Source organism: Photorhabdus luminescens subsp. luminescens (assembly GCF_001083805.1).
Classification (GTDB): Bacteria; Pseudomonadota; Gammaproteobacteria; order Enterobacterales; family Enterobacteriaceae; genus Photorhabdus; species Photorhabdus luminescens.
Genome location: NZ_JXSK01000005.1, coordinates 230,687 through 288,357 on the forward strand (window position 1 = coordinate 230,687; position 57,671 = coordinate 288,357).

The following is a 57,671-nucleotide window of genomic DNA, read 5'->3' on the forward strand; positions in this document are numbered from 1 at the left end:
CATCTCCCCAAGCGACCACGCTACGGTCTGCCCGCAGGGCTGCGAATGCATAACCTGTTGAACTCAGGCTGACGATATCCTGTAATTTGGCAATTTCTGGCGGTATAGAGCCGCCGCCGCCCTCATCTCCCCAGGCGACTATTCTGCCATTTGTTAATAACATGGCGGTTGCGGTGTAAGTAGAGGTGATGGAGGCCTTGTTGTCTTTCCCATTGATGATTGGCTGCCCGAGAGATTTGAATATGTATTCTGCGTCCCAGGGAGGAGTCGCGGGGTACCCTAGGTCTGGTGTTGGTTTACTGGGGTATTCAGTAGCAGCCAATACCGAGGTGAAAAAAAGCGCCCCGATAGATACGCACATCACCCATGCCGACCGCCGGCGATAGCGAACCGCTATTCGGCCAACACCCTGCTTTACTCTATTGATGAACGTTTTTTCAGTATTCATCGGATATTCTGACGGGGATTGCTCCCCGGTTGGCATATTAAAAATTTTCATTCTTTGTGATAACCCTATTCCGGCCAGATTGCCTTGGCCTTTTAAGGGCGCTCCTTAATTTAGATGATTATTTTCTGCATCGGGTTATCCGTGCAGGCCATCATTACAGATTGCATTTATATAAGAGTATTGCTGGCACTTATGTTTGAGGAGAAATCGTCTTGATTCATATTACCCTCCTAAATTTAAGGTGGTATTGGATTGACCTTACCCACAGGCAGTCTGTACCGTAAAACCTCTGCTCAATGGATTAACTAGTAGTCGTATTCATAATGTAATTTATTATCATCAGTCGAACCCCAGCCAACTTTCTGACCATCGTTACCTTCGTTGTTGTTTCCCCAGGCGATTACTCTGCCATTTGGTAATAACATGGCGGTTGCCCCTCTGGTAGAGGCGATAGGCGTATTATTATCAGCGTGACTACTCCTGTTTGGTTGCCAATATTGTTTTATCGGATTACCGCCAGTATCTATGTTTAGTGAGGGATCGTTATTTTGATTCATATTGTTCTCCTAATGATGGTGATATCGGATTGACCTTTTTACCCACAGGGGAATTTATGCCATAAAACCTATCCTTTGCGGGTTAAGCTGATTTTATATTGCAACTTAGAGAGAGGTTATCGGCTAATAACTTTAGGTTAATACTAAATTGATTTTTTGGTAGTTGGTTTTAGATTATTTTTTATCGATAAGTGATGAAGGTTAAAATTATGAGGCTTGAACGACGGAATTTAGAGGAAATGTACATCTTTATGGCTACTAATTAATACGTGAATATGTAACTTAATTTACTAAGTATTAATTGTAAAGCAAAGAGTAAAAATCACCAGGGTGATGGTTGTAATATTTTATTCTAAATTGTTTGGTGGAGTTATTTCATTTTGATATTTATTTAAAGGTTTATTTTGTTAATGACAGAGGGAGATGAAATTAAAAATTAATATGTGATAGGCTGAGTCCTTATATTTGGTTAAGTCATTGATTAATAGTTCGTAATAACAAAATATTACTTAGTAAATTAACTAATCGTATCGTTATGTGCTTTGGTATCGAGGCTTTTCCTGCTAACTCTCCGTTGTTCACCCGCAAGGCTGCTACAAAAGAAAACAAATATGAAAAACCCCCGAAAGATGTTTTTCATATCGTTTGGATTAAGTTGTTTTGAAGCCAAAATGCAGTTCACAATTGCAAGCTTTGGCGTAGTTCAATAGTGTCTTAAGTGTTGGGTTTCCATTTCCTTTTTCAAGCCTGGAAATATTCGCTTCTTTTGTTCCCATACGCTGTGCAACTTGATTTTGAGTTAAACCAGCAGCATGCCGCATGCGTAATAGAGTATTAATTAGTTCGAATTCTGGTTCTAGCGCATCATACTCAGCTTTTACATCTGGGTTAGCTAATGCTTTGGATTTTAGAGACTTTAAGCTACTCATTTTGTAACCTCTTTCATTCGTTCATAAGCGAGATCAAGATCCTTTTTAGATATCTTCTGGTTTTTCTTAATAAACGCATGAAGGACAATGATATTTGGACCTTGTAGGTAGCAAAACAATCCGCGTCCAATACCTTCTTGCGCTTTGGCTCGAATCTCGAATAGGCCTTTTCCCATTGGCTTAGTGTGTGGCTCTCCAAGATTAGCGCCATATTCTTCAATAAGCTCAAGCAGTTTTAGCATACGTGCCTGAATTCCGGGTGGCATATCTAGGATCACACCCTCGACACCATCATAGAACTCAATGTTCCAGTTCATATTCAATATTGCCATTAAACTTATCTTATATGATAAGTTTGTAAGTTGTCAAACCTCTGTTTTCGATGAAAACCCAAGTGGCGGAGATTGTTGATAGCAGCTCTGAACCAAATATTAAATACATCAGGTTTTCACCATGATATCTACTCTATGCAGTATATAAAAAAGTCCATTACCTTGGGATTTCAGTTAGTTATTCTTCGAACCGCTTCGCAAAGTTATTATCTCTGCCTTGGATAGCATCTTTTTATCCTCTATTTTGCCGTTATACATGGATAGCCCAAGGAGCAACGGATGCTTAATTTATTGATATTGATTCTGTTTATTGTTTTCAGTATACCGGTAGTTGCGGCTGAAACATTGAATACAGAGAAAAATTGCCCGGATTGAGCGGGTATTTTTTACATGCTCCGCACGAAGGGGTCTGACGGTTCTAGTTATCTTCCTTCTCTTTGCGGGTTCAGGTGTTCGTTATGATGGCATCGAGGGCTGAGATAATTTCATTTCTGGATGAGGCTACGTTGCATACAAAATCTGATTTGTTGATTTTTTTTGCATCCAGAAACGTTATTGCCGGTGTAAATATATAATAACTATTATTATTAATGACCACCTGAGGGGTGATTCTTTTCTGGTTGAGGCTAATGTCATTTTTAGATACCAGAGGAACAATAATCCTTGTTGTTAAATCATCAAAATAATCATTCTGGATAATAAGGTAAAACGGCCAAAGCCTGTTTGTTTTGGCCGATGGATTACGATACACATCAAATTGCTGTGGCATTACAGGCTCCCGAAAAATTCATCGTCTGTGAGCATTCCAGCTTTCGCCATGAATATGTTCATAGCCTGCATATCTTCTTTCTCTTTCTCTCTCTCATCCTGTTTAGCTTTTATAGCCTGCGCCAGAAGAATATCTAGTGTTGCTGAGAGATTCATGTCCATACTATGGGCTTTATCGACCAGTGAAGCCGTCAGGTACACGTTGGTGCTTCTTTTGGTGCTGTTACGGGGAGAGGTAACGGTATTCATGGTGTTTACTCCTATGCGCAAAGGTATGCGCATAAGTATGATGGGTAACGGAAAAACAATCAAGTATCCTGCTTCTTGAAAGACTTAGAATTTAATTATTAATTGCAATGCAATAAATAGTTAAATGAGTCAGGTTCTCACCGTAATTATCTGTTTTGTGTAGTATATAAAAAAGTCTGTTGCTTGGGGATTTCAGGTAGTTATTCTTCGAACCGCTTCGCAAAGTTATTATTTCTGCCTTGGACAGCATCTCTTTATCCTCTATTTTGCCGTTATGCATGGATAGCCAAGGAGCAACGGATGCTTAATTTATTGATATTGATTCTGTTTATTGTTTTCAGTACATCGATAGTTGCGGCTGAAACATTGAATACAGAGAAAGATTGTCCGGCATGGCCGCAGGATAAATTGCAACATGAAACAAAAAGCCTGATGCAACAGATGGCTCAATGGGATCAACTTTATCGTCAGAAAGGGAGCAGCGAGGTCGATGATGAAGTTTATGATCAATTAATGGCGGAGTTAATTCATTGGCAACTTTGCCTGAAACAAGCTCCTCATTCAGATTTTCCTGTGGAAGTTTTTCCCGATAATAAGCGGGTTCACCCAGTTGCTCATACCGGATTAAGCAAACTAAAAGACGAACGGGAAATTAACCGATGGCTGCGCGGCAGATTACCAGTCTGGTTACAGCCAAAGATTGATGGCGTGGCGGTAACGCTGGTTTATCAGAATGGGAAGTTAGTGTCATTAATTAGCCGAGGCAATGGTTCCGCAGGAGTAGATTGGACAGAGAAAAGCCGGCATCTGCCCGATATTCCCCAAAATATAGAAAATGCTCCACCTGATCTGGTGTTGCAAGGAGAGCTTTTTCTGCATAAAGAGGGGCATAGACAGCAATTATTCGGCAGTGATGGCGCTCGTAATCGTGTTGCGGGTTTGATGATGCGTAAGGAGCATTCGCCAGAATTAAAGCAAGTCGGTGTGTTTATCTGGAGCTGGCCGGATGGCCCTGTGGATATGGAAAGTAAATTGCAGAAACTGGCGAGTATGGGTTTTCCATTAGCGCTTCGCTACAGCCATAAAATAGAGCAGCCAGAGCAGGTACAGAAATTGCGGATGCATTATTTTGAACAACCTATGCCTTTCGCTACAGACGGTATCGTGCTGAAACAGGAAATTGAACCTAAAGGAAGCCAGTGGCAGCCCGGTTCTAACAGTTGGGCTGTGGCATGGAAACACCCTTTACGCCATCAGGTCACACAAGTCAGAGAAGTGAGCTTTACTATTGGCAGAACGGGCAAAATCTCAGTTGTGCTTGGGCTGGATAAGGTAAAACTGGATGACCGACAAGTCAGCCGAGTTAATATTGGTTCAGTCCGTCGTTGGCAACAGTTGGATGTGTTGCCGGGGGATCGGGTGACTCTTACGCTGGCAGGTCATGGTATCCCGAAATTAGCTCAGGTGGTGTGGCGGATCAAAGAGCGTCAGGATATTCAGCCGCCAGATAAGCAGCGTTATCATGGGTTGAGTTGCCTGACGTTAACGGCAGGTTGCGAACAACAGTTTAATGCCCGGCTAAAATGGCTTGGTGAACATCTGCACATGACAGGTGTCAGTAGCGGTAGTTGGGCAATGCTGACCGAACAGAAGTTAGTTACTGATTTAACCGGTTGGTTAACGCTTTCAGTTCAAGATATTGCCGCTTTACCGGGAATCGGAGATAAACGAGCGCAGGCTATTTATTCACAATTCAGTAAGGCAAAAAATCAACCTTTTTCCTATTGGATGAAAGGCATTGGAGTGCCTTATATGGATAAATTATCCGGTGATGTTGATCACTGGCGGCAATTGGAGCAGAAATTAGCTGGAGCACAGTTAGAACAGCAACTCACTAGCGGGCAATTGAAAAAGTTGTCTGATTTTGTCAATGACACGCAGATTAAAGCAATTGCAGAGAAACTGTCAGTGGCGGGGATCAAGGGATTTGATCGGGAAAACGGGGTTGGGCCGAACCCCGTGGGTATATACCCAATGGATTTCAAGATGCATCGCGACGGCAAGGGAGCGAATCCCCGGGAGCATAGATAACTATGTGACCGGGGTGAGTGAGTGCAGCCAACAAAGAGGCAACTTGAAAGATGACGGGTATAGTTCAGTGATCGGAATGTTCATAATTAAAGACAGGTAATCCAAGACGGTAGCGAATAGCAACCAATCTTGCTGTCAGGCCGACGATCAGGGTAATCAGAACAATGCCATCCAGCGGTAATGGCGTGTGCTGTAAACCAATATATAACCAAGCGGCGGCAAAAGAGACGCCGGCATAAATCTCTTTCTGGAAAACCAATGGAATGGTGTTACACAGCATATCGCGTAACACGCCACCGAAAACACCGGTGATAACCGCAGCAATGGAAGCAATAATGGGGCTATAGTTCATATCCAGCGCAATCTGAGCGCCGATAATGGAGAAGACAATCAGACCAATGGCATCAAGAATCAGAAACAGACGGCGTAAATGCTTCATCATGGGGGCAACCCAAGTGGTGATTACGGCGGCACAGGCAACGGTGACGATATATTCAGGGTGTTCAACCCAACCGAGGGGATAGTGCCCGAGAACAATGTCCCGAACGGAGCCGCCGCCAATCGCCGTTACAGAAGCAATAATAATCACGCCGAACATATCCATTTTACGGCGGCCCGCAGCTAAAGCGCCGGTCATCGCTTCAGCGGTAATCCCAATGATATAAAGAACACTTAGTAACATAGATAATAAAATGTGCGCAGCATAAAAAAGTAAGAGTAATGTCGAAGTGGTAAAGTCTCGACTGAAATTTTTTAGTTCCATCTATTTCGGATTAATATTATTTATCCGAAAAAACCTGATGTAAGGATAATAAAATGGCCTTTCAGGAACGGCAAATCACGTTTGATAATCGTAGCCGCCAGCTTACCAATATTAATGTCTGGACACCAGACAGCCAATGGTTAGCTTATGATGTTCGTCCTCATGGCGCTTCTTTTACCGGTTTAACGATAGAAAAAATTCATGTACACAGCGGCAAAACAGAAATTATCTATCAGGCCAGGGATGAAGCTCATGTTGGCGTGGTGACAGTCAGCCCAACAGAACCTGTCCGGTATGCGTTTATTCATGGACCTGAATTTCCAGATGAGCAATGGCATTATGATTTTCATCACCGGCGAGGGGTGATTGTCAGTGAAGATTTACCGGGAAAAGCGGTCACCTTAGATGCAATGGATATTACTGCTCCTTATACACCGGGAGCGTTGCGAGGAGGCAGTCACGTTCATGTATTCAGCCCGGATGGCAGCCGTTTGAGTTTTACTTATAACGACCATGTTATGCATGAGCTTGATCCAGCGCTGGATTTACGCAACATCGCCGTTGCTGTGCCCCTCAAATCAGTTGAACCGCCTAAACAGCATCCTCGTGAATATGATGGTAACTATTTCTCCGTTGTCGTCAGTAGTACGACGTCTCAGCCGGAGCCGGGTAGTGATGAGATTAACCGTGCCTATGAAGAGTGTTGGGTAGGTCAAGCAGGATATCGTAAAGCGGATGGAAATTGGCAGCGTTGGGCGTTGGCATTTATTGGCGATACCATCTCTGCAACAGGGGAAAAGGTACCGGAAGTCTATATTGTTGATTTACCCGAACAGGATGCTGATTATGCAATAGCAGGGGAAAAACCACTGCAAGGTACGGAAACAACGTTACCCGCGCCTCCAGCTAACATCATGCAGCGTCGTCTGACATTTACCAGCCATAAACGTTGGCCTGGGGTAGTGAATAATCCACGTCACTGGTTGCGGGCTTCACCGGATGGTGAGCAGATTGGTTTTCTGATGAAAGATGACAATGGCGTTGTGCAACTATGGACAATATCGCCAAATGGTGGCGAGCCTCGTCAGATAACGCACAGTCATTGTGGCATTCAATCTGCTTTTAGTTGGGAAAGCGGTGGTCAGTATGTTGCTTTTATTTGTGATAACAGTGTGATGTTGTGTGATGTAAACAATGGTCAGATGCAACGTTTGACGAAGCGTACAGAAAAAGCGCCTGCTGCTGAGGCGGTTGTGATTTCACCGGATAGCCGTTATGTTGCATTTATGCGTGAAGTCGATGGTTATATGCAAATTTTCCTGGTGGAAACCGGATTGAAATAAATATATTTGCCGCCAGTTCATTTTCTGCTGGTGGCAATAAATAAACCGGAACGGATTATCAATTAATTGTTTTTAGTTTGATGTTGTGCTTTTTCTATTTTTTTAATTCGCTCTTTTGGTGAACTTGCTGATTGATCTTCGTCAGATTTTATATAGTCATAAGGTAATAACAGAGTATCTAATAGCGCGGAAAAAGGCAGATCAATCGCGAGTAATGGTTTCATTACCCAACCTGTCTCTTGGTCTTTTAACATTTCAATGTTAGCTTTAGCGCCGGGATAATAACCGCGGCTAGGCCCGGAATGTGTCATGATGCTGGTACACCCGCTGATTAACAGCCATCCTAATATGACGCAAAATAGAATTAGTTTATTACTCTTCATCGGTTCTATCGATCTCGTGTGGCTAATCCGCTGAAATAGTTCGCCCGTTCTTGAGTTTGTTGGGTGATCTTTATTTCCCCAAATTTCTCCAAATCCCTTACCGAAGGTTTTTGACATCAATCACTATAATCACGTTACGCAACGTTGACCATAGCATTGACATCAAAAAGTCGTGAATTTTTTATGTAACAGGATTTTTTTCTGTTTTTTAATTAATAAAAGATAATGTGAGTTATCATAATAATTTGAATAGCCTATAACTTAAGTAATTTTTGAGGCTAAAACAATTTGGCTTTTGTCTGTCAATGATAACGTTTTGAAGAGTGTTATGCTCCTTTGGGGGGTGATAAGTCCCTACGATTTTTGGGATTAACTACATAACGGCTATTTAATATTAAAGGTAACGACTATCGCTTAATTGTTTCCATTTTTTACCCGGTTGGCTGGTTGTATTTGAAATTTGTTGGAACACATCAGCAATATGATGCGATAGATACCAACACAATTGAGTCGGAGTAAGCTATGAATATTAAACCAATCAGAACAGAACAGGATTACAAGGCAGCTTTAAAATCCATTTCACCATCAGTAAACGCACAAAAACCCGCCTATTCAAGGCATTGGATTTAGAAATTTCTGATTGAATAGAGGTTGCTTAAGGAGAGTAGGCAGACAAGGAGTGTTTCTTTCACCCTTCTTATGCACAAAGCATTCTACAAATTCTGAGAATAATTATGTAAAGTCCTCGTTGTCATTTAGCTCCTGCATTTCCGAGCAGGAGCTTTTTTATTATTTATTTTAGTGATTTTAAGCTGCTTGCTGATGCGCTCGCTCAATTTCTTCTGCCAGAATCGCAATCCCTTTGGCAATACTGTCTGGATCAGGAACATAATTCATACGCATGCATTCATGGGTATGCGGCCAGTCTTGTTCCAGCCCGGGGAAGAAATAGTGACCTGGAACCATTAACACGCCACGTTTTTTCAGTCTTTGATAAAGGGTTTCTGTGGTTATCGGCAGGTTTTTGAACCACAGCCACAGAAAAATGGCGCCTTCTGGTTTATGGATAAGGCAAAGTTCTGCTGGCAGATAACGGCGGATAATCTGAATCACGTCTTGAACCCGTTGTTGATAGAACGGGCGGATAATTTCTTGTGACAAACGAAGTAGGTCATTGCGGCGGATCATTTCCAATGCCATTGCGGGGCCTACACCGCCCGGCGCAAGGCTGATGATGCCATTCATATTACTGACGGCATTGATGATTTTATCGTTAGCGATAATGATTCCGCAGCGTGAACCGGGCAGTCCTAATTTGGATAGACTCATGCACAGAATAGTATTCGAATTCCACAATGGTGTAGCGTCGCTGAAAATAATACCTGGGAATGGCACGCCATAAGCATTATCAATGAGCAATGGAATTTGGTGTTGCTGAGCTAAATAATCTAGCCGTTGTAATTCTTCATCAGTGATAACGTTACCCGTTGGGTTGGTTGGGCGAGAAACACAGATCAAGCCAATATCTTCGGTAATATTGAGATGGTCAAAATCAACATGATATTTGAATTGGCCTTCTGGCAATAATTCAATATTGGGTTTATTGGCGACAAATAAGCCTTCATCCAGCCCTGAGTCAGAATAACCAATATATTCCGGCGCTAGCGGAAACAGCACTTTGCGGACAGAGCCATCTTCGCTGCGTCCAGCCAGCAGGTTAAATAGATAGAAGAATGCACTTTGGCTGCCATTAGTCAGGGCAATATTTTGTGTACCAATCTCCCAACCCAATTTTTCGCGCAACATCTCTGCCAATGCTTGAATCAATGTATCCTTTCCTTGGGGTCCATCATAGTTGCATAGCGTGTCAGTGAGTTGGCCGTTGGCGACCATTTCTGTCAGTAGTTGCTGAAAATAGTCATCCATTTCCGGGATATGTGCCGGGTTGCCGCCGCCTAGCATAATTGCGCCAGGGGTCCTCAACCCTTGATTCAGATCATTCATCAGGCGGGTTATGCCTGCATCTTGTGTGAATTTGTTACCAAATTGAGAAAAAATCATAGCCACGTTCGTTGTCGGTGTGTTGTTGGGATTAACAGACATAACACCATACTCCGCGCATTATTGGGGTGCAATCTGGAAAATTATGACTATTGGTTATTTAATATTGCGTTTAATTTAGCATTTAAAACAAAGAACTGAATGTTTGGTTAACATCCAGCTTTATTATGCATATTAATCTTAAGTGCGATAGTAATTCACTGAATTTATTTTCTACATAAACAGTTTATTATATGGTCATTGACCAAACCAGTAGCTTGCATAAATGCATAGCAGGTGGTACTGCCGATGAATTTGAATCCCCTCTTTTTCAACGCTTGCGATAACGCTTCTGAAATCTCTGTTTTTACCGGTACCTCTGTGATCGTTTCCCATTGATTAATAATGGGTTTGTTATCGACGAAGCGCCAGATAAAAGTACTGAATTCTTCTCCTTGTTGCTGCATCTTAAGATAGGCACGCGCATTGTTGATAATAGCGTTAATTTTGGCGCGGTTACGGATAATAGCGGGATCAAGCATTAGTCGTTCTACATCATTTTCATCCATGACGGCAATTTTTGCCGGATCAAATTGATGGAAACATTTACGATAGCCTTCACGTTTTTTCAGAATAGTCAGCCATGATAGTCCAGATTGTTGCCCTTCCAAGCAAATCATTTCAAACAACTTTTGGCTATCTTTTAGCGGCTTTCCCCATTCATTGTCATGATAAGCCAGATATTCCGGGTCAGAAGTAACCCAATGACAGCGTGTTAATTCCATAGTCGTTACTTTCGATATGAGTGGTTAGTTATTGACAGTACCCTAACTGTATAGATATACAAGTAAAATAACCAAATTGAGATTTTTTTATTTCAGGGCGAAATTAAGAGCGAATTCAGTGCTGTATATCTTAAGGTCAAAGGGTATACTGACCCACTTCCTTCAAATTCATATGTATCGCGTGCGGATCCAACATGCAAAAGTTTGATACCAAGACCTTTCAGGGGCTGATCCTGACATTGCAGGATTATTGGGCGCGCCAGGGCTGTACCATTGTCCAACCATTGGACATGGAAGTCGGTGCGGGTACTTCTCATCCAATAACTTGCCTGCGCGCACTTGGCCCGGAGCCAATTGCCGCTGCTTATGTGCAACCTTCCCGCCGTCCGACCGATGGCCGTTATGGTGAAAACCCTAACCGTTTACAACATTACTATCAGTTTCAAGTCATTATTAAACCATCACCAGACAATATTCAGGAGTTATATCTAGGCTCTCTGAAAGAGCTGGGGTTAGACCCAACGGTTCATGATATTCGTTTTGTTGAAGATAACTGGGAAAACCCAACGTTAGGCGCCTGGGGATTGGGTTGGGAAGTGTGGCTTAATGGGATGGAAGTGACTCAGTTTACTTATTTCCAACAAGTAGGCGGCCTTGAGTGTAAACCGGTCACGGGTGAGATCACTTACGGTCTTGAGCGTCTGGCAATGTATATCCAAGGCGTAGACAGTGTTTATGATCTGGTTTGGTGTGATGGCCCGCTAGGTAGAACCACTTATGGCGATATTTATCACCAAAATGAAGTGGAACAATCTACTTATAACTTTGAACACGCGGATGTCGATTTCCTGTTTACCTGTTTCGAACAATATGAAAAAGAGGCTCAGGACCTGCTGGCGTTAGAAACGCCTCTGCCGCTGCCGGCTTATGAACGTATTCTCAAGGCGGGCCATACATTCAATTTGCTGGATGCTCGTAAAGCGATCTCGGTGACTGAACGTCAGCGTTATATCCTGCGTATTCGCACCCTGACCAAAGCGGTTGCAGAAGCTTATTATGCCTCCCGTGAGGCGTTAGGCTTCCCTATGTGTAACAAGAATCAGAACTAAGAGGCTGTCATGACTCAACAGACTTTCCTGGTGGAAATCGGCACCGAAGAGTTGCCGCCGAAGGCTCTTCGTTCATTGGCTGAAGCATTTGCTGCTAATTTTGCGGCGGAGTTGGATAACGCGAACTTAGCGTATGGCGAAGTGAGCTGGTTTGCAACGCCACGCCGTCTGGCATTGAAAGTTGCTAATTTGGATGAGGCGCAAGCTGATCGTGAAGTAGAAAAGCGCGGTCCGGCGATTGCTCAAGCATTTGATGCTGAGGGTAAACCGACAAAAGCGGCTGAAGGTTGGGCTCGCGGTTGTGGTATCACTGCGGCTCAGGCTGAACGTTTAGTGACAGATAAAGGCGAATGGTTATTGTATCGCGCTCTGGTTAAAGGGAGCAGTGTCAAAGAGTTGCTGGCGGCGATGGTTAGCAGTGCGCTAAATAAGTTGCCAATTCCTAAACTGATGCGCTGGAGTGACAAAGAGACTCAGTTTGTTCGCCCAGTTCATACCGTTACCATGTTATTTGGTGATGAACTGATTGAAGGCGAGGTTCTGGGTATTAAATCTGCACGTGTTATTCGTGGTCACCGCTTTATGGGTGAATCTGAGTTTACGATTGATAATGCAGAACAGTATCCAGAGATTTTGCAACAACGCGGTAAAGTGCTTGCAGATTATACAACTCGTAAAGCACTGATTAAGCAGGATGTAGAACAGGCGGCGATTAAGTTAGGCGGTGTTGCTGATATCAGTGACAGCCTGCTGGAAGAAGTGACTTCATTGGTTGAATGGCCGGTTGTGCTGACGGCGAAATTTGAAGAGAAATTCCTTGCAGTGCCGTCAGAAGCGTTGGTTTACACCATGAAAGGCGACCAGAAATACTTTCCGGTTTACGACAATGCTGGCAAGTTAATGGCGAATTTTATTTTTGTCGCCAACATTGACTCTTCTGATCCACAGCAAATCATTACCGGTAATGAAAAGGTAGTCCGTCCACGCTTGGCTGATGCAGAATTTTTCTTTAAGACGGATCGTAAGCAGCGTTTGGAAGATAATCTACCTCGTCTGGAGACGGTTTTGTTCCAGAAACAACTTGGTACTTTGCGTGATAAAACCGATCGTATTCAGGCGTTGGCTGGCTGGATTGCAGAGAAAATCGGCGCTGATGTGAATCATGCTACCCGTGCTGGTTTGTTGTCCAAATGTGACTTGATGACCAACATGGTATTTGAGTTCACCGATACGCAAGGTGTGATGGGAATGCATTACGCCCGTCATGACGGTGAAGCAGAGGATGTTGCTCTGGCATTGAATGAACAGTATCAACCGCGTTTTGCCGGTGATGAGTTGCCGTCTACTGGCGTTTCTTGTGCGTTAGCGATTGCTGACAAAATGGATACTCTGGCGGGTATTTTTGGCATTGGTCAGCATCCGAAAGGCGATAAAGATCCGTTTGCGTTGCGTCGTGCGGCGTTAGGCGCTCTGCGTATTATCGTTGAGAAAAAATTGCCGCTGGATTTGCAAACACTGACAGAAGAAGCGGTTCGTTTGTATGGCGATAAGCTGACAAATGCCAAGGTTACAGATGACGTAGTTGAGTTTATGCTTGGCCGTTTCCGTGCCTGGTATCAGGAGCAAGGCTACAGCATTGATACCATTCAGGCGGTATTGGCGCGTCGTCCAACCCAACCGGCTGATTTTGATGCCCGCGTTAAAGCGGTGACACACTTCCGCACATTGGATGAAGCCGCAGCGTTGGCAGCCGCGAATAAGCGCGTTTCCAACATTTTGGCAAAGTCTGAGGAGACATTGAACGAGAAAGTTAATGCTTCTGTGCTGAAAGCGCCGGAAGAAGTGAAACTGGCAACATATCTGGCGGCTTTACAGGATAAGCTGGCACCTTTATTTGCTGAAGGATGCTATCAGGAAGCGTTGGTTGAGTTGGCATCTTTAAGAGAAATTGTCGATGCTTTCTTTGACAATGTAATGGTAATGGATGAAGACCAACAGGTACGGGTGAATCGCTTAACTCTGTTAAGTGAATTGCGTGCTCTGTTCCTGAGAGTTGCTGATATTTCGTTATTGCAATAGTGATCTGAAATAATCGGTTCCGGCAATTGTGAAATACGATAGCCGGAATTTGATCCTCCTAACCTTGATTTTGTTGCTCATTCGAGCTACGTTTTATTTATAAATTAAAAGGGGGATTTATGGCTGCAAATGCGTTTGTTCGGGCAAGAATCGATGAGACATTAAAAGCAGAAGCTACCGAGGTTTTGGCTGGTATGGGGTTAACCGTATCTGATCTAGTGCGTATCACCTTGACTAAAGTTGCGAAGGAAAAAGCATTACCGTTTGAAATGCGAGTACCTAATAAATTGACTGCCGAAACTTTGTCTAAGAGTGATCGTAATGAAGACATTCATCAGGCAAAGGATGCTAACGATTTATTCGATCAGCTTGGTATCTGATGCGCTAGCCAAGATATTCAAGTCAATTTAAGCGTGATGTGAAATCTGCACAAAAACGTGGCAAAGATATGAACAAACTTAAGGTCCTAATGAGTTTGCTGATTGATAATAGACCATTGCCTGCTAACTATCAGGATCATCCTCTCCGTGGTGAATGGAAGGAGTTTCGTGATGCTCATATTGAGCCTGATTGGTTATTGATTTACAAAGTAGTTGATAATGTTGTTAGGTTTGAACGAACAGGAAGACATTCTGACCTATTTGATGAATAAACCTTTCTAGCGGTACTCGGTAGCAGGTTAAAATAACTTAGTCGCGAAAAAGAAAGTCCAGATTTAGCTACAACATTATTTCTTACCTAATGACGTATTGCTGTGAAATCCGCGAGCAAGTGCGACATAGCTGAGCTTCAGTTGTTTTTATCAGCAACTAACTCATGATTATTAAAAAGGTATTGACGGCCTATAGCGAGCACAGTAAGATTCGCCTCGTTTTCGGCGAGTAGCGCAGCTTGGTAGCGCAACTGGTTTGGGACCAGTGGGTCGGAGGTTCGAATCCTCTCTCGCCGACCAATTTAGAAGTTTGGGGCTGTCAGATAAGCCGCAGACTTAAAGGAAATAGAAAAGCCCTACAGTGATTGCTGTAGGGCTTTTTGTCATTTACGTTTGCTCTAAGAACAGCAACATTTGAGTGCGTAGAATTGCCTAATCTGACAAGCGCTGAAGCTAGAGTGGTTAACCTGCCAGATTAGGTCAGAGCTAATATACTATTCCGTCGTTTCCATAATGACTTTCAGATCAGAGCAACTATTCCCTGAAATAGACGATATTTTTGGATCAAAACTCAAAAGGAGTTTGGAAGGTCCTCGTGTATACACTCCTACTTCTTGATAATTGTAGTTATCAGCAAAACGTAAATTGTGCAGGCGATCCAAAATAATATTGGATGAAACTTCCAATTGGCAGAGTGAAAATGCAGCAGCAGCACAAGCATGTGTACCTGCACCAAAAGCTAAATGTCTTTTTCGATTTGCTTGCTGTTGCGAAGTTGTATTCTTTCTTCGATATAGATCAAATTCATTTGGTTTGTGAAAAACTGATGGATCACGATTAGCTGCGCCAATCATACAAAATACTAAAGCGCCTTTAGGTATATCGATACCAGAAATAGTGACATCTTCACTCGCCTCTCTTGGAACGAGTTGTACGGGTGATGTCAGACGTAAAGTTTCTTCAAATGCATCTCGAACTAGACTACGATCTTTAATCACTGCCTCAAGCATATTCGGATTAGATATTAAGTGATTAAGCATCATTGCTAATATCTTGTCAGCAGGTTCTATCGCCGCTAATAGAATGTTTAAACACAGTGCTGTAATTTGGCTCATGGACATCCCTGCATCTTGACAAAATATAGATATAATATCCCCGCTGGGATTACATCGTCTCTGATCTATTATAGGCTTTAGTAAGCGAATTAATTTCTGACTACATTCAAGACTGTGCATCTTTTCTGATTCTGTTTGGTCAAACTGGGTAATAAAACTGGCGATACCCTTGTGCCATTCAGCTATATTACGATAGTTATCACTTGGTAGTCCGAGAATACCTAATGTTACTAATACGGCATAATCGCGGCCAAAGTCATTAACTATATCTATATTTCCTTTTTCCATATAAGGTTGTAAGAGATCTTCAGTAATCTTTCGAATCATAGGTTCGTAGTAGCGATTAAAATAATCTCTTGAGAGTCCTTGCATTATGAGTTTTCGTTTACACGCATGCTCTTCACCTTCCATTTGAGCAAGAACGCGATCCCCCATAACCGGTTCGGCAAGTGCAGTTAATGGCTTAGTATTGAAAATTGAGGATTTTAAAATAGCGTCAACATCCTCATATTTGCCAATAAAATAGCTGTTTTGGGATTGATCAAAATAGACTAAATCTTGTTTATGCAAGATGTCGTAAAAATCGTAAGGATTTTTTATAAATTTGGGATTGTGAATGTTGAAAGAGCTTAATTTAGCCATTATCTTGCTTCCTTTCTAATGATATTTAGTACTAATAACCTATTAACTTTAAACATAGCTATTATCTCATCAAACTCTGTGTATTTTACAATTGAGTGACGATTCCGTAACTTTGTTTATCTCCTACTTGTATAGGATATCTACAATTAAATAATCCTTTTCCGATTGGCCAAGGACGGTGATAAAGTAACGTAGAATACTTTACCCCAAGTAATCGAGGGGTATCGAGATAAAAGGGAATTTCAGAGAAAATATATGGCAACGCTTTATATACTAATTGTAGGTCAATTGAACCAAAGTATTGCCCGGTACCTTTTAGTCGTCCTTTTATGGCTTGAGAGGACATATCAAGGCAGATTTTTTTAAAAGACTCTGATTCATTGAAAGCGTTTTCAACTTGTGTTTTAAGAGACTGGTAATCATGGTTTAGTGCAAAGTCACTAAATTGAATAACTCTGATTGGCTTACTTTTTAACATTGCTATGGAAATAACATAATCAAGGTGACATAAATGACGTCTAATTTCGCGTTGTGTTTTCTTGATAGCTTTAGCATTCTCAGTTCCACTAGCGACTAAAAGGCGTGAAGCTTCACGTTCACAAGGTAACAATATGTCAACTTGTCGGAAATAATGACTTGACCACTGAATAAGGTCCATTACATAGTCCTTTGAAAAACGCGAATTAAAGGGGCTTATCCCTATTAGCGCGTGATCACCTTTCTGAATAATTTGGTCACAACGAGAGGTTTCACCTTGGACAGTAAATGATGCTGAATTCTCGTATAGCAATGCTGAATGAACTGATAATATTTGATTGTTTGTTTCTTTTAAACATTTTCTTCCAGTAGATAACATTTCCATTGACTTTCCATTTTTCCATGTAATTCTGTATAATCCTGATATAAGTTTTTTAATTTTTATAGAGATTCATTGCATATCCATTAAAATATTTATACATAAATTTGATCTAATTCAATTTCGTAAAAATGTCAAAAACTTTTGGAAATTGGATGTAAAAATATACTGTTCTCCTTGAGAACAGATAGTATTTTCCGATTAAGGGATTGTTCAGATAATAACACCTAGCGTTGTATTTTTAGCCTTACCTCAACATGCTGATTATGCGACGACTTTATTTGAGTACATTGACAGATATTCTGATCACGTTGGTTAGATTAATGGCAAGGGCCTGTAACTATTTTCTGGCCGTAAACTTACCGGCTCTGGTAGATAAATTAGATATTAAAAAAAGTAATTTTAAAAGCCTATATACAAGTTCCACTATTTAACTTGAGATTTGTTTAATCGAGTATATTAGTAATTTCTGTATAGAAGTTACATATATACTAATAATAGAGTAATAGGAAAATAACATTTAATTACTATCAATGGTATTTAATGTTATCCTTATAATATTAATTTTATGATAAATAAGGCTTAATTTGTTTATCTGAGAAATATATCTCATTCATTAAATGACTTGTTTGAAAAAATATAGGAATAGTGTATGAATATTACCTTCTACAAATATCAAATGGAATATGGTTGTGAAATTAAGTGATATAGGTAGTACGATTTTACTCGAAATTGATAAATTTAAAATAAATGATAATCGAGTATTTTCGAAGTGTGAATATCACAATCCTATCGGTAGCAGGAAGGATAGAACATTCTTGCATATAGTTAATATCCTGGATAAAGAAGGTAAGATACGATCAGGCATGACAGATGAGCGTAAAGAGAAAATAAGATCTTCTGTATGAAACACCAAAGGAATTATTTCTGAACGGAGTAGTTTCGGCAGCAAAGAATTATACTAAAAGTGGAGATAATAGTGATTAAAGATTAATTTTCAATAATAAAATTAGTCTAATATCGGAATTTTAATTTTTGGAGAAAGAAAATAATAGGTGATATATGTCTACATATAGTGGCGTAGTATACGGGATTATTTTTTGTCTCATCAGTGCAGCATCTGATGTGTTTGTTGCGTATTTAACGCAATCGATAAATTCAGCTATTGTTATCTTTTATTGTTTTATATCGTCTACTTTATTATTTATGATGATAAGTATTTTCAAAGGAATTGATCAATTAATTATGAAGGTCCGCAAGAACACCTTATTGGTATTAATTGTTAATGTCTCAATTCTATTAAATTGGGGAGGGTTAATCATTTCGTTGCGTTTTCTTGAACCTGCAATAGTAGGTGTGGCTTCAGTGGCTTGTGGCCCTGCGATAACTATCCTCCTCTCATCTTTTATCGATAAAGGTGAGGCAAAAACGGAGAAATTGGAAGTTGTCATATCCTGGTTAGTCCTCATTGGGGTAGGTGTGATGCTGGTAAATGTATTTTTAGGAAATAGTGGATTACCATCATCCTCAATTCAGGATAGGATTATTGGTATTGTTAGTGTGATAATCGGTGCTGTAGGAACGGTATTATACACTATTTTTTCTAAGAAATTATTCAAGGAAAAATGGCAAACATATGAGATATTGTCTGTTAGAAGTATTTTAATGGTAATACTTTCATTTTGTTATGTTTCAATATCCGATGTTTCTCTTAGTTTAGATAGCGAGATGATTTTTCCGATGTCGATTCTTGTTATAATTGGACATTTACTTCCAATCTATCTTGTATTGAAGACAATTAATGCCATCACCCCTCTTCATGTTTCTTTACTATTTCTACTAATACCGGTATTTACCATTCTTTTTCAATATTTTGATTCACGTATAGCTTTTTCTGTTGAAAGTCTTATCGCAGCTTCGGTTATAGTTTCTTTATTAACTATTCTTGGTGTAAGTAAGATAAAAAAAGACAAGAAGGTATAATGAGGTATAAATAGATGGAATATTACGACCGATAATAGCTAAATTAGCAATAGGTTTAGGGAAAATTAGTGCTGCTGTTATGTCTATTATTGAGTCGGGGGGGCACAAGGCTATAAAGAGATAAGTTTATACACTTATTAATCACTCCTATAATGTACGTCTGATTAATCACCGTTTTGGTTTATTTACTGCTAATAATTTCATAGCGTAATTAAAGAAATCCCCCTTTTTCTATGAAGTTGTTTTTTATGTTGATGAAGGTGATGAAATTAAAGTAACTAAAGATGGCTTTAGCCAGCTTGGTATTAATGATGGACTGATAATGGTAACGGTCGCTAATTTATTAGTTAATTATTAATGAAACCAAAAGTGATGAAAAGTAAATAAAACTAGTAACAGGTTTTTGTATTTATTTATATTATTAGTGTTATACTTATTTGATTCACTTTTCAGGTGCCGACTTTATTCGGCACACAGCATTTTATACCAGTTATCATCTTTTCTACCGAAATAATCGTTTACTAATTAATCAAACAACCACAAATTTTGCGCACAAGTTAATGGTGATTAATACTGTCGCTATGTGCTTTTTATGGTCTTTTTGTCTGCAAAATGTGCTCATTGTCATGTTTTTGTGCTAACTATGTTAATTATTAGTTTCCTTTGTGTTCTTCTATTGTTGATGGCATCTGTTGAGATCTTATTGACGCAAGAGACAACAGTTGTTTAATTGATAAGCTGAAAATAATAAACAAAATCTAAACAGCGCAGTTTCTGACAGGAAGTGCAGATTCTGGCTGTACACAACAACACCACAAATGGAGTGCAAGAAAATGACAACTTTCTCTAAAGGGGCGAAGTTATTGAAGCTAGGGGTCAGCTTAGTTGCATTGGCAGTCACCGCCAGCGTTCAGGCAAAAACATTGGTTTACTGTTCCGAAGGCTCACCGGAAGGCTTTAATCCACAACTGTTCACCGCTGGCACAACTTATGATGCCAGCTCCAGACCACTGTATAACCGTTTGGTTGAGTTCAAAACAGGTACAACTGAAATTATCCCGAGCCTGGCTGAAAAATGGGATATTAGCGATGACGGTAAAGTTTACACTTTTCATCTGCGTAAAGGTGTTAAGTGGCACGATAACAAAGACTTCAAACCAAGCCGAGAATTTAATGCTGATGATGTGATCTACACTTTCATGCGGCAAAAAGATACAAACCACCCATACCACAAGGTGTCAGGCGGCAGCTATGAATATTTCATCGGCATGGGTATGAGTGAGATAATCAATAAGGTTGAAAAAGTAGACGATTATACAGTCAGGATTGAACTGAATCGCCCGGAAGCACCATTCCTGGCTGACTTAGGCATGGATTTCGCCTCTATTATGTCAGCAGAATATGCAGATAAGATGATGAAAGCCGGTACGCCGGAGAAAGTCGATCTGAATCCAATTGGTACAGGCCCGTTCCAGTTGGTGCAATATCAGAAAGATTCTCGCATTCTGTATAAAGCCTTCAAAGAATACTGGGGAGATAAAGCCAAAGTTGACCGGTTGGTCTTCTCTATTACCCCTGATGCTTCTGTGCGTTATGCAAAACTACAAAAAAATGAATGCCAGATTATGCCATATCCAAATCCGGCAGATATTGCTCGCATGAAACAGGATAAAGATATTGTTTTGTTGGAGCAGCCTGGTCTGAATGTCGGTTATGTCGCTTTCAACGTCACTAAAAAGCCATTGGATAACGTTAAAGTTCGTCAGGCGTTGACGATGGCAGTCAATAAAGACGCTATCGTTGAAGCGGTTTATCAGGGCGCTGGTCAGAAAGCCAAAAATCTGATCCCACCAACCATGTGGGGTTACGACAATGATCTTAAAGATTATCAGTACGATCCGGAAAAAGCGAAACAGCTTCTAAAAGAAGCAGGGATGGGAAGTGGTTTTACCATTGATCTGTGGGCAATGCCCGTACAGCGTCCATACAACCCGAATGCTCGTCGTATGGCTGAAATGGTCCAGGCTGACTGGGCAAAAATTGGTGTTAAAGCCAAAATTGTTAGCTATGAATGGGGGGAATATTTGAAGCGAGCTAAAGACGGCGAGCACCAAATTGTGATGATGGGCTGGACGGGAGACAATGGTGATCCAGATAACTTCTTCGCAACCCTATTTAGCTGTGCAGCCAAAGATCAAGGTTCTAACTACTCTAAGTGGTGTTACAAACCGTTTGAAGATGCCATTCAGCCAGCACGAATCGTTGCTGATCACGCCAAACGTGTCGAGCTTTACAAACAGGCGCAGGTTGTGATGCACGAACAGGTCCCGGCACTGATTGTAGCTCACTCCACGGTTTATGAACCGATTCGTAAAGAGGTCAAAGGTTACGTCGTTGATCCTCTGGGCAGACATATTTTCAGTAACGTGTCTCTCGAATAATCCTGTTCTTGCTTTGTTGTGATATGCCATCTTCCTGATCTTTAACCGAAGATGGCGGTTTTCTCCAGGCAGTTATAACCGGCGGAAAACTAGCAAGAAAAGTAGAGGCAAGATGTTTATTACATTGTGAGCCAAAGGGGGAAAGTCCTCCCCCTTATCAAGCCAAACGGCCTGAGAGCTGTAACCGGCATTTAAAAAAGAGAGTTTGGGATATGTTGCAGTTCATACTCCGACGTCTGGGGTTGGTAATCCCAACGTTTATTGGCATTACTTTACTGACTTTTGCTTTTGTCCATATGATCCCCGGCGACCCGGTGACCATTATGGCCGGGGAACGTGGAATATCGGCTGAGCGCTATGCTCAGGTAATGGCTGAAATGGGGCTGGATAAGCCACTCTGGCAGCAATATTTTCATTATGTAGGCAATGTGTTACATGGCGATCTTGGTATCTCCATGAAAAGCCGTATCTCTGTGTGGGAAGAGTTTGTTCCCCGTTTCAAGGCAACTCTTGAACTGGGGATGTGCGCCATGCTGTTCGCGATTGCTGTCGGTATTCCCGTTGGCGTCCTCGCGGCGGTAAAACGCGGTTCTGTTTTTGATCATACTGCGATAGGTATTTCCCTAACGGGATACTCCATGCCGATCTTCTGGTGGGGGATCATGTTGATCATGCTGGTTTCTGTCCAGTTGGATCTAACGCCGGTATCCGGGCGAATAAGCGACAGTGTTTTCCTTGACGACAGTTATCCGCTGACGGGCTTTATGCTAATCGACACACTATTCTGGGGTGAAGCCGGTGATTTTAAAGACGCGGTGATGCATATCATTTTGCCTGCCGTTGTCTTGGGGACGATTCCACTGGCGGTGATTGTCCGTATGACCCGCTCTTCTATGCTGGAAGTACTAGGTGAAGATTATATCCGTACTGCACGCGCTAAAGGCTTGAGCCGTATTCGTGTGATTGTGGTCCATGCGCTTCGCAACGCATTGCTGCCGGTTGTAACCGTTATCGGCTTGCAGGTGGGCATGATGCTGGCGGGGGCGATCCTGACTGAAACTATCTTCTCTTGGCCGGGGCTTGGACGCTGGCTGATCGACGCCCTTCAACGCCGGGATTATCCGGTGGTGCAAGGCGGCGTATTACTGGTAGCGATCATGATCATCTTGGTTAACCTGATAGTTGACTTGCTATACGGCATCGTTAACCCGCGTATCCGGCATAAGAAATAGGGAGTGTATTATGTCTCAAGTGACTGAGCTTGCAAGCGGTGTGCCTAAAATTATGACGCCGATGCAGGAGTTTTGGTATTACTTTAAGCGCAATAAAGGGGCTGTTGTTGGTCTGGTTTATATTGTGCTGATGTTATTGGTTGCTCTGTTGGCGGGGGTACTGGCTCCACACAGTGCGGCTGAACAATTCCGCGATTCTTTGCTGATGCCGCCGGTATGGCAGGATGGAGGAAGTTGGCAGTTTATTTTGGGTACTGATGATGTTGGACGTGATTTACTTTCACGTCTGATGTATGGCGCCCGGCTTTCACTACTGGTAGGTTGTCTGGTGGTGGTGCTATCCCTGTTGATGGGGGTTGTTCTGGGTGTGCTGGCGGGTTATTTCGGTGGTGTGGTGGATATCATCATCATGCGTATCGTTGATATTATGCTGGCATTGCCAAGCCTGTTGCTGGCTTTGGTGCTGGTAGCGATCTTTGGGCCATCCATTGTCAATGCTTCACTGGCGTTGACCTTTGTGTCTCTGCCGCATTACATCCGCTTAACTCGTGCTGCGGTATTAGTCGAAGTTAACCGTGATTATGTGACGGCTTCACAAGTGGCGGGGGCGGGTTCCATGCGCCAGATGTTTATCAATATTCTGCCTAACTGTCTGGCGCCGCTGATTGTGCAGGCTTCTCTGGGTTTTTCTAATGCCATTCTTGATATGGCTGCTTTGGGTTTTCTGGGGATGGGGGCGCAGCCGCCCACGCCGGAATGGGGAACAATGCTGTCTGATGTATTGCAGTTTGCGCAAAGCGCCTGGTGGGTGGTGACATTCCCAGGGGTGGCGATTCTGTTGACAGTGTTGGCGTTTAACCTGATGGGTGACGGTTTGCGTGATGCGCTTGATCCTAAACTCAAACAGTAGTGAGGTGGCGAAATGGCACTGTTAAATGTAGAAAAATTATCGGTTCACTTCGGGGACGAAGAGGCGCCGTTCCGCGCCGTTGACCGCATCAGTTACCGGGTTGAGCAAGGGCAGGTTGTTGGGATTGTCGGAGAGTCTGGTTCAGGTAAATCGGTCAGTTCATTGGCTGTAATGGGACTGATTGATTATCCGGGTAGAGTGATGGCTGACAAGTTGGAATTTAACCAGCGTGATCTGACCAAAATTTCCGAACAAGAACGCCGACAATTAGTTGGTGCGGAAGTGGCAATGATCTTCCAAGATCCGATGACCAGCTTGAATCCCTGTTATACCGTTGGGTTTCAGATTATGGAAGCACTAAAAGTGCATCAAGGCGGTAATCGTCGTACTCGCCGCCAGCGAGCGATTGATCTGTTGACCTTGGTGGGTATCCCTGATCCTGCATCACGTCTGGATGTGTATCCGCATCAATTATCAGGTGGTATGAGTCAACGGGTGATGATCGCAATGGCGATTGCCTGTCGGCCCAAGTTATTGATTGCTGATGAACCGACAACGGCTTTGGATGTCACCATTCAGGCGCAGGTTATTGAACTGTTGTTGGAGTTGCAACAACGGGAAAATATGGCGCTGGTATTAATCACCCATGACTTAGCATTAGTGGCAGAAGCTGCTCATCACATTATCGTGATGTATGCCGGGCAGGTAGTGGAATCAGGTAAAGCATTGGAGATCTTCCGTGCGCCACGCCATCCCTATACTCAGGCCCTACTTAGAGCATTACCTGAATTTGCCGCGGATAAATCCCGTCTTGCTTCTTTGCCGGGCGTTGTACCGGGGAAATATGACCGGCCCATTGGTTGCTTGCTGAATCCGCGTTGTCCCTATGCCGAGAAACATTGTCGTCAGAAGGAGCCTGAATTAAGAACGGTGGGGGAACGTCAGGTGAAATGTCATATGCCGTTGGATGATGCAGGGAGACCGACAGTATGAGTGAACCTACTTATCAGGCGCGGGAGACATCAACGGCGCCGTTATTGAAAGCAACAGAGCTGAAAAAATATTACCCAATCAAAGGGGGGCTATTCTCACCCGCGCGTACGGTAAAAGCATTGGATGGCATCTCTTTCGAACTGGAGAGAGGAAAAACGCTGGCAGTTGTGGGTGAATCGGGGTGTGGTAAATCTACCCTGGGACGATTGTTGACGATGATTGAAAAACCAACCGATGGTGAGCTCTATTATCAGGGGCAAGATCTGCTGGTACCCAATAAAGCAGCCGAAAAACTGCGCCGTCAGAAAATCCAGATTGTGTTCCAAAATCCTTATGGTTCACTTAATCCGCGTAAGAAAGTTGGTCAGATCCTGGAAGAACCTCTGCGGATCAATACCAAGTTGAGCGCACAGGAACGTAAAGAGAAAGTGTTGCAGATGATGGAAAAAGTGGGGCTGAAAACTGAACACTACGGCCGTTATCCGCACATGTTCTCTGGTGGTCAACGGCAACGGATTGCGATTGCTCGTGGTTTAATGTTGGACCCGGATGTGGTGATTGCAGACGAACCCGTTTCCGCGTTGGATGTCTCGGTGCGGGCGCAGGTGCTGAACCTGATGATGGATTTGCAGCAAGAGTTGGGGCTTTCTTATGTCTTTATCTCCCATGACTTATCTGTGGTTGAACATATCGCTGATGAAGTGATGGTGATGTACCTTGGTCGTTGTGTGGAAAAAGGCAGTAAGGAGATGATTTTCAGTAACCCTCGTCATCCCTATACACAGGCGTTATTATCAGCAACGCCAAGGCTGAACCCTGAATTACGCCGTGAGCGGATAAAGTTGACCGGCGAATTGCCAAGCCCGATGAATCCACCACCCGGTTGCGCATTTGCAGCGCGTTGCCGTCGGGCGCTTAGCGTTTGTACCCAGCTTCAACCAAAACTGAATCAATATGGTAATCAACTGATTGCTTGTTTTGCGGTTGATCAGGATGAAAATGTTGCGGTGGAATAATTAGTTAAGCTATACCTAATAGATTTCGAGTTGCAGCGCGGCGGCAAGTGAACGAATCCCCAGGAGCATAGATGACTATGTGACTGGGGTGAGTGAAAGCAGCCAACAAAGCAGCAGCTTGAAAGATGAAGGGTATAATAACTTTTAAGGATGGTGGGTAGTTTCACCATCCTTAATTTCCCATAATAGCGTTGGTATAAACGCTATTTTCTGATTTCCCCTTTCAAATGCGAGCTGAGGCAACTCATTCATTACACGTATAAAAATCCTTGATGGGATGAAATATCCATTTTCTGGGACGGAATGCTTACCCTGTAAATATTCTTATGATTTATATTCTAAAGGAGAGAATTCATCATTATTTGACATTGAGTCGTCAGGGAGAGTCATGTATGAAAAGTTTTGAGAAAATACCTCATATTGACCTTGCGCCGATATTTACCCATACAGATACGGGATTATTGTCAGTTGCTGATCAAGTTCGCCAAATATATACAAATGTGGGGTTTGCTTACCTTATTAATCACGGCATATCAGAAGATTTAGTACAAGCCGCTTTTCAGGCAGCAAGAGATTTCCACAATTTACCACTGAATAAAAAATTAAAAATTCGTCAAAATAAGTTCTTTCGGGGTTATATGCCTAGGAAAGCATCTCGATTTGAATTATCTACTTTGGAAAAAGCAAGTAAGCCTAATCAAAGTGAGGCATTTATTATTGCTAATGAAGTATCGGAGGAGAGTGAAGATTTTAAACTAGAACAAAACTTAGCTGGCCCAAATCAATGGCCTGAAGATATGCCGGAGTTTAAGGAGACGATCACTACATACTATAAATCTATGCAGGCTTTGGCGAAACGGATGGTACAAGTTTTTGCAATGGCGTTCGGCCTAAGCCCCGATGCATTAGATAATTATTTCAGGGAACCGACTATCTTCTTGAGGCTTCAATATTACCCGGAACAGCCAGACATCATTCCTGAAGACCAATATGGCATTGCCCCGCATACGGATTATGGATTTTTGACCTTATTAGCACAAGATACGGTTGGGGGACTGCAAGTCAAGAATCAAGAGGGAGCATGGATTGATGTTCCACCTGAACCGGGTTCTTTTATTCTAAATAGTGGAGATATGATCAAGTGGATGACTAATGATAACTTTATTTCTACTCCCCACCGGGTAATAAATCGCTCTGGAAAGAAACGGTATGCTATCCCTTTCTTTTTTGAGCCAAGTATGCATGCTGAAATAGCTCCATTAGATATATTTAAGGATGCTAATAATCCAGCAAAATATCCTCGTATTGAGTATGCAGATCATCTTATGACGAGAATAAAGTCGAATTACAGTATTGGTGCTTAGGAAATAATAAAGCTTCAATTTGGAGGCAAGAATATGGCTAGTTACACCTTCTTTTCAAAAGCTGCATTCAATTTTGATAAAGAAAAAACGGCCTTATCGGGTAGCAAGGTCATCTTGCTTATCAGTGTCGGCCAAAAATATCACGAAGGCGATAAACTCGCAGCAACCATTGATTTGATTAATAAGAGTGGGTTTTATTCATGCACAATCGCGGTAGCTGATACCTTACAGCGGCATAATTATTTCGGAATGAGTTATGAAGCAGCCTATCGTTTTACATATGAATTGGGTACTTCCTGGATCGCTCGAAATTCTGAAGTTCTCGCCGCGCTCTCGATTCCCAATAATATTCTCCGCTGGGATGAAGCCTTAAACGATATATCATATTTGGCATTTCGAGAAGATATAGAAGGATTATATGCCAATGATCCTGCCTATAAAGAGGCAATTAACGAAACCATAGGCATATTTATTGATCGAATGATAAAGCGGAACCCAAGTATTGATACCGCTCAGGCGTTCATACGTTGTTTAAATTATCTTATGGAGGAATGTCCCATAATTATGCCGATTTGGGCAGCTAAAGGTTATGATTTTGTCATCTATCCACAACCAATGACTACGGCTATGAATGCTACACGTGAGCGTTTCGTTATTGAAAAATATCCTGGAAAAGAACGCTGGTTATCTCTACGCTTTAAGAAGCGGTCTATACCAAATTTTCTTAATAATGCATTCCTTCAGGAAGACGCGATTCATTGTATGGTGGAATAAATCAAAAAGACATGAAACATCAGTAACCTGATAGATATGAGATAACTAAGGAAGATAAGGTCATAGTCTGTCGTTCCAGGAAATTCCCGGCACATGCTAAGCCAATATTCGAGCTTGTTTCAATGAGGTTCCGGGAATTTTTTAGATGAGCTACTGAACACAGTGGAGGCTATTTGATGATTTTTTTCTCAGAGAATCACAGAAAGTGGTGGGTTTTGACTGGTGTGAGTATTGCGAGCTTTCTTGGTTGTATTGACTTTACTATCGTCAACACGGCCTTGCCCGCAATAAGAGCGGATCTTCATGCTACAGTGGCTGAACTCCAGTGGATTATCAATATTTTTCTCTTGGCGCTATCGGCTTTCATGGTTGTGATGGGGCGTATGGCCGATATCTATGGTCGTCGACGCATACTCTACCTTGGCGCCATATGCTTCGGACTCGCATCACTCGGTGCTGGACTCGTTACCAATATGAACTGGCTTATCGCTTTTCGATTTGCTCAGGGAGTTTCTTGCGCAGTCTTATACACAGCCTCTGGCGCCATCGTTTCTAATGCTTTCCCTGAGGAGGAGCGTGGAAAAGGTATCGGTTTGCTCTTTGGGGTTAATGGACTTGGACTGGCAATTGGTCCAGTAATAGGAGGAATCATTGTTAGCACTCTGGGTTGGCGTTGGATTTTCCTGATAAACGTGCCATTGATTGTCTTAAGCCTATTAATCTGTACGGCTAGCGTCAAAGAATCCAGAAATAAGGAACAAGGGACCACGTTAGATTGGGGGGGATTGATTTTTTTGATCACAGGTCTGTCGGCCTGTATTGTTGTACTCAGCTTAGGTAGTGAATGGGGCTGGCTGTCATTCTCCACACTAGGTCTTTTAATCGTATCGGTCGTAGCGTTGGTCATATTTTATTATATTGAGCAACGGGTCTCTTCGCCGATCCTTCAACTCCATTTGTTTAAAAACCGGACTTTCATTGGTGCGGCTATAGCCAATGCTGCGCTGGCCTTCTTTTACTGTCTGGCTTTTTTCCTGATGCCTCTGTATTTACATACGATAAAGTCTCTCCAGGGATATCAGATAGGTATGATGTTACTTCCTACTACGGCGATGGTTGCCCTTCTTTCACCGATTGTTGGTCGGCTTACTGACCGAATGGGAGTCAAAATAATACTCGTCAGCGGCTTTTTATTTTTTGCTATTTCAGCATTCCTTCAAACACTCTTTTCCGAATACAGCAGTCTATTCAGTATTGCTATTGCATTTACATTTATGGGTATTGGTTGGGCTTGTGTATTGGGGCCATCCACAGTGGCGGCGCTTTCATCTGTACCAGAACGTATGGGAGCGGTTGCTATGGGGTCGTCGTGGACGGTGCATAATATTGGCGGCGCTGTAGGTCTTGCTTTTGGTCTGCTACTTTATCAGCAAGTTGCCACCAGCAGCTTATTACTTAAATTAGGCGCATTTGGCGTGGTTCCTGGTCAGTGGGTGGAAAAAGTTATCGCTGAACCAGAAGGGGCTGTTTCAGCTTTGCATCAGCATGCTGGTCTTGACCTTGCAGATGCGCTGAATATTGTTCATACGTTCTTTATTGAGGGATACCGTGCGGCAATGGGGTTGTTGTTAGCCATCTCTCTTTCAGTTTTGTGTGTCCTTTGGATGACATTAAAACGGCAACAGCCGAAACAATAGATTTAAAAATCGGTCTAAATTGAAAACAGATGATGAAACAACAGAGAGACAGTGACTATTACCAACTTTGAAAATGAGGAGAGAGCGCCGTGGGGAAAGAATCAAACCATCAGAGTATGACGAATATCTCATCACCTCATCCACGGGCGTTTTCTCCATTAATGTTAGTTGTATTGATTCTGGTCAGTTCTCTCGGATCAATAATTGGTATCCAAACACTTGTCACTCTGGGTGTCACACCAAGCACATCTATAATTGGTGCTTTAGTTGCTATGGCTATTGCACGACTTCCAATCTATCAATTCACGCTTTTCCGTTCTGTTCATGCACAAAATTTGGTGCAAACCAGTATGTCCTCTGCCACTTTTGGCGCAGCTATCAGCCTTCTCGCCCCGCTGGGTATTGCGCACGTCATGGAGATGCCTGAACTCATTATGCCGATACTGGTAGGGGTAAGTTTGGCTATGTTGTGGGATGCTTTCCTGCTATATCGTATGTTTGATTCACCGGTATTTCCGGCATCAGGCGCTTGGCCTCTTGGGATGGCTACCGCTGAAGTGATCAAAGCCACTGATCGAGGTGGTTATCGGACGGTCACATTAATCTGTGGGGTGATAAGTGGGTTTATCGGCAGTTTTTTAGGTTTGCCAATGTCGGCTGCTGGTATTGCTTTTATCGGGGGTTTTGCGGCTATGTTGTCATTCGCGGCTGGACTGCTATTGGCTCCCGGTCTCTATATTGTGTTTGCATTGGATATTAGTACCCTGAAAATGCCGGAAGGGATTTTGGTTGGTGCTGGTATGGTAGCAGCTTTGCAAATTGGCTTTTCCATGTACAAGCGGAAGAAGATACACATCACTACCCCCGCCGGTTGTCATCAACATCAGATTGATCAGCCTGGTACTTCATCTTTTCGGGCTTTACTGGGTATCGGTAGTTTGGGCTATCTGCTTTTGGCTATGATACTTGCTCTAGCGACGGGGCTGTTTGAACAACTTAGCTTACCTATGTTGATTGGATTTGTGGTATTTGGCACGATTTCAGCGCTACTTCACGAGCTCATCGTAGGAATCGCAGCCATGAATACCGGGTGGATGCCTGCGTTTGGTGTCGCACTGCTATCATTGGTAATTGGTATCTGGATCGGCTTTCCAGTCAAGGCCTTGGTTGTATTAACAGCGTTTACATCGGCAACTGGGCCTGCATTTGCTGATATGGGCTACGACCTTAAAGCAGGATACATATTGAGAGGTGATAATCGTGATCCCATATTTGAGCAAAGAGGACGGCGAGAACAAATGATCGCAGGCATGTTAGGTTTTGGCATAGCGATTATAGCTGTTCTATTGACCTGGCATGATTTGTTCGCTCGTAACCTGTTTGCCCCAGTCAATTTGGCTTATGCTGCGGCTATTAAAACAAGTATCGATCAAAGCGACTTAATGAATTTCACCTGCTGGGTCATATTGGGCGCACTACTACAGGTTATTGGCGGCGCTCGGGGCCAACTAGGTATCATGCTTGCGACAGGACTATTGATAGCTAAACCTACCGTTGGCTGGATGGTTCTCCTTGGGTTGATTTGTCGTTTATGGGTAAAACGAAAGTATCGCAACCACCCTTCCCATGGACTGGAATCTTTCGCGGGCGGGATGATTGCAGGAGATGCTCTTTGTAGCATAATGCTAAGCACCCATTCACCCGCAGTGGGGCAGAGCACAGGCAAACATTAATCAACAATCAACGAGACCGTAGCCAAAAATCGCCACTAGGCTTCAAGACAGATGAATCTTCATCGGTAGGAAGAACTATTCTTTTCGTTTCGCTTGGAGAATAGCTAAATTTCCTCTTATAGGCACGCGCGAATTGAACAGGACTACTGAACCCATATTCATAAGCCAAGTCAGCAATACGTTGACGTGGGGTGATTTGGGAACTCAGAATTGAATGAACTTTAGATAAACGTCGTGAACAAATGTAACTTGCTACACCGCCTACTGTTTCGAAGAGCCGGTATAAATGGCTCCTGGAAATACCGATTTGTTCACAAATCTGGTTAACGTTTAGTTTATTTGAATTAAGATTTTGATCGATATAGTGTCTGATCCTGTTGAACAAGGTCGTGTCAATTGCAGTTTGTGCCTGAATAATATTATCTGGAGTTGCAGAAAGCGTTGCATGCAAGAAGCCCAAAGTCGCTTGCATAACCTGTGGCATATCGTTCTTAGGCAAGTGGGGAGCATGTAGAAAGAGTGCTCTAATATGTTCTGCAAAAAGCTGTCCCAGGCTGTGATTTAAAACTGCCCCATGAAAATTAGCCGTTGTTGTCGGGAGAAGATCTCGAGGAACCATCAACATGATGACCTCACCTTCGGCAATGCTCAAATTATATGATTGACCTAAATCGATAACAGCCAATTGTGACGGCCTTATCTTAGCTTGGCGGCTATCATCATTATAAATCCACGAATCAGAAAGGCTAAGGCGAAAATAATAATGGTCAAGATTATCCTTGCGAATCTTGTCTAATGAACGATAAGCAAAGTTATTGATTGTACTCTCGCGCTTGCTAAGAAAACGCCAACGTCCAAGCATCAACTCCCCTAGATGCATTCCACAGAAATTAGCGTCTAAGATAGTAATTTCACGCATTTTTAGCGAAATGTTATGATGCTGATGCTCTTCTCGCCAGGCATCAAACCGTTCAGCTTTAGAGTAGGAAAGTGCTGAAAAACGATAGGGGTATAAATCTTCAAGATCACTCATACACACCATCCTTTCACACAAGGTTAATCACATAAGGTTAATAGTGTCACATTGAGGGGCAGGACATACACTGAATTACAGTGGTTAATATATGTTTATCCGAAATAGGTACAGATAATAGACATAGTATAAATTTAAACTTTCATTACGTTTTGCTTAATGATGTCGTGTATACAGTTAGTTTTATTGCATATATGGTATGAACTTATTGTGTTGCCCTATTTCATACACGACTTTATGCAATTATCTGCTACGTATCTCACTAAAACCTATTTCAATACAGTTGGTTAAATCATGACAACATAACTATTGGAATGGGCCTTGGACAGAGTAAGTGAAGGTGGATTGCCAGGAAAAGTTACAGATAGCCATTAAAGGCAATTATTTTAGCAAAATAACAACTTGGATAAGCGAAACAGGAGCGTTAGCGATAAAATCAAGTATACTCAATTCCATTGATCACGTGTTATAACTGCGATATCCATAAGCATTGGTTTAAGTGAAAATGAAATTGCGCGTCAAACGTTCGTTAACCATTAAACAGATGGCCGCAGTGACCGGCGTCACGCTGGTGACCATTGCTATTTTTATTACGATTCAATTGTGTCATTTTATACAGCAACGTAAAGATGATTATATCAGCCAGCTTAATAATGCGGCAGTTCAGGTACAGGCACCTTTAACGGAAGCACTACTTAATTCCGATCTCAGTAAAGCAAAAGAGTTGCTAATAGGGCTGCGTACTGTAGGTATTTTAGGACGGGCAGATGTGGTGTTGCCGGAGGATATCCGGGTGATACGATTGAGCTTTGCTACCCATCGCCCAATCCCCGAACTGGCGAAACGAGTTTTTGGGATCCCTGTGGAAGTGAGTATTCCTCTGCATGTTTATGGTTCAGTATCGACAGATGCTAAACCGCTAGGGCATCTGATTTTGCAAGTGGATTCCAACCGAGTATATCGTTTTGCTATTAATACGTTGGCGCTGATGCTGACAACTTATTTATTACTGGCCCTTATCCTTACGGTGTCGATAAGCTGGTGTATCAACCGGATTATTGTGCACCCATTACGTGACATTGCGCGGGATCTTAATAACGATCAACCATCAGAGCCAATGGCTTGCCCTAAATACCATCAGGATGATGAACTGGGTCTGCTGATCAGGGGATATAATCGTCAATTTAATAAGCATAAACCTCCGTCATCATGAAACCATCCGTGGCGGTTTGAGGTCTAATCCTCGGTTATAATCCTAATAGGATTTCGCCTGCTAAAATTCAGGTTTTTGCTTTTTCTACCGTTATTATTGGTCGAAGGGAACATATTCTGTCATCAATGGTTAAACCTTCGAGGGCTAAAACCAAGGATAGACATCTATAGGGGTTCACATGCAGGGTACGAAAATTCGTTATTTTATTGGTGGGATAATGCTGGCAGTTACGGGCCAGACGCAGGCAGAAGCCTTGCAGCCTGACCCTGCCTGGAAACAAGGTAAACTGGAAAATGGTTTTAACTGGCAAATCTTGCAGACGCCGCAACGTCCTAACGACAGAATACAGTTGCGCCTGGTAGTGAAAACAGGGTCACTGGCGGAGAAAACTCAACAAACGGGTTATACCTGGTTGATTCCGAAAGTGGTGCTCTTTAGTAGCAAAAGTTTATCTTCTACCAAATTAGAGCAGCTATGGAACAGTGCTATTGATCCAAAATATCCGCTGCCTCCGGCAATTGTTTCATATGATTTCACACTTTATAGCTTGAGCTTGCCACATAATCGGCCTGAACTACTAAAAGACGCATTGAGCTGGTTGGCTGATGCCGCGGGCAAAGCGGTATTTACACCTGAGACACTACAGCATGCCATGAAAATGGCTGATACATCTGTCGCAACCTATCCACCAGATATACAAGATCCTGTGTGGCGTAGACGTTTGAAAGGTTCAACGCTGTTAGGGCATGATCCGGCGCAAAACGCGCATCAGCCTATTGATTTGGATAAGCTTAAGCAGTTTTACCGGCAGTGGTATACCCCTGACATGATGACGTTATATGTTGCGGGCCATGTGGATAGCCGTACTCTGCCGGAAAATATCAGCCAAGCGTTTTCATCATTGAAAGGTAAACGTCATACTCCGGCCACTATCGCGGCATTGTCACCAATGAAACCGGAGACAGTAGGGATTATCAGCGATAAAAAGAAAGAAGATACTTTATCTTTGATTTGGGATCTCAATTGGCAGCCGATTAATGATTCACAGGTGCTTAATCACTATTGGATCAGTGATATTACCCGCGAGGCACTTTATCGCTATCTGCAACTTGGGTTGGAAAGAAAAAATGATAAGGCGTTGAAATTGGGGCTGGATTGTAAAGTCCAGTATCATCGTGCGAGTTGCGCCCTGAATCTCAACACGGCAGCAGGTAATCTAAAACCCGCAATGGAGTATCTGGCGGCTGAATTGGTCACACTACGCGATAAAGGATTGCCGAAGGGACAATTTGATGAGCTATATGCGCAAAAACAAGCACAACTTAGCCAGTTGTTTGCCATGTATGCTCATACCAGCACGGATATTCTGATTAACCAGCGCCTTTTGTCCCAACAGAGCAATGTGGTGGATATCGCTCCTGAGCAGTATCAGCGTTTGAGGCAAGCATTTTTGGCTTCATTGACCCCTGACATGCTTAATCGTGAGTTGAAGCATATCCTTTCACAAGAGGTTGCATTTATTCTGATTCAACCAAAAGGGGAAGCGGAGATGGATGTTGACCAGTTAAGAAACAGCTTTAATCAGATTATGTTGCTGACACCCCATAAGGATAAAGTTGATATTCCGGCACAGCCACCGATATCTAAGCCTGATGCAAAAGCGTCTTAAAGCGATAAAAGGGCGGGTAATGCCGCCCTTCATCATTGGAAGCTACTTTTTAGCCTCAGCTCTAATCTCAGTCACATTCTTACCGCCGATTCCCCAGTTATCAGTATCGACTTCATCAATAATGACAAAAGTTGTCGCCGGATTTTTTCCTAATACATCGACCAGTAACTGAGTGGCTCCTTCAATTAATTGTTTCTTTTGTTCTGCTGTAGCACCTTCACGAGTAATTCTGATATTAACAAACGGCATAAACAGCTCCTTCTCATTGGTTATTATTGGCAGATTCGCTCTACCAGGGCACATTTATTCGGTATTTTTATAATTATTATCATCCGCGGTAGCTATCCAGGCAGCGCAGAATAGCGTTAAGCGGGCAAAGAGATAGAAAAATGTCATCAGACCGATAACAGAGCCAAATGCGGCGCCAGAAGGGGAATTGGCGAGGCGTGGTAACGTCATAGTCATAATATATTTGATCACTTCGAAGCCTATTGCCGCCATCAATGTTCCTCTCAATAGCGCTTTACGTTCTGGCTGGTGGCGAGGCAACACCCAAAATAGCCATAGGAAAAGCAGATAGTTGGCTGAAATAGAAATGGCCAATCCGATCAGGAACCAGGATGGACGCAGCCATTCAATGCCATCTAACCCTAACATCTTAACAATGGTTGCTTGGGCGGAGCCTGCGATAGAGGTCAGTGATAGCGTGATTACCAGCGCTAATAATAGCCCAATCAGAGAAATAGCATCACGAAGATATTTAAAATAGATTTTCTCGTTGTCTTCCTGATTTCGCACCCAGACAGGATGGAATTGGGCAAGAATGGCCTGACGTAAATTACTGACCCAATTCACCCCAGAATACAGCGCAATTGCCAAACCGGTTAATCCCACGGTAGTACGTTGTTTAATTGCTGTATCGACACTATTTTTCAGTGTATTGGCAAGAGTCGGATCACTAATACTGCTGGCGATACCATTAATCAGTTTTGCCAGCAAATCGGGATTAGAGGCCAGAATAAAACCGGCAATAGCGAAAGAGAGCATCAGGATGGGAATAAGCGATAAGAAGGAAAAATAGGTTATTGCGGCGCCAAACTGATTACCCATCCGATCATTAAAACGCAGAGTTGCCCGGATAAAGTGAGCGATAATAGGAATATTGCGGATATAATTTCCTACTCTGACCGTCAGAGAAATCGCTTTTTTGCCGTGATGAATGCCTTTCTCCAAAGGAGTTCTGGATAACCTTTTCGGCTGGTGTTGGGCTGTTTCCTGTTTTTCTGCACACTTTGGCATGTAGAGCCTCAATGACGTTAAATAACCTACTATCTTATGATGCCATTGTAAGACAATTATTAACAATTCATCATATATCGGTACTTAGGTATTAAAATGTTGAATAAAGACTTTTTTCAAAGTTGGGATTTTGTGGACCAGATTTGTAGGCGCAGATAAACGTTAATTTATAGTTTGTCTGAATTGTTCTTAATGCAAAGGGACTGACCGAATAGGCGTTTAGCTAACTGCTGACTGAATTCACGTGCAGCCCAAGGAATATATTTGGCTCCCCTTCCGGAGAAACCACTGAAGATCGCAATAGAGCGATCCGGCGGACACTGCATTTCTGGCAGATAGTTAGTTGTGTAGCCATCATATCCATTTCGTCCGTCTACGACGGTACTCTGACAGATAAGAAGCTGATTTGCCATTTGGTGATGACGAGCGTTCGCTTGTTCTGGCTGCCAGTGAAGTTGGTCGGGATTCGAAGCATTGTATTGCGTAGCTCCACCCACAAAGAAAAAAGAGGAAGACTCAGGCCGAAAATAGCCTCCTGAACATTCATCAATAATGCACTGTTCAGGTACATCAGATTTCATACTTTGTAGACAACTGAGAGGGATGGTTCGACTGAAGATTTGACTTTCAGGATATAGTTGTGGCGTGTAAGCCCCAGCCGCAATTACTGCCAGCCTGGTTGGGAGCTTTGTATCTATTCCGGTGATCACCTCAACTCCGCCCGAAATTTCTCGCACCGCTTTAACTGGTGAGCCTTCGAGAATTTCTACACCATGAAAACGAGCTTCATCAATGAAAATCCGAGCAGCTTGACGAGGATTCACATACCCGCCAAGCGGTTCCCACAACGCAATGCGCTTGCCGGAAAAGCAGTGACGTTGCAGCGTTGGAAAGCAATGGGTAGATTCGACTTCACTTAACATATGAATGGGGTACGCATCGGAAGAGAACTCAGTAATACGCTGACGAGCTAGGGCCTGATGTTCTGCTTTGAGCAAGTAAACCAAGCCACAGCGGGTAAAAACATCGGGATGCGTTGCTGCGATCTCACTCCATACCTTAATGCCTTGGATATTCTTTGTCATCAGAGCATACAGTGGATCATAGACGCGTATTATCCCTCGTGAATGCACCGTTGCTCCTCCGGCACCGGGTGCTGTAGCTTCTAGTAGCAAGATTTTCAGTGGTAATTTGCTGCACCAAAATGCTAATGCACTACCAGCCAACCCTCCCCCGACGATAATGAGGTCCCATTGCGAAGCCATGTCTTACCCTCTGTTTTGGATGTTGTTGCCCCCAATAGGGCCAAAGAAAATCACCCATGTTCTAAAATCGCTACTGAACGATTCAAAGCGATGATCAACATAAGCGGGAACAAATAGAAAATCTCCAGCAGAGAAATTGACATAAGCTTCTCCCCGACGGAAAACACCATGACCAGAACTGACGATATAAATTTCGTCCCTGTCATGTGGTGTTTGAGTATCGACTTCGACAGGAGAAAATAGTTCAACGGAGAGTTGTCCCCTTTCAAACAACACGGCAAAAGGCTGTGGTAGGCTAGGAAGGTAGGTTGCTGTTTCAGACTCATTGATATGTAAAATATCGTCAGGAATATTTGTATCGGATACTACACTCATTATGCATTACTCCCGGTATTCAAAATAGGCAGATCATTCTTTGAAATTAGTCCCCATTTTAGTCCCTGTAACTCCCCTTGTGGTGAAAGGGTCAGTTCACCATAAGGGGTCTGCCAGCATTGCTGACGTAGATGCATTATTAATGCTTTTCCTTGCAGATGTGGATTGTGCCGCCAACTGTCGCATAGAACCCGAATAGCCAGATAACTAGTAAAGAAATAAGCTCCCGGTTGTTTTTCGATAGTGAGAAAGCTCTGCTAATTAACTGATATTGAGTATGCTCTAGCATATTGCTACCATAATTAATAAGAAAAGGCACAGTAATATTTGGATGTGTCAATTGTCGTATTGCTGGGCCATATGCATCATCCGATAAAATGATTTTTGCCACAGGAGAAAAGGCATATCGCTGCATTAACCCGAAGGAAAACTCTTGACTGCCCAACAGATAGACGACATCACTTTGTAAAGCCAACTGTATAATCTTTTCATCACCGATAGCAGGCGAAATAGACAGATAAACGTTAGCCGTGATATTCATAGACGCCAGCGCAGCACTCAACTGATCAGCAAGACGTTCTCCATAATTATGCTGTTGTGCCAAGATCAAAACCTGATCATCAGTGGAACAGCACGCGATAAGACACAGTAACTGTTCATCATCACGTCCAAAAAAACGCAGCGTACTTCGCTTCTGGCGACATAAGTCAGGGTGGGAACTTCCTGGTGTGATAAAGGGAAGTTCGTTGGCTTCATAGAGGGGGCTGGCCGCTAATGCGGTAATGCTACTGAAATGTCCCACGATCGCATGACTGCCCGCTGAAATCACTTCTCGGGCCGCCTTCTTTGCTTGTCTGGCTTCCCGCCCATCGTCGAAGTAACGCAGCTTGACAGATATCCCTGCGTCGTTGACTGCTAGCAGTGCCGCCACCAATAAATCTTGCTGATTGGGACCATTACTTTCACTGAGTGAAAGCTGGTGGCAATCATTGCCACCATGAAGGCAGTCGGCTTGGTTAATCCATTTTGGTAGCATCTCTGTTTTCCTGGTTCACTCCACCATGCAATATATAAGGCTCACCTTGAGCATCAAACAACTGTTTGAAGGTAAATGCATAGGGTGTAGTGCCATAATCGTGTAAATACTCAAGTCGATGACATGCCTCACGCCAGCATGGTTGGTGATTATCAGGCACCCACCAGACGACGTAGATAGGCCAGTTTTGTTTGCCAAACCAGTTTTTGCGAAGCTGTAATGCCTTTTTATGTAATGGTCCGTAATAGGCGAATTGATAAATACTTTCTAGATCGCGCCAAAGAGAAAGGGTCTGCGCCTGTTTAGTATGACCATTGCTTATCCCATCAAGGTAAAAGCGTGGCACTGCAAAAGGACCCCATCGTCCCCAGTCTTTCTGGTAATTTGTCATCCAGACAATATCTTCCACTGGTTTGGCCCGGTCAATAAATCCTTCCGACTTTTCTGCTTCAAGGAAAACGTCGGGGGTGCGATCATCAAACTCCTGAACCTGTATATCGCCATATGGAGCACGAAGTATGGAAAAGGTCATCAGGCAAGCTTTGGAAGTCATACACTTTTAACCCCTTTTGTCTAGGTGGATCACTGGTGTGGGTAGAAAAAATGACGAAGGTAAATCACACAGGTGAAGAATATCTGTGGTATTCAGCGTCATCTTGTCTATCCCCGTTAACAGATGGAACAATTTTTCACTACTCTGCGGCATTAAAGGCCAGGCAGCCTGTGAGAAACATTGCAGTAACCAGCTAACTCCCCGTAGTGTTTCTACATCATGATATTGGGATAATGTCATCTCAATAAATTTCATCAGATGTAGTAAGTCTTCCGCTGCTTGTCGCAAATGAAAGCGTTCTAAGGTGTAGCTAGCTAGAATCCGTTGACGGGCAGATTCGCCAATTTGGCGCCATGTTTCTGACAGCGTCGGCAGTGGAGTGACATTGGTCACCATTTTTTGATTCCATACCGTAGTAATGTTTCTCCAACTCTTTTCCAGTGAGTTGTCAAGCACTTTTATCATATCTGCTTCATTAAAGTTGGCTTTTTCAAAACCAGGAGCATTAAACGCCGCATAAAAGCGAATGGCATCCACGCTGTAACGTTGCGCCAGGTCAGATGCCCACACGATATGATTGTTACTGGTAGAGAACTTGGCATGATCAAAGTTATAGAACTCATTAATCATCGTTGCCCAAGGTAGCCAACGTCCGCTATCAATTTGCGATAGCATGGCGACATGCACCACAGCGTAAAAATAGGAGTTATCAAAGCCGAAGAAATTAATGGGTACTGGAAAATCATTTAGTTGTGGATCTTGCTCAATAGCTCGTTGATAACTGAACAACAACTCCGCCATAATTTCCGGCCAGGCATTGATCACCTGACCAGAGAAATCAGTATGTGCTATGGAAATCCCCCAATTTCCCGGCATGGTGATCGGAAAATCTGGCAGAGTCATAGACAGGGCATCTTCTGCAAGCCACTGGTAGCGTTGACGGAATCGTTTGTTTTGCTGATAGAATTGTGTAATTGGCTGGCGGAAACGTTCCAATTCGAGTACTAATACCTCTTCGTGGCGAATTGTCATCTCTGTTGACCCGTTATTCGTCACATGGGGCTTAATAATGGTTTCAGCATTCGTCAAGTTGCCACAGGCTTCACAGATGCCACATTTACAGGTGGCTAAACAGACCGGACAGTAACCTGAAATACCCGCTTCATCATGCCAGATTTGTTCTTTTTCACTGTAAAAGAACGGAAAACGTTTTTTAACTAAAACACCACGTTGATAAAGTTGATGGAAAAGATTCCGCACCCAAGTTACTGCTTCCTCTTCCGGTGAAAAATAATCGGCTACATCAATATGATAGAGCTTAAGGGTTTTAATAATATCATCAGTCCAGTAACGGTGCAGTGTTTCCGGATCGCATTGCTGACGTTCGGCTGTCACGCGCACATAAGACTGATTAATATCACTGTAACAGGTTACAAAGCTGTGTTGGCCTTGCAAACGTGTTGCTCGGGCAAATACATCACCTGCCAGAAACGGTCCACTCATGTGCCCAACATGTAGCCCGCCGTTAGGTGTTGGAGGTGGTAATGTGATAATAAAACCGGTTGGTGTCATTTTGGCTGCCTTAATTTGATCATCATTTAAAAAACGGAATCAGAACTACCACCCATATCCCAGTAAATATCTAACATTAAAAATGGGATGTTTTCTGAATGGTTACGTAACTGATGTTCTGAAAAACGTGGCAAATAGACCACATCACCATAGGATATGGTGGTTGTTTCTCCATTGATGAATAACTCTGCTTCACCGCTGATAACAATAAATGTCTCTTCTTCATCATGTGAATGCCGATCAACATCTTTACCGGGTTCAACCATCACCCAGATACAGCCAAATTCAGTAAGTGGTCTTTGTGTGTTGACTCTTCCTTTCCAGGGAAATAACCGTCGGAGTTTACAGTTATATTCATCGGTATACAGGATATCTGCTTTACGGCGAATCAAGGTTTCAATTTTGCGGTTGGTTACCTCTGACATATCATTCACCCATTCTATGGTTTCTATACCTGGTTTGTCAGAAAATGCTCGATTTTCTCTGCTATTAACCAGGAGCGAATTGAAAGCAAACTGAATGAACCTGCGTCACCAAAACCATGAGTTGATTCACATAAGCCATTGAGAAAAAAAGGTGATAACGGTTTATCATTGCTTTCTAAACAATAATCCCGCGCCACATGCAGAGATCCATCTTCTCGGCGCTTAAAATGGTCAGCTATATTGGAAAGTAATGGATGATTACGTTCCTGGTTTTCCTCACAGCCCATATTTCTGAATCCGGTGGCAAGAATTACGCCATCAACCTGTAATTTCCTGACTCTGCCAGAAATTTTATTTTTATAACGAATTTCTATGCCCGATTTATTCTCTGTAACTTGGGAAATATCGGTCATATTATGCAGCGTAATACGTTCTCGTCCGTCCAGTTTTTGCTCATAAAGTTTCACATAGAGCATTTTAATTACATCGTGATCCGCAGAGCTGTAATTACTACGCCACAATTCACGAGTAAGCGCTTTTTGCTGTTCAATATCGAGCTGATAAAACTCATCAATAAACTCTGGAAAATAGATATGTTCAGTAAAAGGACTGACATCTTTGAACTGATAAGAATAGCCTCGGAAAATATTATGTATCCGTAGATGTGGATAACGAGAGGAAAGATCCAATACCAATTCTATGGCACTCTGGCTGTTGCCAATCACTGCAACAGATGTTAAATGACTTTTTGCTTGCCATTGCGACAGTGCTGAGCTTGCACGGGTAAAATGGACTATCTGTGATGAATGACACTGCTCGAATTGTGGTGGAATATAGGGTGTCCTTCCTGGCCCAAAAGAAACCACTTTCGCATGCAAAACTCTTCCAAGACTGGTTTCGATCCGGTATTGTTCGGAAAAAGTGTTATCTAGCGTAATGGTGATCGCTGTTTCACCATAACTCACCCAGCGATCGAAATGACGCGCCACCCAACGTACATAGCGGGCATAATCTTTTCTTAAAGGAAACTCTAACCCAAGATTGAGATATTCAAACAAACGGTTTTCGCTTTTCAGATAGCTAAGAAAACCGTAGGGACTGATGGGGTTACGAGGAGTGACAAAGTCACGCAATGGGTTATGCTGTATATCCGAACCAGCCAGTAGCATTTCAGGTTGCCAGTCTGGAGCGGTGTTACTTTCCAGAAATAACACTGAATCTGTGATTTGCTTTTCTTCTAATGACACAGCAAGGGAAATATTACCCGGTCCAAACCCTATACCGATCACATCGAATTCTTCAATAATATCATTCACGGGCTCACCTTTTTTGATGGGTATCGTTGTTTAAGCATGCCTTAATGATTGAATAATATTTCGAGTCGCCGCGATGATTCTCTCTGCTCCTTCCTGTAACTTTTCATTTTCAATGGTTAAAGGAGGCATACACTTAACGACTTCGTCTTGTGGTCCACAGGTTTCAATTAGGAGTTTTCTTTCGAAAAGAGAACGACTAATTTTTTTAGCCAGAACCGAAGCAGTAAATTTAATTCCTACCATCAATCCCTTGCCTACAATAGAGAATGGAGTGCCCAGATCTTGTAGTTCGGACTGAAAAATAGTTTTCAGAAACTGCTCTTTTTTCTTTATCTGCTGTGAAAAGCTCGTGTCTCCCCAGTATTTCTTCAGAGTTACTGTTGAGGTGATCATGGCAAGATTATTGCCACGGAAGGTACCATTGTGTTCACCAGGGTACCATTTATCGAGATCTGGAGAGATAAGGTTGATTGACATGGGTAGCCCAGAACCGCTGATCGATTTTGAAATGCAGACGATATCTGGCGTAATGCCAGCTTCTTCAAAGCTGAAAAAGTTTCCTGTCCGGCCACAGCCAGCCTGGATATCATCAATAATAAGCAGAGATCCAATTTCTTGGGCTAATGTGGCGAGACCTCGTAGCCAAGCTACAGAGGCACAGTTGAGTCCTCCTTCACCCTGAACACATTCCAAGATGAATGCAGCGGGCAGATCAATACCACTGCCAGGCTTACATAACATATCTCTAATGAAACTTAATTGTTGTCCAACATCCGTGATGGAAAATTGATCGTAAGGCAGTCGTAATATCCCTGGTATTTGTAGGCCAATAGACCGTTGCTTGGCAGGGTTTGCTGTAATGGAAAGTGAACCCAGTGACATGCCGTGGTAACCGCCAGAAAAACAGGCGATAGTGTGTCGTCCAGTAACCTTACGTGCCAGTTTCAGTGCGGCTTCAATGGCATTAGTTCCAGTCGGTCCGGTGAATTGAACTTTGTATTGCAAATGTCGCGGCGTCAGAATATATTCGTGTAAAGTGGTAAGGAAGGTCTCCTTGGCTTCGGTATGCATATCTAGCCCCTGAAGAATACCATTTTCATTTAAGTAACATATTGCCGCTTCAATCATGGAGGGATCGTTATGCCCATAATTGACAGAACCCGCCCCGGCAAGAAAGTCTAAATATTCATTACCTTGTTTATCAAATAATAAGGCATTTTTACCTCGTGAAAAAATAGAGGGAAAATTCCGACAATAACTTCTGACCTCAGATTCTATGTTTTCAAAAACGGAAAAGTTCATAAGCAACCTCTGTTATATAAATATTTCTTGGTAAAGGTAGAATACTAACAACATTCAATTTGATAATGATACCAACTGGTTCTATCAGCCAAGAAGCTGTCATATAACCGCTGAGCGGTTGTGTTATTTTCCTGAGTTGTCCAGTTCAGGGAAAAATATTTCCCTTGCTGTTTTGCCCATTGTAATGCGTGTAAAATAAGGTTCTTTCCCACTCCTCTGCCACGATAATCTGGAATAACATATAAATCATTTAATAATGCATTTTCAACTGCATTAACACTGGAGAAAGTATAATAAATTGTTGAAAAGCCTATAGCATCATCTTTTTCATTTAGACAAAGATATTGTCGGCCTTTTTCTTTATTGTGGATAAATTGAGAAAAGAATAGACTGTTCTTTTTCTCATCAGGTTCACTGACATCATAAAATCTTTGATAATCCGCTACCAGTTTCAATAGATTGGAAAAATTTTTCTCATCCACAGGTACTATTTTCCACGGTGTTTTAACGCCAGATATTTGTGTCATAGATTATTCCTCCTGCTGTAATTGTTGTTTCACTTTCTCTTCCTGATTTTTCTCTATCTTTAAACCAATAAATGAAATGATTATCACACTAATAATCGCTATTAGCGAGTAGATGGAGAGTTCCAGACGACTATCAAATATTTGGAAAACAAATACAAAAAGCGGTGTTAACAATAATATATAAGAAACTTGTACAGGAGGAACTAAAGTAATACCCTTCTGTAGCATAAATAGAGGGATCACATTTCCGAATATAGCAATAATCATAAATTCAGTCAGATATGTGTTAAAATCGGCGGTCAGGTCTTTACTGAGATAAAACGACACGATGAGTAATAAGAAAAATCGCATTGACATTAATTGATAAAGATTAAAACCATTATCGTAGATTTTTTTTGACACGACATTAATGATAGCCATACAGAAACCGGTTAATATTGCCATTATAAAGCCATGAATTAATTGTCGATTTTCGACATTTGTGAGACCAGAGTGTCCTTCCGATACAGTATACCCGACTAACAGCATACAGATGATGGTGAAAACACTGACCAGTAATTTGACAGATGTTAAGTTTCTCATTTGCTTTAATAAAAAGACAGAGACAATTAACGTAGCTAACGGATTAATCCCGTACAATGTTGCTGCTGTAAGCGCTGGTTCCATATACCGCAATGAAATATATAAAAAGAGCCACGATCCAAGTGTCGCAGCATTAAGTATGAGGAAATACATTATGTTACGTAAATTCAATATGGCCTGATTATTACGATGAAAGTAGTTTAGTATGGCGAAAATAATTGTGATAATGGCAAAATTAATAAATAAAACGTTATAGACATTAATTCCCTGTAGGAGGGAACCGAGCCAAACTGATTGTGCGGCAGACAACACATCAAAGGTCAGAACGAATAATATTCCCTTGTTCATTTTAACACCCATAATTTACCGGATTTTTCCATTTCCCTAATGCGTTGGGTATCATATTCCAATGCACGCGGATCTTGGTTAGCCAAGAAAATTCCTCCAGGGCTATCAAACAGATTGCTGGTGGGTAATAATTGTTGGCCAATATTGATATTCCAGAATGCCGTGGTATAGGAAGACAATGTTTCAGCCCATTTCATGCCAGGAATATCGACGATCATCCCTTTGTCATAGTTAATCAAAGATACTGCTTTTGAATGCTTATAGTAAACCGGAGGCAATTGTGTACGTTGATGGAAACGCTCCGGATCGATGGCCGCATCAACTAGTAGATCAAGCTGTGACACATTCGAAAAAAACTGAACATTTTTTGGTGCCTTCGCACCATGCAACCGCGCACCCACTTCTATCAGTACTGGTCCATGTTCATCGACCATAATTTCAAAATGCGCAGCGCCAAAGTGGATACCTAGCGCATTCATCACATTTATCGCGTATTCAATAACGTTTTTGACTTCTTTTTCTGAGGGATGAATAAATAGTTCTTCTGAATAGACAATTGCACCATTTGGTAATATTTGTTTTTTGTACATGGACGTATTGGTGATGTAGTGTGTTTTATTCAAACTTACGCTATCGACGACATATTCTTTTCCTTTGATAAATTGCTGGGCTAGGACATATTCATTGTGATTTCCTAGAGCATCGTACTTGCCTACAATGTTAGAAATTGCTTGCTCTATCTCAGCGCCAGTCTGGCAAAATTTAACGCTGTCCGTACCGGCTGAACTGAGAGGTTTAATGACTATGGTTGATGATAAATGGTGTTCTAGCCATGGCTTCAACTCTTCGAAGCTTGACACTTTAATTTGTGGTATAGATCGTAACCCGGCTCGAGCTATCCGTTCTTGCATCAGGTACTTATCACGCAGGCAGAGTAGGATGTCTGGCTCACAACAGGGTAAACCCAGGTGATGAGCCAGTGTATTTGCCAGCAAGACACCACTTTCAGTTCCTGGTACCACGGCTTGGCAGTCATATTCATTAATTTTATTGATTAACTCACTAAAATTAGATATGGTATGGGGTAATTCGTTTATAAAATTATCTTTATGATAGGAGGCCGCATAGACTGCCGGTATATTTACACTGCTTTTAACGCAAACGCTTGAAAATCCCCTTGAATAAAACTCGCCAGCGAGATATTGTCCGCTGGAGTAAGGGTCAACAATCGCAACAGTCTTCATAGTAAACTCCATAAATTCTTACCAAATTTCATCCAATCATAAAAAAACACAAAGTAAATAGCTTTGGTTGTATTAAGATAACAAAACTTTCTATTCTGTGACTTATGTGGATAAAGTCCATTTCGTCCCGCTTGATGGATGTATAGGCGCAATATCAACCATTGAAATAATAAATTAGCGTTTATTTATTAGGAAACAAATATGGAATCAGTGGCGATCACGATTTAATGGTCGAATAATATTACTATCGGTAGCTATATTATCATTTTCAATATCTGCTATTGCCGCAGGACCTGATTGTTCAGATATAAATGGATGGGCAACTCAGCTTACTGCAAATAGTTTGAATGACTTTGGTATTGACAGACATAATATCGATTTCGATAAAACGCAAACATCATTAATTCTTTCTGAGAAATTAAACAAAAGTGAAGTAGCTATTATTCTACAACGTGAAATAGCTAAAGCTGAAAAGGACAAAATACTGAGTGATAAACATGAATTTGACGATATTTATTTATCTCATCCGATTTATAGGCAAATGTATCATGTAACATTTATCAACAAATCTAGGGATAAACTCAGTTTCATAACAATGGCTTTAGCTTCAGATGATGAATGTTCTATCGGTATATACCCGTTATCTTTCAAGTTGCCTCTTTGTTGGCTGCACTCACTCACCCCGGTCACATAGTTATCTATGCTCCCGGGGATTCGCTCCCTTGCCGTCGCGATGCACCTCGAAATCCATAGGGTATAGAAAATATTTATCAAATTTCAAAGGAAATACAAAAATATTGATGCTAGCTTTATTTAAAAGCCGCTTTCATTGAAGTGACCCCCAATAGTTGATATCCCCTATTCATGCATAGTGAATACTCTCTTATTAAATATCTTAATGATTAGGTATATTGATATGCTGATAATCATCAATAAAAATACTTTTAATGAAAAATTATATATAACAATGCTGGATAAATATGAGATTGGTATCCACATTAATATTGAAGCAGCTATTAATATAATTGAAATTAATACTTTGTGTGAGATTTTTATCTTTTCGTTAGAATAATTAATATCCTCTGGTTTATATCCGCTCATCAATATATCAAATGCTCTGCTAATATTAACGGATATGCTTATTAACGTAGTAATTAGCATTATTGCCATAGCGTAATCTACATATCTAAATAATGGATTATTGAACTCAAATACGGACATAAAAATAATATATGCAATGAATATATTTGAACAAATAGTTTCCTTCCTAAATATTCTATTTATTTTAATTTGTGATTTATAGTGATTTTTATGTTTTAAAGTCTGCTTGCAAATTCTAAATATCATGATATTCCCAAGTCATTTGTTGATTTTTCAACATTATGGGGAAATATTAATATTGTCAATTGGAATTATTGAAATATTCAATATATGTAGCAATAAAAAGATCCCTCACTTGAAGGATCTTTTATAAAAGAACAAATTAATCAGATTTACGATTAATTATTTCGCCATTAGTTGTACTACTTTCAGTTTCATTACTATAAGTTTTCACCAAAGGTATTTTGCCGGACAATACACCTTCCTGAACTGCCTTAACAATTCCGCTAACAGAATCAGGTAATGCAACATTGCCGCCTTTACTATTGTCATAACCAGTAACAGATTGTTGTTCCACATTTTGGGTATTAAGAATGACATTGCCTTTCTCGCTACCAATTTGCCCGCCAATCAGATGAGTATTTCCTTTTACATCTAAATTAACCCCTTGATTGCCGGAAATAACCGATTGTTCGCCGACATTTTCCCGATCTTTAATATCAACATTGCTCTTAAGTTTACCTGTAACCCCATTAATACCTTTAATATTATTAAGACTATTAAATGCAGAGGTTAATCTGTCCTGCCATCCTTTCGGTTGTGGCTCTTCGGTTGGGTTTTTAGATGGATCATCTTTCAATACCTCATCTTTCGACACATCGTCTTGAGGCGAATCATCCTGAGTTGCTTCGTCTTTAGGGATATCGTCACTTTTTACTTTGGATTCTTTCGTGTAATTAATGCCAGCATCAACACCGACATTTAATCCATGTTCAGTATCTTTACGGCTTTCAACTCGGAGATCGCCGCCAATACTGCCTTTTACCTGATCAGCCTCTATCCGCGCTCCGGCAACTGTCGTATCGCCGCCGCTGTTGATAACGACATGTTCACCTTTAATATGGCTATTACGTTGGGTTGTTGCTTGCAGGCGATCAATACCCGCTTTGACTTCCCCGCCAAAGTTATGTTTTGTGGTGGTGGTTGTACTTTCATCTTCCGCTTTCTTGATCGAGCTTGCATTCCCTCCATTGCCTTTCAGGTTAAATTCCCAACCATCGTTATTAATGCGATCCTGAGCAGATACCAGTTCAACATTACCTTGTTTAGCATTCAGGTCGATTTGCTTACCGGTCACTTCGGCGCCTTTCAGCGTCAAGTTATTGCCCGCACTTAGATTGACACCTTGCTGACCACTAATCTCACTGACCTGAGCTGTGGTACTATTTTTGCTATCTGTGTTGTAACCGCCGCCAAGACCGATATGAACATTCTTGCCTTCCGGCGAGTTCCCTCCTTTAGCAGATGCTTCTCCGTTATAACCGGTTGCTGTTTTCGTTGTGCTATTGGCGGCATTATCAAAACGGATATCACCTTTAGCATCTATATTGGCTTTGCCAGCGCCAGTATTCAGAGATGTGCCTTGATATTCAGCGTCCCTTTCGACGCGAATATTAATGTCATCCGCGGCGGTAATCCGGCTGGTTACTGCTTCGGTTGTCGCGGTATGGCTGCTTTGTATGCCGCCTTTGCCTTTACCATTACCGGAGATATCTTCACCGGTGGTGGTGTAAACACGTAAGTCAGCATTGCCGCGGGTTTCACTGTGGCTGCTTTCGTGGTGATTCTGTGCTGCTTTACTGTTATGGCTACCGGCGGTTAGTGTAACGTTACCCTTATCAGCACGATATTGAGTACCCTGATCATACAGCTCGCCATTGGTTTTCATGACGATATTGCTAGCCTGAACAGAAGTTACAACCGCTTCGGACTTTTGGTTTGCGGTCTGAATATTACTGCCGTTGGCGGCAATATCTGCGCCGAAATTAGGTGTGCCTTTTTTGGTTAAAGTGCCATCCAGCGCAGACTTAGCGGGTTCTTTAACGACTTTCTCAATTGGGCGAGTAACAGCGCTATAATCGACATTGACGCCAATATCTGCGCCAACCTGTAGTTTGCGATTGGTATTTGATTCCGTATTCGATACGGCCAGATTGCTGACCTTGCCTGCCTCAGCGGTATAAGCGCCATTGACTTCATGCTTAGTCCCTTCCTGAACCAATTCGCCGTTGGTTTTAATGTTCAAATTACCTGCGATTTGAGAACCGGAAACAACGGCAGTCGTACTGGTATGATTGTTATTATTACCTTCATAATTACCATGAATACCAGAACCAAATTTATCAACTCCTCCGGTAAGATAACCTCCAACGTAAGTTTTACTCTGAGATTTCTCTTCGGATTTTTTATTATCTGCGGCTAACAGATGAACATTCGCACCGGTGATCTTAGCATCACCTGTAGTCGTCACCAGATTGGAACCACGCAAGGTGACATCTTTATCAGCATCGATAGTGATGCTACCTCCACTCAAGGAGGAAGCTTGCTGTGTTATCGTCTGATTTTTTTGACTGTTACTGGTATGTTCAATACCTATTCCGGCACGATACTGTTTATCCCCCTTTGGTTGGAAGTGAACTTGCGGCTCCAGAGAGGTGCTTTGTTTATCAACCTGTTTCTGCTCGCCATAAGAGAGCACGTTGATATTACCGGATGTGTTCAGGCTAAGCGCGCCGGTACTTTGCACCTGACTGCCAATAATATTGATATCTTCATCACCGAGTAATTTGAGATCCGCTTCAGAAACCAACTCGCTGCCATGAGATTTCTGTTGATGGCTATTGGTTCTTTTTGAGCTGTTAGTGATGTTGAGTACGGTGCCTGTTCGCTCATCGATTTTTTGATTGATGTGACTGACCGCATTATCGATGGTGACTTCACCACTATTAGCATGTACAAAAGCACCTTGGGTCGCTTTTACTTTACTACCGGTAATCGCTATACCCTCATAACCTGATAGCAATAAACGCCCATTAGCCGTCAATTCGGATGCGTGGCTGGTTTCTTTCAACTCACTATTGTCTTTATTCTTGCCGCCGCCGATACCGCCCCAGTATCTTTTATCATCACGTACAGCACCGCTGTTAGCTGTTTTCTGAACATCTATTTGCAGTTGTTTACCGGCTTCCAGTGTCAGATTTTGACCTGCATGGACTTTCGCCCCAAGAATCTCGGCTTGATTTCCCGCTTTAATATCAATATTACGACCTGCTTGTAATTCACTGGCAATCAGGCGTTCGGTCTGTTTACTCTCTTCCCAACTTCCGGTCTGCAATTTAGCTGTTTGATTTTTTTTATAACCTTTTTCTGATGATGTTTCTATTTCAGTTAAGCCCGCAATCTGCACATCTTTTTTCGCTGTAATAGCCAGCTTATCGTTGGCATTTATTTGACTGCCACGGATCTTAACGTCACCTTCAACGGCATTTAAATTCACATTCTGCCGGGCGGTTATCGTATTCCCTGCCTGATGCAGTTTTTCACTTTCTCGAGTGACCTCATTGCGCCGGGAATAACGCCATTGGTTATCAATATTTTTAGTAGATTGTTTTAACTGCTGCCCATCTAAAGTCAGATTAGCGCCACTCAGATTAACATCATCACCCACGATATCCGTGGCTGTAATCCGGTTATTATTATTGGCGACCAATGAGATATTTTTGCCTGCTAGTTGAGTGCGGGCAAGTGACTGACTACTTTTACTCTCATTGACATAAGAACCGCTGAAATAGCTTTGGTAATTATTGCTACCATCACGGCTATATGCTGATTCGCTGACTTTACCTTTTACTTCAATATTATTACCTGTGAGCGCAACATCTCCGCCTTGCAGGTGCGCCGCTTCTAAATTGAGATTGCCGTGGGAATTAACCATAATCTCGTCACTGGCAGTAAGAGAACCTTGCAAATTAACGCCACTGCCTTTTGCGGTATTGAGTAGACGGATACGCCCCGCTTGCATACTGCCAAGATAATAGCTATCGAGAACACCGGTTAACTGTTGCTGAGAATCAATGATTTCTCCTGTGGCTGAGGTTTTATTTTCACCACTGATCGCATTAATCTCTTTTTGAGCGGTGACTAGGCCCCGGTTGTCAATTTTGGGTGCGATAAGATCAAGGATCGCATTGGCGATTAAACCATCCGATTTAATTTTCAGGCTATTCTGATTATTAAACATATTAAAACCTTGCAAATCACCTTGTTCTACCAATGGATTACCCACAACCAGAGAGGCGCGGTTAGTATTGATAAAGCCACATCCATTACAGGTGATGCCGTTTGGGTTTGCCAGTACATAATCTGCTGCTATACCAAACACCTCCTGTTGACCTAATAACAGAGAAGGGTTTCTGCTGATAACTTCATTCAGAATCAGGCTAGCGGCTTGACCATTTAAATTAGGGTTAGCAGCGAGCTGACCGGCTAATTGTGATTGCCCCTCCTTCAGCGCATTATTTAGCACGACGCCCATCTGACCGACGTTGTAATCCAGATATTGGTTATGTGACAGCCCGGAAGAGGAGGGGGTCACGATATTCACAACCGTTGCTTTACCTTCGGCAGCGAAAATATCGGGATGGTGTGCTGGATCGCCGCCGCCAACGATTTCGCTGGCAAAACTGGTAGAACAAGAGACAAGAATGATTGCCATAGAAGCGGTAAGCTTGCCGGTAGGGGATAACCTGAATTTTTTGTTTTTCATACATTAGTCTCTATATATTTAGTTATATTGTTGTGTGTACAGCGTTGGGTACTGCTTAAAACCATCAAAAGGTGTAAGAAAAACGGACTAGCACCTGAATGGGTTCATCAGATGCTCGGCGATTGGAAAGTAACTTTCCTCGGCTGGTTTCTATATCGAATACCATGCGTTGGTATTTCAGCGTGGCGCCGGAACTGATTCCGGCGCTGCTTTGCCAGCCTTGTGGGCTGCGATATCCCTGAACCCGGCCGGTATCAATGCCGATACGCATTGATAATGTGCTGTTGGCGAGGGGAAATGTCCGAGACAGCGTATTTTGCAGATACCAACCGTTATCCCCGGATAGCGTATTTTTGCTAAATCCCCGGACTGCATTCCGATCAGTGATATTTAGCCATTCGACGCCGGGCAGACCGCGCCGGTTGTATTGCCCATAAAACAGGTTATTGAGCTGATAAGGCGAGTTGAACAGCATAAAACGTTGATGCAGATTGACCATCAACTTGCCTTTGGTGAACTGTTTATTGAGATAAGAGGTTCCGGTTTGTGCGCCAAACCAAGGTAAACCTTGTTCAACACTCAGATTGAGCGTGATTAATCCGGTTGGAATGATATGTAAATGATTAGCACCGAGTTCAAAGACACTCAATGTTTGGCTACTGACGCCAATCTTGGCATCGTCGATGTAATTATTGTAATTCTTGTAAGTTAATTGCCCGCTGACACTATTAATCTGAGATTGATTACGATAGAAGGCAAAATCGGAACGCATGCCGATTTGCTGAGTATCACCATAAATCTTTATGGTTCTCATTTGTAAATGGGGGCGGCTGGCATATTGGGAATAACTGCCGAACCCACTGAATGTTGCTGCGCCATAGGGCGCCGAATAAAGCAGAGTATAAGCACGGCTGTACCGGTTGGATGGGCTATCCAACGTACTACTGGCATTCAGACTGATGAAATCGGATAAACCAAATGGACTGTCAAAACTGGCATTTGTGCGGACCAGCCATTTCCCAGTGCTCTTTTGCCCGTAATTATCAGTTTTGATATTCAATAGCCAAGGCTTACTGCGCTGATTATGCAGTTTAATTACCGAACCGCCATTCACTGCTCCTGGTAAAATATCCAGGGTGGTTTTATTAGACTGTAGCCGGTTAGCTTGATCTAAACCTTGATCGAGTTGCGTGATATTGAGCGGTTGTTTTTCCAGACCGGGAAATAACATACTACTATTCACCCAGCGATCACCGCCTTCGATTTTTTCAATAAACCCTTCGATAACATTTAGTCCTAACTCTCCATCGGTATTAGGGGCAATAAACTGAATACGGGCGGTGATATAGCCTTTACTGATATAAAGATGAGTCAGTTCGTGGCTGAGCCGATTGATATCATGACTACTGATACACATCGGGGACAAAGCGCTGAGCGTACTTAAATCCCGGATCGAGAGCAGGAAGATTCCTTTAAGGTAAACACCGGTTAACGGCAGACATTGTTTGGATTCTGGCAATATCGGCGCAGGAGTTGGTTCAGGGACAGTATTAGCCTGCTGCTTTAATTGCTGATATCGGCGTTGTTCTATCAGTTGGTTAATTTCCCTGGAACTGTCTTGCAGAGTTCTTCTCGCCTCAATCATTGGCAGGTTATTATTTATCTCTGCCGGAGAAGCGATTATCTGAAAGGAAATACAACCCAATATTAAAATAGATATTCTTTTTATCATTCATTCACCGATAAGGATGATATTTTATTCCATAAAACATAAATATAGGGTGATAGCCTGATGGTAATGACATTCAGATTGGCTGAATTATTTGTTATTAAAGCACACTCCTGGTTATATCTTTCTCTGATTAACGAGTGACGTTTCTTTTATATCTCGATTTTCTATTAGAAATTTTAATTAGTTGGTTATTCGGATAATAATGAGTTAATAAGAGCAATGATTTTATTGCTTATTAATGAATTAACTTAAGTGGAATAAGTAACAGGTGATGTTTTTTTAAATAATATCGGGTGTTGTACTAGGAAGATTTTTAAAGAAAGGAATGTTTAATCTAAGTAAGTAATAATAAACTAAATTTTAATTTACCGTTGTTTAGCTTGATAGACGATAATGCCAGATGTAATAGTTCCTGTAAGTTATCTTAGTTAAAGAAATAAATAATGGAGAGGAAATCATCTGAATTGATGACAGAATAATTGTCGGAAGATTGCTGAATTTATGGAGGGGAATAGAGTTTACCTGGATGTTAGAAGATTTTATTGATAAGGAAATAACATTATTATATAAATAATTATTTATTATGGATATTTAAGTGAGGTGGAAAATAAAAATACTGGAAAACTATTGTAATAATTTTCCAGTAGAAAATGACAATATACAAATGATTAGTTATTAGTTACTTCAACGTATGGATCATATCGATAATAACCCAAGAGCTTTTTGCCATCATAAGCAGCAAAGAACCATGTATATTGTTCTTCGCCTGGTCTATGAGCTGTTGCTTGGAAATAACTGTCTTGAGATTCAACAAAAATTACCTTAGGGGCATCTTCATCTGCATTAACGCCTGAAGGAACCATTGGAACTTTTTTGCCTATAGGATTCTGTGACCATATTTGTGATGGGACAGAGATGACATCTTCTCCTTTACTAAGTTTTTTGAATTTATACAGTATAATTGTATAGTCGAAATTATTAGATACAGTTGTCGCCCTCCATCTAATATTTGCATTAATGGGAACAGTTACACGGGCGCCAGATGAACTCGCCACTTTTAGCCCAAACTCTGGAGTATAATTTGCTATATATACATGCTGACGAATAATTGTTGGATCTTTAGGGTCCAGAGAATTTTTAAGATTATTAGTGTGAAGATATTCAATTATTGACTCAATATCAATAACAAAGGTCACATCAGCTGTAACAGATTTCCTGGCTGTAACAGTATCATCTTTACCCTGAATGATTTCATTCATTATAACACCTCTTTACATATTTAAATTATTTATTAGTAATCGAAAGATTATTTTGCTTACTCATTATTATTATAATAACTTTCTTTTTATATAATTAACTATTAAAGTTGAAACAGCTACTGGTATAAACCATAGTTTATACGGGAAAATTACTCATATATTTATTAGGTATTACTTCATATCGTTCAATATCTTGGCTAATTTATTGTTGTAAAAAATAAAACATAAATCTTTAGATTAAAATATCAAATAATCACTTACATTGACTTGAAAATAGTTTAATGTTCTTCATGTGGTTATAATATTTTTTTATATATATTGTTTTTCCTGATTATTAAAGTTTAAATTCTATTGATATAATTTCTCTTGTTTACGAATAATACATTGTGGCTTATCGGATCTTGCTTCTGTATAACAGTAAATAATTATTTTCTTTATTAAGTGTAAATTTTGCTACTATAATAAATATTGGGATTCACTATCAATATTCTTAATTTTCAAGAGGACATTGAATGAATATTTATCGACCATATACCTTACCCTATAATTTTCATAAATTAGACGTAGATGCCCATTTTGTGGCTGAAATTTGTGAGCTTATTAACAAAATTTCGGGGTTTAGTTTATTCTCCCTTTTATTAAAAGCGCGCTTTCCTATATCTAACCGAGAAGTGTATTTCTTTAATAATTATCATGAATCTTGGAGAGCTATTTATATAGAAAAAAAGTATTGGATGATTGATCCGGTTCTAAATTTCCGACCTGTGCCACCTTCTTTTTCAAAAATATGGGACTTGGATTTTTTTTCCAAATCTAATGGGCAAGAACTTTGGTATGTGAATCAGAAATATGGGTTTCGCTCTGGGATCACGTTTGGTCTTCCTGCATTTTCAGGAACTTATGGAATATTTTCTGTTGCGGGAAAAGAGGGGCCTATTGATAACGAGACAATGTATAAATGTAGTGGAGAAATTTTAGGAGTATACATTAGGATAATAAGATACTTAACATCACACACAAAATATTTACAATCGTTCTATATCGATAATACCTCATTTTCACATAGAGAATTAGAGGTATTAAGGTATACCGCAGATGGGATGACATCAAGTGAAATTGCATCAACCATTTGTGTCACTAAAAGTACAGTTGATTTTCACCTAATGAATATCGTCAAGAAACTGGATTGTAAGAATAAATTCCAGGCAATAGCTAAAGCTGCATTACTTGGCTATATATAACTAATATCAATTTGCAATTATCAGATGATTATATTTTTACCTTATAAATTAACTTAATGATTAATACTATTGCTCAAATGGATTATTACGAGAATTTGAGAAAAAACTGATTTTTGACCTTCGTATCTTTACTGGTATCGTTGTAAATAGAAGGTTGGAGAGATTTTCCTGACAAGATGACAATGATATCTATTCAAAATATAAAAACAGCCTCAACAAATGCACTTCTATTTTGGCAGAATAGTCATATTACGTTCTGCCTATACCTAATAGATTTCGAGTTGCAGCGCGGCGGCAAGTGAACGAATCCCCAGGAGCATAGATAACTATGTGACTGGGGTGAGTGAAAGCAGCCAACAAAGCAGCAGTTTGAAAGATGAAGGGTATATTCTTTGCTTAATATATGAGTGATTCAAAGGATGGTAATGACTGTTTGAATGGCTTTTAGTGTTCCCACCAAACCTACAGTC

General features: G+C 41.7%; 49 protein-coding genes, 1 tRNA gene and 3 pseudogenes (2 of these 53 running past the window's edge). 23 read left to right on the plus strand and 30 right to left on the minus strand.

Features of this window, described 5'->3' with window-relative positions; genetic code table 11:
* From TI10_RS26030 to TI10_RS14155, 6 genes are all read right to left on the minus strand, one after another.
* Window positions 1–499, minus strand: the 5' portion of a protein-coding gene (locus TI10_RS26030) for an RCC1 domain-containing protein (protein ID WP_053093448.1). Its footprint begins 1,127 nt before the window's first position; only the first 499 of its 1,626 coding nucleotides appear in the window; the start codon lies at window positions 497–499; the stop codon falls past the left edge of the window.
* 254 nt (window positions 500–753) lie between these two features.
* Window positions 754–1,005 carry a hypothetical protein gene (locus TI10_RS14135; RefSeq protein ID WP_049584045.1) on the minus strand — a complete coding sequence of 84 codons (252 nt, stop codon included), beginning with the start codon at window positions 1,003–1,005 and terminating at the stop codon, window positions 754–756.
* Between the two features lie 650 nt (window positions 1,006–1,655).
* On the minus strand, window positions 1,656–1,934 hold the full coding sequence (locus TI10_RS14140; protein ID WP_049584046.1) for a helix-turn-helix domain-containing protein: 279 nt from the start codon (window positions 1,932–1,934) through the stop codon (window positions 1,656–1,658).
* Complete coding sequence (locus TI10_RS14145; protein ID WP_244161595.1) at window positions 1,931–2,266, minus strand: type II toxin-antitoxin system RelE/ParE family toxin; 336 nt, start codon at window positions 2,264–2,266, stop codon at window positions 1,931–1,933. Before TI10_RS14145 ends, TI10_RS14140 begins: the two co-directional genes overlap by 4 nt.
* Window positions 2,267–2,711: 445 nt before the next feature.
* Window positions 2,712–3,035, minus strand: a complete 324-nt coding sequence (locus TI10_RS14150; RefSeq protein WP_012776412.1) for a CcdB family protein — start codon at window positions 3,033–3,035, stop codon at window positions 2,712–2,714.
* The gene (locus tag TI10_RS14155) at window positions 3,035–3,283 is read right to left on the minus strand and encodes a type II toxin-antitoxin system CcdA family antitoxin (RefSeq protein WP_036814298.1); all 249 of its coding nucleotides are present in this window, start codon (window positions 3,281–3,283) and stop codon (window positions 3,035–3,037) included. The genes TI10_RS14150 and TI10_RS14155 overlap by 1 nt, the downstream gene beginning before the upstream one ends.
* A gap of 300 nt (window positions 3,284–3,583) precedes the next feature.
* On the opposite strand from TI10_RS14155, the gene ligB reads away from it, so the two are divergent.
* Window positions 3,584–5,374 (plus strand): NAD-dependent DNA ligase LigB, encoded by a 1,791-nt coding sequence (ligB, locus tag TI10_RS14160; RefSeq protein ID WP_244161596.1) that lies wholly within the window; start codon window positions 3,584–3,586, stop codon window positions 5,372–5,374.
* A gap of 64 nt (window positions 5,375–5,438) precedes the next feature.
* On the opposite strand, the gene TI10_RS14165 is transcribed toward ligB, so the two are convergent.
* Window positions 5,439–6,056, minus strand: coding sequence for a trimeric intracellular cation channel family protein (locus tag TI10_RS14165; protein ID WP_049584163.1), 618 nt, complete (start codon window positions 6,054–6,056; stop codon window positions 5,439–5,441).
* Window positions 6,057–6,190: 134 nt separating this feature from the next.
* Here TI10_RS14165 and TI10_RS14170 point away from each other — a divergent pair, with 134 nt between their 5' ends.
* Complete coding sequence (locus tag TI10_RS14170; RefSeq protein WP_049584048.1) at window positions 6,191–7,480, plus strand: DUF3748 domain-containing protein; 1,290 nt, start codon at window positions 6,191–6,193, stop codon at window positions 7,478–7,480.
* A gap of 62 nt (window positions 7,481–7,542) precedes the next feature.
* On the opposite strand, the gene TI10_RS14175 is transcribed toward TI10_RS14170, so the two are convergent.
* Window positions 7,543–7,863, minus strand: coding sequence for a YceK/YidQ family lipoprotein (locus TI10_RS14175; RefSeq protein WP_049584165.1), 321 nt, complete (start codon window positions 7,861–7,863; stop codon window positions 7,543–7,545).
* 384 nt (window positions 7,864–8,247) lie between these two features.
* On the opposite strand from TI10_RS14175, the pseudogene TI10_RS23940 reads away from it, so the two are divergent.
* Window positions 8,248–8,382: pseudogene (locus TI10_RS23940) on the plus strand (type II toxin-antitoxin system HigB family toxin); the annotation flags it as partial.
* Between the two features lie 288 nt (window positions 8,383–8,670).
* Here TI10_RS23940 and TI10_RS14180 read toward each other — a convergent pair.
* Both TI10_RS14180 and TI10_RS14185 read right to left on the minus strand, forming a co-directional pair.
* Window positions 8,671–9,924, minus strand: coding sequence for a valine--pyruvate transaminase (locus tag TI10_RS14180; protein WP_049584166.1), 1,254 nt, complete (start codon window positions 9,922–9,924; stop codon window positions 8,671–8,673).
* Between the two features lie 206 nt (window positions 9,925–10,130).
* Window positions 10,131–10,688: a DNA-3-methyladenine glycosylase I gene (locus tag TI10_RS14185; protein WP_049584049.1), complete on the minus strand. Its 558-nt coding sequence runs from the start codon at window positions 10,686–10,688 to the stop codon at window positions 10,131–10,133.
* A gap of 194 nt (window positions 10,689–10,882) precedes the next feature.
* Here TI10_RS14185 and glyQ point away from each other — a divergent pair, with 194 nt between their 5' ends.
* The 5 genes and pseudogenes from glyQ to TI10_RS14210 all read left to right on the plus strand — a co-directional run bounded on the left by glyQ (window position 10,883) and on the right by TI10_RS14210 (window position 14,828).
* Window positions 10,883–11,797, plus strand: a complete 915-nt coding sequence (glyQ, locus tag TI10_RS14190) for a glycine--tRNA ligase subunit alpha (protein WP_049584050.1) — start codon at window positions 10,883–10,885, stop codon at window positions 11,795–11,797.
* A gap of 9 nt (window positions 11,798–11,806) precedes the next feature.
* Window positions 11,807–13,876, plus strand: a complete 2,070-nt coding sequence (gene glyS, locus TI10_RS14195; protein ID WP_049584051.1) for a glycine--tRNA ligase subunit beta — start codon at window positions 11,807–11,809, stop codon at window positions 13,874–13,876.
* 119 nt (window positions 13,877–13,995) lie between these two features.
* Complete coding sequence (locus tag TI10_RS14200; RefSeq protein ID WP_049584052.1) at window positions 13,996–14,256, plus strand: type II toxin-antitoxin system RelB/DinJ family antitoxin; 261 nt, start codon at window positions 13,996–13,998, stop codon at window positions 14,254–14,256.
* Window positions 14,257–14,270: 14 nt separating this feature from the next.
* Window positions 14,271–14,528, plus strand: a pseudogene (locus TI10_RS14205) (type II toxin-antitoxin system YafQ family toxin); the annotation flags it as partial.
* Window positions 14,529–14,751: 223 nt separating this feature from the next.
* Window positions 14,752–14,828 (plus strand) — tRNA-Pro (locus TI10_RS14210).
* Window positions 14,829–15,022: 194 nt separating this feature from the next.
* On the opposite strand, the gene TI10_RS14215 is transcribed toward TI10_RS14210, so the two are convergent.
* The gene (locus TI10_RS14215) at window positions 15,023–16,285 is read right to left on the minus strand and encodes a cytochrome P450, cyclodipeptide synthase-associated (RefSeq protein ID WP_049584054.1); all 1,263 of its coding nucleotides are present in this window, start codon (window positions 16,283–16,285) and stop codon (window positions 15,023–15,025) included.
* An 85-nt stretch (window positions 16,286–16,370) separates the two neighbouring features.
* Complete coding sequence (locus TI10_RS14220) at window positions 16,371–17,147, minus strand: tRNA-dependent cyclodipeptide synthase (protein ID WP_244161598.1); 777 nt, start codon at window positions 17,145–17,147, stop codon at window positions 16,371–16,373.
* A 686-nt stretch (window positions 17,148–17,833) separates the two neighbouring features.
* On the opposite strand from TI10_RS14220, the gene TI10_RS14225 reads away from it, so the two are divergent.
* The 11 genes from TI10_RS14225 to TI10_RS14275 all read left to right on the plus strand — a co-directional run bounded on the left by TI10_RS14225 (window position 17,834) and on the right by TI10_RS14275 (window position 31,284).
* On the plus strand, window positions 17,834–18,049 hold the full coding sequence (locus TI10_RS14225) for a pyridoxal-phosphate dependent enzyme (RefSeq protein ID WP_049584055.1): 216 nt from the start codon (window positions 17,834–17,836) through the stop codon (window positions 18,047–18,049).
* Window positions 18,050–18,203: 154 nt separating this feature from the next.
* Window positions 18,204–19,124 carry an EamA family transporter gene (locus tag TI10_RS14230; RefSeq protein WP_049584056.1) on the plus strand — a complete coding sequence of 307 codons (921 nt, stop codon included), beginning with the start codon at window positions 18,204–18,206 and terminating at the stop codon, window positions 19,122–19,124.
* An 833-nt stretch (window positions 19,125–19,957) separates the two neighbouring features.
* Window positions 19,958–21,565: a dipeptide ABC transporter periplasmic-binding protein DppA gene (dppA, locus tag TI10_RS14235; RefSeq protein WP_049584057.1), complete on the plus strand. Its 1,608-nt coding sequence runs from the start codon at window positions 19,958–19,960 to the stop codon at window positions 21,563–21,565.
* A gap of 212 nt (window positions 21,566–21,777) precedes the next feature.
* Window positions 21,778–22,797: a dipeptide ABC transporter permease DppB gene (dppB, locus tag TI10_RS14240; RefSeq protein ID WP_049584058.1), complete on the plus strand. Its 1,020-nt coding sequence runs from the start codon at window positions 21,778–21,780 to the stop codon at window positions 22,795–22,797.
* 10 nt (window positions 22,798–22,807) lie between these two features.
* The gene (dppC, locus tag TI10_RS14245) at window positions 22,808–23,707 is read left to right on the plus strand and encodes a dipeptide ABC transporter permease DppC (RefSeq protein ID WP_049584060.1); all 900 of its coding nucleotides are present in this window, start codon (window positions 22,808–22,810) and stop codon (window positions 23,705–23,707) included.
* A 12-nt stretch (window positions 23,708–23,719) separates the two neighbouring features.
* A complete protein-coding gene (dppD, locus tag TI10_RS14250) occupies window positions 23,720–24,700 on the plus strand; it encodes a dipeptide ABC transporter ATP-binding protein (protein ID WP_049584061.1) in 981 nt (326 codons plus the stop codon).
* A complete protein-coding gene (gene dppF, locus TI10_RS14255) occupies window positions 24,697–25,716 on the plus strand; it encodes a dipeptide ABC transporter ATP-binding subunit DppF (RefSeq protein ID WP_049584062.1) in 1,020 nt (339 codons plus the stop codon). Before dppD ends, dppF begins: the two co-directional genes overlap by 4 nt.
* 392 nt (window positions 25,717–26,108) lie before the next feature.
* Entirely contained in the window at window positions 26,109–27,080 is a 972-nt protein-coding gene (locus TI10_RS14260) for an isopenicillin N synthase family dioxygenase (RefSeq protein ID WP_049584063.1), read from the plus strand.
* A gap of 33 nt (window positions 27,081–27,113) precedes the next feature.
* A complete protein-coding gene (locus TI10_RS14265; protein ID WP_049584064.1) occupies window positions 27,114–27,854 on the plus strand; it encodes a hypothetical protein in 741 nt (246 codons plus the stop codon).
* A 176-nt stretch (window positions 27,855–28,030) separates the two neighbouring features.
* Complete coding sequence (locus TI10_RS14270; protein ID WP_049584065.1) at window positions 28,031–29,551, plus strand: MFS transporter; 1,521 nt, start codon at window positions 28,031–28,033, stop codon at window positions 29,549–29,551.
* Window positions 29,552–29,640: 89 nt separating this feature from the next.
* On the plus strand, window positions 29,641–31,284 hold the full coding sequence (locus TI10_RS14275) for an OPT/YSL family transporter (RefSeq protein WP_244161599.1): 1,644 nt from the start codon (window positions 29,641–29,643) through the stop codon (window positions 31,282–31,284).
* 7 nt (window positions 31,285–31,291) lie between these two features.
* Here the strand turns inward: TI10_RS14275 and TI10_RS14280 are convergent, their stop codons facing one another.
* Window positions 31,292–32,317, minus strand: coding sequence for an AraC family transcriptional regulator (locus tag TI10_RS14280; protein ID WP_049584066.1), 1,026 nt, complete (start codon window positions 32,315–32,317; stop codon window positions 31,292–31,294).
* Window positions 32,318–32,822: 505 nt separating this feature from the next.
* On the opposite strand from TI10_RS14280, the gene TI10_RS14285 reads away from it, so the two are divergent.
* The gene (locus TI10_RS14285; protein ID WP_049584067.1) at window positions 32,823–33,530 is read left to right on the plus strand and encodes a HAMP domain-containing protein; all 708 of its coding nucleotides are present in this window, start codon (window positions 32,823–32,825) and stop codon (window positions 33,528–33,530) included.
* Between the two features lie 178 nt (window positions 33,531–33,708).
* Complete coding sequence (locus tag TI10_RS14290; protein ID WP_049584068.1) at window positions 33,709–35,199, plus strand: insulinase family protein; 1,491 nt, start codon at window positions 33,709–33,711, stop codon at window positions 35,197–35,199.
* 42 nt (window positions 35,200–35,241) lie between these two features.
* On the opposite strand, the gene TI10_RS14295 is transcribed toward TI10_RS14290, so the two are convergent.
* The 17 genes from TI10_RS14295 to TI10_RS14375 form a co-directional block, all read right to left on the minus strand.
* Entirely contained in the window at window positions 35,242–35,448 is a 207-nt protein-coding gene (locus tag TI10_RS14295) for a 2-hydroxymuconate tautomerase family protein (RefSeq protein ID WP_049584069.1), read from the minus strand.
* Between the two features lie 54 nt (window positions 35,449–35,502).
* The gene (gene yhjD / locus TI10_RS14300; RefSeq protein WP_049584070.1) at window positions 35,503–36,498 is read right to left on the minus strand and encodes an inner membrane protein YhjD; all 996 of its coding nucleotides are present in this window, start codon (window positions 36,496–36,498) and stop codon (window positions 35,503–35,505) included.
* Window positions 36,499–36,665: 167 nt separating this feature from the next.
* Window positions 36,666–37,763, minus strand: a complete 1,098-nt coding sequence (locus TI10_RS14305) for an NAD(P)/FAD-dependent oxidoreductase (protein WP_049584071.1) — start codon at window positions 37,761–37,763, stop codon at window positions 36,666–36,668.
* A 3-nt stretch (window positions 37,764–37,766) separates the two neighbouring features.
* Window positions 37,767–38,138: a cupin domain-containing protein gene (locus TI10_RS14310; protein WP_139180499.1), complete on the minus strand. Its 372-nt coding sequence runs from the start codon at window positions 38,136–38,138 to the stop codon at window positions 37,767–37,769.
* Window positions 38,138–38,275, minus strand: a complete 138-nt coding sequence (locus tag TI10_RS25120) for a hypothetical protein (protein ID WP_155416484.1) — start codon at window positions 38,273–38,275, stop codon at window positions 38,138–38,140. Before TI10_RS25120 ends, TI10_RS14310 begins: the two co-directional genes overlap by 1 nt.
* 2 nt (window positions 38,276–38,277) lie before the next feature.
* On the minus strand, window positions 38,278–39,174 hold the full coding sequence (locus TI10_RS14315) for an ABC transporter substrate-binding protein (protein ID WP_049584073.1): 897 nt from the start codon (window positions 39,172–39,174) through the stop codon (window positions 38,278–38,280).
* Window positions 39,155–39,727, minus strand: coding sequence for a DUF3291 domain-containing protein (locus TI10_RS14320; protein ID WP_074524900.1), 573 nt, complete (start codon window positions 39,725–39,727; stop codon window positions 39,155–39,157). The genes TI10_RS14315 and TI10_RS14320 overlap by 20 nt, the downstream gene beginning before the upstream one ends.
* A 6-nt stretch (window positions 39,728–39,733) precedes the next feature.
* On the minus strand, window positions 39,734–41,299 hold the full coding sequence (locus tag TI10_RS14325; RefSeq protein ID WP_049584074.1) for a class I tRNA ligase family protein: 1,566 nt from the start codon (window positions 41,297–41,299) through the stop codon (window positions 39,734–39,736).
* A gap of 26 nt (window positions 41,300–41,325) precedes the next feature.
* Entirely contained in the window at window positions 41,326–41,724 is a 399-nt protein-coding gene (locus TI10_RS14330) for a cupin domain-containing protein (protein ID WP_049584075.1), read from the minus strand.
* 23 nt (window positions 41,725–41,747) lie between these two features.
* Complete coding sequence (locus TI10_RS14335) at window positions 41,748–43,040, minus strand: SidA/IucD/PvdA family monooxygenase (RefSeq protein ID WP_049584076.1); 1,293 nt, start codon at window positions 43,038–43,040, stop codon at window positions 41,748–41,750.
* A gap of 30 nt (window positions 43,041–43,070) precedes the next feature.
* Window positions 43,071–44,342 carry a diaminobutyrate--2-oxoglutarate transaminase gene (gene ectB, locus TI10_RS14340; protein WP_049584078.1) on the minus strand — a complete coding sequence of 424 codons (1,272 nt, stop codon included), beginning with the start codon at window positions 44,340–44,342 and terminating at the stop codon, window positions 43,071–43,073.
* Between the two features lie 44 nt (window positions 44,343–44,386).
* Window positions 44,387–44,869 carry a GNAT family N-acetyltransferase gene (locus TI10_RS14345; RefSeq protein ID WP_049584079.1) on the minus strand — a complete coding sequence of 161 codons (483 nt, stop codon included), beginning with the start codon at window positions 44,867–44,869 and terminating at the stop codon, window positions 44,387–44,389.
* 3 nt (window positions 44,870–44,872) lie between these two features.
* Window positions 44,873–45,799: a DMT family transporter gene (locus TI10_RS14350; protein ID WP_162202280.1), complete on the minus strand. Its 927-nt coding sequence runs from the start codon at window positions 45,797–45,799 to the stop codon at window positions 44,873–44,875.
* The gene (locus TI10_RS14355; RefSeq protein ID WP_049584081.1) at window positions 45,796–47,043 is read right to left on the minus strand and encodes an ATP-grasp domain-containing protein; all 1,248 of its coding nucleotides are present in this window, start codon (window positions 47,041–47,043) and stop codon (window positions 45,796–45,798) included. Before TI10_RS14355 ends, TI10_RS14350 begins: the two co-directional genes overlap by 4 nt.
* 1,483 nt (window positions 47,044–48,526) lie before the next feature.
* Entirely contained in the window at window positions 48,527–52,969 is a 4,443-nt protein-coding gene (locus TI10_RS14365) for a hemagglutinin repeat-containing protein (RefSeq protein WP_049584083.1), read from the minus strand.
* A 64-nt stretch (window positions 52,970–53,033) separates the two neighbouring features.
* Window positions 53,034–54,701, minus strand: coding sequence for a ShlB/FhaC/HecB family hemolysin secretion/activation protein (locus TI10_RS14370; RefSeq protein WP_049584084.1), 1,668 nt, complete (start codon window positions 54,699–54,701; stop codon window positions 53,034–53,036).
* Window positions 54,702–55,369: 668 nt separating this feature from the next.
* Window positions 55,370–55,960 (minus strand): inclusion body family protein, encoded by a 591-nt coding sequence (locus TI10_RS14375; RefSeq protein ID WP_049584085.1) that lies wholly within the window; start codon window positions 55,958–55,960, stop codon window positions 55,370–55,372.
* 512 nt (window positions 55,961–56,472) lie between these two features.
* Between TI10_RS14375 and TI10_RS14380 the strand changes: the two genes are divergently transcribed.
* Window positions 56,473–57,201: a LuxR family transcriptional regulator gene (locus TI10_RS14380; RefSeq protein WP_049584086.1), complete on the plus strand. Its 729-nt coding sequence runs from the start codon at window positions 56,473–56,475 to the stop codon at window positions 57,199–57,201.
* Window positions 57,202–57,664: 463 nt separating this feature from the next.
* A pseudogene (locus TI10_RS14385) lies at window positions 57,665–57,671 on the plus strand (MalY/PatB family protein) (its annotated part continues 986 nt past the right edge of the window); the annotation flags it as partial.

Coding starts and splice junctions, on each gene's coding strand:
- yhjD (WP_049584070.1), bottom strand. CDS start 36,498: ATGCCAAAGTGTGCAGAAAAACAGGAAACAGCCCAACACCAGCCGAAA.
- TI10_RS14295 (WP_049584069.1), bottom strand. CDS start 35,448: ATGCCGTTTGTTAATATCAGAATTACTCGTGAAGGTGCTACAGCAGAA.
- TI10_RS14345 (WP_049584079.1), bottom strand. CDS start 44,869: ATGACACAAATATCTGGCGTTAAAACACCGTGGAAAATAGTACCTGTG.
- TI10_RS14155 (WP_036814298.1), bottom strand. CDS start 3,283: ATGAATACCGTTACCTCTCCCCGTAACAGCACCAAAAGAAGCACCAAC.
- TI10_RS14350 (WP_162202280.1), bottom strand. CDS start 45,799: ATGAACAAGGGAATATTATTCGTTCTGACCTTTGATGTGTTGTCTGCC.
- dppD (WP_049584061.1), top strand. CDS start 23,720: ATGGCACTGTTAAATGTAGAAAAATTATCGGTTCACTTCGGGGACGAA.
- TI10_RS14150 (WP_012776412.1), bottom strand. CDS start 3,035: ATGCCACAGCAATTTGATGTGTATCGTAATCCATCGGCCAAAACAAAC.
- TI10_RS14200 (WP_049584052.1), top strand. CDS start 13,996: ATGGCTGCAAATGCGTTTGTTCGGGCAAGAATCGATGAGACATTAAAA.
- glyQ (WP_049584050.1), top strand. CDS start 10,883: ATGCAAAAGTTTGATACCAAGACCTTTCAGGGGCTGATCCTGACATTG.
- ectB (WP_049584078.1), bottom strand. CDS start 44,342: ATGAACTTTTCCGTTTTTGAAAACATAGAATCTGAGGTCAGAAGTTAT.
- TI10_RS14220 (WP_244161598.1), bottom strand. CDS start 17,147: ATGGAAATGTTATCTACTGGAAGAAAATGTTTAAAAGAAACAAACAAT.
- TI10_RS14290 (WP_049584068.1), top strand. CDS start 33,709: ATGCAGGGTACGAAAATTCGTTATTTTATTGGTGGGATAATGCTGGCA.
- dppB (WP_049584058.1), top strand. CDS start 21,778: ATGTTGCAGTTCATACTCCGACGTCTGGGGTTGGTAATCCCAACGTTT.
- TI10_RS14270 (WP_049584065.1), top strand. CDS start 28,031: ATGATTTTTTTCTCAGAGAATCACAGAAAGTGGTGGGTTTTGACTGGT.
- TI10_RS14265 (WP_049584064.1), top strand. CDS start 27,114: ATGGCTAGTTACACCTTCTTTTCAAAAGCTGCATTCAATTTTGATAAA.
- dppA (WP_049584057.1), top strand. CDS start 19,958: ATGACAACTTTCTCTAAAGGGGCGAAGTTATTGAAGCTAGGGGTCAGC.
- TI10_RS14260 (WP_049584063.1), top strand. CDS start 26,109: ATGAAAAGTTTTGAGAAAATACCTCATATTGACCTTGCGCCGATATTT.
- TI10_RS14320 (WP_074524900.1), bottom strand. CDS start 39,727: ATGACTTCCAAAGCTTGCCTGATGACCTTTTCCATACTTCGTGCTCCA.
- TI10_RS14330 (WP_049584075.1), bottom strand. CDS start 41,724: ATGTCAGAGGTAACCAACCGCAAAATTGAAACCTTGATTCGCCGTAAA.
- TI10_RS14165 (WP_049584163.1), bottom strand. CDS start 6,056: ATGTTACTAAGTGTTCTTTATATCATTGGGATTACCGCTGAAGCGATG.
- TI10_RS14170 (WP_049584048.1), top strand. CDS start 6,191: ATGGCCTTTCAGGAACGGCAAATCACGTTTGATAATCGTAGCCGCCAG.
- dppF (WP_049584062.1), top strand. CDS start 24,697: ATGAGTGAACCTACTTATCAGGCGCGGGAGACATCAACGGCGCCGTTA.
- TI10_RS14305 (WP_049584071.1), bottom strand. CDS start 37,763: ATGGCTTCGCAATGGGACCTCATTATCGTCGGGGGAGGGTTGGCTGGT.
- TI10_RS14180 (WP_049584166.1), bottom strand. CDS start 9,924: ATGATTTTTTCTCAATTTGGTAACAAATTCACACAAGATGCAGGCATA.
- TI10_RS14310 (WP_139180499.1), bottom strand. CDS start 38,138: ATGAGTGTAGTATCCGATACAAATATTCCTGACGATATTTTACATATC.
- TI10_RS14140 (WP_049584046.1), bottom strand. CDS start 1,934: ATGAGTAGCTTAAAGTCTCTAAAATCCAAAGCATTAGCTAACCCAGAT.
- TI10_RS14280 (WP_049584066.1), bottom strand. CDS start 32,317: ATGAGTGATCTTGAAGATTTATACCCCTATCGTTTTTCAGCACTTTCC.
- TI10_RS14355 (WP_049584081.1), bottom strand. CDS start 47,043: ATGAAGACTGTTGCGATTGTTGACCCTTACTCCAGCGGACAATATCTC.
- TI10_RS14185 (WP_049584049.1), bottom strand. CDS start 10,688: ATGGAATTAACACGCTGTCATTGGGTTACTTCTGACCCGGAATATCTG.
- TI10_RS14375 (WP_049584085.1), bottom strand. CDS start 55,960: ATGAATGAAATCATTCAGGGTAAAGATGATACTGTTACAGCCAGGAAA.
- glyS (WP_049584051.1), top strand. CDS start 11,807: ATGACTCAACAGACTTTCCTGGTGGAAATCGGCACCGAAGAGTTGCCG.
- TI10_RS14230 (WP_049584056.1), top strand. CDS start 18,204: ATGTCTACATATAGTGGCGTAGTATACGGGATTATTTTTTGTCTCATC.
- TI10_RS14365 (WP_049584083.1), bottom strand. CDS start 52,969: ATGAAAAACAAAAAATTCAGGTTATCCCCTACCGGCAAGCTTACCGCT.
- dppC (WP_049584060.1), top strand. CDS start 22,808: ATGTCTCAAGTGACTGAGCTTGCAAGCGGTGTGCCTAAAATTATGACG.
- TI10_RS14145 (WP_244161595.1), bottom strand. CDS start 2,266: ATGGCAATATTGAATATGAACTGGAACATTGAGTTCTATGATGGTGTC.
- TI10_RS14175 (WP_049584165.1), bottom strand. CDS start 7,863: ATGAAGAGTAATAAACTAATTCTATTTTGCGTCATATTAGGATGGCTG.
- TI10_RS14135 (WP_049584045.1), bottom strand. CDS start 1,005: ATGAATCAAAATAACGATCCCTCACTAAACATAGATACTGGCGGTAAT.
- TI10_RS14215 (WP_049584054.1), bottom strand. CDS start 16,285: ATGGCTAAATTAAGCTCTTTCAACATTCACAATCCCAAATTTATAAAA.
- ligB (WP_244161596.1), top strand. CDS start 3,584: ATGCTTAATTTATTGATATTGATTCTGTTTATTGTTTTCAGTACATCG.
- TI10_RS14370 (WP_049584084.1), bottom strand. CDS start 54,701: ATGATAAAAAGAATATCTATTTTAATATTGGGTTGTATTTCCTTTCAG.
- TI10_RS14325 (WP_049584074.1), bottom strand. CDS start 41,299: ATGACACCAACCGGTTTTATTATCACATTACCACCTCCAACACCTAAC.
- TI10_RS14285 (WP_049584067.1), top strand. CDS start 32,823: ATGAAATTGCGCGTCAAACGTTCGTTAACCATTAAACAGATGGCCGCA.
- TI10_RS25120 (WP_155416484.1), bottom strand. CDS start 38,275: ATGCATCTACGTCAGCAATGCTGGCAGACCCCTTATGGTGAACTGACC.
- TI10_RS14380 (WP_049584086.1), top strand. CDS start 56,473: ATGAATATTTATCGACCATATACCTTACCCTATAATTTTCATAAATTA.
- TI10_RS14315 (WP_049584073.1), bottom strand. CDS start 39,174: ATGCTACCAAAATGGATTAACCAAGCCGACTGCCTTCATGGTGGCAAT.